This is a genomic window from Paractinoplanes ferrugineus (assembly GCF_016862195.1).
Classification (GTDB): Bacteria; Actinomycetota; Actinomycetes; order Mycobacteriales; family Micromonosporaceae; genus Actinoplanes; species Actinoplanes ferrugineus.
This window is the reverse complement of record NZ_BOMM01000014.1, coordinates 114,195-170,672: the sequence shown is the minus strand read 5'-3', so window position 1 is coordinate 170,672 and position 56,478 is coordinate 114,195. Positions and strand designations below refer to the sequence as shown.

Annotated in this window: 52 protein-coding genes and 1 tRNA gene (2 of these 53 running past the window's edge); 27 read left to right on the top strand and 26 right to left on the bottom strand. The window is 68.2% G+C overall.

All coding sequences use genetic code 11. The features are described from left to right. Positions 1-815, top strand: the 3' portion of a protein-coding gene (locus Afe05nite_RS10330) for an ABC transporter ATP-binding protein (RefSeq protein ID WP_203816774.1). 79 nt of this gene lie to the left of the window's left edge; the window shows 815 of its 894 coding nt (coding positions 80-894); the start codon falls outside the window, past its left edge; its stop codon occupies positions 813-815. After that, entirely contained in the window at positions 812-2,386 is a 1,575-nt protein-coding gene (locus tag Afe05nite_RS10325; RefSeq protein ID WP_203816773.1) for an ABC transporter permease, read from the top strand. Before Afe05nite_RS10330 ends, Afe05nite_RS10325 begins: the two co-directional genes overlap by 4 nt. Here the strand turns inward: Afe05nite_RS10325 and Afe05nite_RS10320 are convergent. Together Afe05nite_RS10320 and ahcY are read right to left on the bottom strand one after the other, a co-directional pair. Beyond that, positions 2,383-4,005, bottom strand: a complete 1,623-nt coding sequence (locus tag Afe05nite_RS10320) for a Na+/H+ antiporter (RefSeq protein WP_203816772.1) — start codon at positions 4,003-4,005, stop codon at positions 2,383-2,385. The genes Afe05nite_RS10325 and Afe05nite_RS10320 overlap by 4 nt on opposite strands. A 50-nt stretch (positions 4,006-4,055) precedes the next feature. Beyond that, positions 4,056-5,513, bottom strand: coding sequence for an adenosylhomocysteinase (gene ahcY, locus Afe05nite_RS10315; protein ID WP_203816771.1), 1,458 nt, complete (start codon positions 5,511-5,513; stop codon positions 4,056-4,058). 177 nt (positions 5,514-5,690) lie between these two features. On the opposite strand from ahcY, the gene Afe05nite_RS10310 reads away from it, so the two are divergent. The 3 genes from Afe05nite_RS10310 to Afe05nite_RS10300 all read left to right on the top strand — a co-directional run bounded on the left by Afe05nite_RS10310 (position 5,691) and on the right by Afe05nite_RS10300 (position 8,665). After that, entirely contained in the window at positions 5,691-6,590 is a 900-nt protein-coding gene (locus Afe05nite_RS10310; RefSeq protein ID WP_203816770.1) for a HAMP domain-containing protein, read from the top strand. A gap of 589 nt (positions 6,591-7,179) precedes the next feature. After that, on the top strand, positions 7,180-7,509 hold the full coding sequence (locus tag Afe05nite_RS10305) for a YciI family protein (RefSeq protein ID WP_203816769.1): 330 nt from the start codon (positions 7,180-7,182) through the stop codon (positions 7,507-7,509). 19 nt (positions 7,510-7,528) lie between these two features. Continuing rightward, the gene (locus Afe05nite_RS10300) at positions 7,529-8,665 is read left to right on the top strand and encodes an RNA polymerase sigma factor (protein ID WP_203816768.1); all 1,137 of its coding nucleotides are present in this window, start codon (positions 7,529-7,531) and stop codon (positions 8,663-8,665) included. Here the strand turns inward: Afe05nite_RS10300 and Afe05nite_RS10295 are convergent. Beyond that, positions 8,662-9,879, bottom strand: coding sequence for an EAL and HDOD domain-containing protein (locus Afe05nite_RS10295; protein WP_239117700.1), 1,218 nt, complete (start codon positions 9,877-9,879; stop codon positions 8,662-8,664). The genes Afe05nite_RS10300 and Afe05nite_RS10295 overlap by 4 nt on opposite strands. Positions 9,880-10,052: 173 nt before the next feature. Between Afe05nite_RS10295 and Afe05nite_RS10290 the strand changes: the two genes are divergently transcribed. The 4 genes from Afe05nite_RS10290 to Afe05nite_RS10275 all read left to right on the top strand — a co-directional run bounded on the left by Afe05nite_RS10290 (position 10,053) and on the right by Afe05nite_RS10275 (position 15,648). Continuing rightward, the gene (locus Afe05nite_RS10290; RefSeq protein WP_203816767.1) at positions 10,053-12,029 is read left to right on the top strand and encodes a glycosyl hydrolase family 28-related protein; all 1,977 of its coding nucleotides are present in this window, start codon (positions 10,053-10,055) and stop codon (positions 12,027-12,029) included. A 92-nt stretch (positions 12,030-12,121) separates the two neighbouring features. Further along, positions 12,122-13,024, top strand: a complete 903-nt coding sequence (locus Afe05nite_RS10285; RefSeq protein ID WP_239117699.1) for an NAD-dependent epimerase/dehydratase family protein — start codon at positions 12,122-12,124, stop codon at positions 13,022-13,024. A gap of 39 nt (positions 13,025-13,063) precedes the next feature. Continuing rightward, positions 13,064-14,233, top strand: a complete 1,170-nt coding sequence (locus Afe05nite_RS10280; protein ID WP_239117698.1) for an MFS transporter — start codon at positions 13,064-13,066, stop codon at positions 14,231-14,233. A gap of 62 nt (positions 14,234-14,295) precedes the next feature. After that, positions 14,296-15,648 carry a helix-turn-helix transcriptional regulator gene (locus tag Afe05nite_RS10275; RefSeq protein WP_203816765.1) on the top strand — a complete coding sequence of 451 codons (1,353 nt, stop codon included), beginning with the start codon at positions 14,296-14,298 and terminating at the stop codon, positions 15,646-15,648. Between the two features lie 22 nt (positions 15,649-15,670). Here Afe05nite_RS10275 and ileS read toward each other — a convergent pair whose 3' ends face one another. The 3 genes from ileS to Afe05nite_RS10260 all read right to left on the bottom strand — a co-directional run bounded on the left by ileS (position 15,671) and on the right by Afe05nite_RS10260 (position 20,531). Further along, positions 15,671-18,802 (bottom strand): isoleucine--tRNA ligase, encoded by a 3,132-nt coding sequence (gene ileS, locus Afe05nite_RS10270; protein ID WP_275407458.1) that lies wholly within the window; start codon positions 18,800-18,802, stop codon positions 15,671-15,673. Between the two features lie 376 nt (positions 18,803-19,178). Continuing rightward, positions 19,179-19,580 carry a hypothetical protein gene (locus tag Afe05nite_RS10265; RefSeq protein ID WP_203816764.1) on the bottom strand — a complete coding sequence of 134 codons (402 nt, stop codon included), beginning with the start codon at positions 19,578-19,580 and terminating at the stop codon, positions 19,179-19,181. A gap of 357 nt (positions 19,581-19,937) precedes the next feature. After that, on the bottom strand, positions 19,938-20,531 hold the full coding sequence (locus Afe05nite_RS10260) for a hypothetical protein (RefSeq protein ID WP_203816763.1): 594 nt from the start codon (positions 20,529-20,531) through the stop codon (positions 19,938-19,940). 612 nt (positions 20,532-21,143) lie between these two features. Between Afe05nite_RS10260 and Afe05nite_RS10255 the strand changes: the two genes are divergently transcribed. After that, positions 21,144-21,422, top strand: a complete 279-nt coding sequence (locus Afe05nite_RS10255; protein WP_203816762.1) for a hypothetical protein — start codon at positions 21,144-21,146, stop codon at positions 21,420-21,422. A gap of 26 nt (positions 21,423-21,448) precedes the next feature. Here Afe05nite_RS10255 and Afe05nite_RS10250 read toward each other — a convergent pair whose 3' ends face one another. Both Afe05nite_RS10250 and Afe05nite_RS10245 read right to left on the bottom strand, forming a co-directional pair. After that, positions 21,449-22,111 (bottom strand): DivIVA domain-containing protein, encoded by a 663-nt coding sequence (locus Afe05nite_RS10250; protein ID WP_203816761.1) that lies wholly within the window; start codon positions 22,109-22,111, stop codon positions 21,449-21,451. Between the two features lie 227 nt (positions 22,112-22,338). Beyond that, positions 22,339-23,742: a glycosyltransferase family 2 protein gene (locus Afe05nite_RS10245; RefSeq protein WP_203816760.1), complete on the bottom strand. Its 1,404-nt coding sequence runs from the start codon at positions 23,740-23,742 to the stop codon at positions 22,339-22,341. Positions 23,743-24,220: 478 nt separating this feature from the next. Here Afe05nite_RS10245 and Afe05nite_RS10240 point away from each other — a divergent pair, with 478 nt between their 5' ends. The 4 genes from Afe05nite_RS10240 (at position 24,221) to Afe05nite_RS10225 (ending at position 26,637) form a co-directional block, all read left to right on the top strand. After that, positions 24,221-24,673 (top strand): hypothetical protein, encoded by a 453-nt coding sequence (locus Afe05nite_RS10240; protein WP_203816759.1) that lies wholly within the window; start codon positions 24,221-24,223, stop codon positions 24,671-24,673. 298 nt (positions 24,674-24,971) lie between these two features. After that, positions 24,972-25,304 (top strand): hypothetical protein, encoded by a 333-nt coding sequence (locus Afe05nite_RS10235; protein WP_203816758.1) that lies wholly within the window; start codon positions 24,972-24,974, stop codon positions 25,302-25,304. 307 nt (positions 25,305-25,611) lie between these two features. Then, positions 25,612-25,851, top strand: coding sequence for a hypothetical protein (locus Afe05nite_RS10230; protein ID WP_203816757.1), 240 nt, complete (start codon positions 25,612-25,614; stop codon positions 25,849-25,851). Between the two features lie 417 nt (positions 25,852-26,268). Further along, on the top strand, positions 26,269-26,637 hold the full coding sequence (locus Afe05nite_RS10225; protein ID WP_203816756.1) for a hypothetical protein: 369 nt from the start codon (positions 26,269-26,271) through the stop codon (positions 26,635-26,637). Between the two features lie 1,125 nt (positions 26,638-27,762). On the opposite strand, the gene Afe05nite_RS10220 is transcribed toward Afe05nite_RS10225, so the two are convergent. Next, on the bottom strand, positions 27,763-29,181 hold the full coding sequence (locus Afe05nite_RS10220; protein WP_203816755.1) for a hypothetical protein: 1,419 nt from the start codon (positions 29,179-29,181) through the stop codon (positions 27,763-27,765). A gap of 356 nt (positions 29,182-29,537) precedes the next feature. Continuing rightward, positions 29,538-30,434: a tyrosine-type recombinase/integrase gene (locus Afe05nite_RS10215; RefSeq protein WP_203816754.1), complete on the bottom strand. Its 897-nt coding sequence runs from the start codon at positions 30,432-30,434 to the stop codon at positions 29,538-29,540. Between the two features lie 181 nt (positions 30,435-30,615). Here Afe05nite_RS10215 and Afe05nite_RS10210 point away from each other — a divergent pair, with 181 nt between their 5' ends. Beyond that, on the top strand, positions 30,616-31,380 hold the full coding sequence (locus tag Afe05nite_RS10210) for a hypothetical protein (RefSeq protein ID WP_203816753.1): 765 nt from the start codon (positions 30,616-30,618) through the stop codon (positions 31,378-31,380). Between the two features lie 184 nt (positions 31,381-31,564). Here the strand turns inward: Afe05nite_RS10210 and Afe05nite_RS10205 are convergent, their stop codons facing one another. Continuing rightward, positions 31,565-32,011 (bottom strand): hypothetical protein, encoded by a 447-nt coding sequence (locus Afe05nite_RS10205; protein WP_203816752.1) that lies wholly within the window; start codon positions 32,009-32,011, stop codon positions 31,565-31,567. A gap of 158 nt (positions 32,012-32,169) precedes the next feature. On the opposite strand from Afe05nite_RS10205, the gene Afe05nite_RS10200 reads away from it, so the two are divergent. Further along, a complete protein-coding gene (locus Afe05nite_RS10200; RefSeq protein ID WP_203816751.1) occupies positions 32,170-32,787 on the top strand; it encodes a hypothetical protein in 618 nt (205 codons plus the stop codon). A gap of 806 nt (positions 32,788-33,593) precedes the next feature. Here Afe05nite_RS10200 and Afe05nite_RS10195 read toward each other — a convergent pair. From Afe05nite_RS10195 to Afe05nite_RS10185, 3 genes are all read right to left on the bottom strand, one after another. Then, the gene (locus Afe05nite_RS10195; RefSeq protein WP_203816750.1) at positions 33,594-34,622 is read right to left on the bottom strand and encodes a hypothetical protein; all 1,029 of its coding nucleotides are present in this window, start codon (positions 34,620-34,622) and stop codon (positions 33,594-33,596) included. Further along, positions 34,619-34,885 carry a hypothetical protein gene (locus Afe05nite_RS10190; RefSeq protein ID WP_203816749.1) on the bottom strand — a complete coding sequence of 89 codons (267 nt, stop codon included), beginning with the start codon at positions 34,883-34,885 and terminating at the stop codon, positions 34,619-34,621. The genes Afe05nite_RS10195 and Afe05nite_RS10190 overlap by 4 nt, the downstream gene beginning before the upstream one ends. A gap of 937 nt (positions 34,886-35,822) precedes the next feature. Continuing rightward, positions 35,823-35,895 (bottom strand) — tRNA-Arg (locus Afe05nite_RS10185). A 664-nt stretch (positions 35,896-36,559) separates the two neighbouring features. On the opposite strand from Afe05nite_RS10185, the gene Afe05nite_RS10180 reads away from it, so the two are divergent. The 4 genes from Afe05nite_RS10180 to Afe05nite_RS10165 all read left to right on the top strand — a co-directional run bounded on the left by Afe05nite_RS10180 (position 36,560) and on the right by Afe05nite_RS10165 (position 39,299). After that, positions 36,560-37,816 (top strand): ATP-binding protein, encoded by a 1,257-nt coding sequence (locus Afe05nite_RS10180; protein ID WP_203816830.1) that lies wholly within the window; start codon positions 36,560-36,562, stop codon positions 37,814-37,816. 83 nt (positions 37,817-37,899) lie between these two features. After that, positions 37,900-38,613, top strand: coding sequence for a Panacea domain-containing protein (locus Afe05nite_RS10175; RefSeq protein ID WP_239117697.1), 714 nt, complete (start codon positions 37,900-37,902; stop codon positions 38,611-38,613). A 15-nt stretch (positions 38,614-38,628) separates the two neighbouring features. Next, a complete protein-coding gene (locus Afe05nite_RS10170; RefSeq protein WP_203816748.1) occupies positions 38,629-38,952 on the top strand; it encodes a hypothetical protein in 324 nt (107 codons plus the stop codon). Beyond that, positions 38,949-39,299, top strand: a complete 351-nt coding sequence (locus Afe05nite_RS10165; protein ID WP_203816747.1) for a hypothetical protein — start codon at positions 38,949-38,951, stop codon at positions 39,297-39,299. Before Afe05nite_RS10170 ends, Afe05nite_RS10165 begins: the two co-directional genes overlap by 4 nt. Before the next feature lie 354 nt (positions 39,300-39,653). Here Afe05nite_RS10165 and Afe05nite_RS10160 read toward each other — a convergent pair whose 3' ends face one another. The 4 genes from Afe05nite_RS10160 to Afe05nite_RS10145 are packed head-to-tail and all read right to left on the bottom strand — an operon-like array spanning position 39,654 to position 41,834. Beyond that, complete coding sequence (locus Afe05nite_RS10160; RefSeq protein ID WP_203816746.1) at positions 39,654-39,917, bottom strand: hypothetical protein; 264 nt, start codon at positions 39,915-39,917, stop codon at positions 39,654-39,656. Continuing rightward, complete coding sequence (locus Afe05nite_RS10155; RefSeq protein ID WP_203816745.1) at positions 39,914-41,128, bottom strand: WXG100-like domain-containing protein; 1,215 nt, start codon at positions 41,126-41,128, stop codon at positions 39,914-39,916. Before Afe05nite_RS10155 ends, Afe05nite_RS10160 begins: the two co-directional genes overlap by 4 nt. Continuing rightward, the gene (locus Afe05nite_RS10150) at positions 41,125-41,454 is read right to left on the bottom strand and encodes a hypothetical protein (RefSeq protein WP_203816744.1); all 330 of its coding nucleotides are present in this window, start codon (positions 41,452-41,454) and stop codon (positions 41,125-41,127) included. The genes Afe05nite_RS10155 and Afe05nite_RS10150 overlap by 4 nt, the downstream gene beginning before the upstream one ends. Next, on the bottom strand, positions 41,451-41,834 hold the full coding sequence (locus Afe05nite_RS10145; protein WP_203816743.1) for a YbaB/EbfC family nucleoid-associated protein: 384 nt from the start codon (positions 41,832-41,834) through the stop codon (positions 41,451-41,453). Before Afe05nite_RS10145 ends, Afe05nite_RS10150 begins: the two co-directional genes overlap by 4 nt. 137 nt (positions 41,835-41,971) lie before the next feature. Between Afe05nite_RS10145 and Afe05nite_RS10140 the strand changes: the two genes are divergently transcribed. The 3 genes from Afe05nite_RS10140 to Afe05nite_RS10130 all read left to right on the top strand — a co-directional run bounded on the left by Afe05nite_RS10140 (position 41,972) and on the right by Afe05nite_RS10130 (position 44,665). Next, on the top strand, positions 41,972-42,631 hold the full coding sequence (locus tag Afe05nite_RS10140; RefSeq protein ID WP_203816742.1) for a hypothetical protein: 660 nt from the start codon (positions 41,972-41,974) through the stop codon (positions 42,629-42,631). A 79-nt stretch (positions 42,632-42,710) separates the two neighbouring features. Continuing rightward, on the top strand, positions 42,711-43,973 hold the full coding sequence (locus tag Afe05nite_RS10135) for a hypothetical protein (RefSeq protein ID WP_203816741.1): 1,263 nt from the start codon (positions 42,711-42,713) through the stop codon (positions 43,971-43,973). A gap of 83 nt (positions 43,974-44,056) precedes the next feature. Continuing rightward, the gene (locus tag Afe05nite_RS10130) at positions 44,057-44,665 is read left to right on the top strand and encodes a response regulator transcription factor (RefSeq protein ID WP_203816740.1); all 609 of its coding nucleotides are present in this window, start codon (positions 44,057-44,059) and stop codon (positions 44,663-44,665) included. Between the two features lie 78 nt (positions 44,666-44,743). On the opposite strand, the gene Afe05nite_RS10125 is transcribed toward Afe05nite_RS10130, so the two are convergent. Continuing rightward, on the bottom strand, positions 44,744-45,268 hold the full coding sequence (locus tag Afe05nite_RS10125; protein WP_239117696.1) for a hypothetical protein: 525 nt from the start codon (positions 45,266-45,268) through the stop codon (positions 44,744-44,746). Positions 45,269-45,538: 270 nt separating this feature from the next. Here Afe05nite_RS10125 and Afe05nite_RS10120 point away from each other — a divergent pair, with 270 nt between their 5' ends. Both Afe05nite_RS10120 and Afe05nite_RS10115 read left to right on the top strand, forming a co-directional pair. Further along, entirely contained in the window at positions 45,539-46,621 is a 1,083-nt protein-coding gene (locus tag Afe05nite_RS10120) for a glycoside hydrolase family 19 protein (protein ID WP_203816738.1), read from the top strand. A 64-nt stretch (positions 46,622-46,685) separates the two neighbouring features. Next, positions 46,686-47,537 carry an alpha/beta fold hydrolase gene (locus tag Afe05nite_RS10115; RefSeq protein WP_203816737.1) on the top strand — a complete coding sequence of 284 codons (852 nt, stop codon included), beginning with the start codon at positions 46,686-46,688 and terminating at the stop codon, positions 47,535-47,537. Here the strand turns inward: Afe05nite_RS10115 and Afe05nite_RS10110 are convergent. The 5 genes from Afe05nite_RS10110 to Afe05nite_RS10090 form a co-directional block, all read right to left on the bottom strand. Further along, positions 47,521-48,138, bottom strand: a complete 618-nt coding sequence (locus Afe05nite_RS10110; RefSeq protein WP_203816736.1) for an ATP-binding cassette domain-containing protein — start codon at positions 48,136-48,138, stop codon at positions 47,521-47,523. The genes Afe05nite_RS10115 and Afe05nite_RS10110 overlap by 17 nt on opposite strands. Before the next feature lie 2 nt (positions 48,139-48,140). Further along, positions 48,141-48,953: an ATP-binding cassette domain-containing protein gene (locus Afe05nite_RS10105; protein ID WP_203816735.1), complete on the bottom strand. Its 813-nt coding sequence runs from the start codon at positions 48,951-48,953 to the stop codon at positions 48,141-48,143. Continuing rightward, positions 48,943-51,750 (bottom strand): hypothetical protein, encoded by a 2,808-nt coding sequence (locus Afe05nite_RS10100; RefSeq protein ID WP_203816734.1) that lies wholly within the window; start codon positions 51,748-51,750, stop codon positions 48,943-48,945. Before Afe05nite_RS10100 ends, Afe05nite_RS10105 begins: the two co-directional genes overlap by 11 nt. A 209-nt stretch (positions 51,751-51,959) precedes the next feature. Next, positions 51,960-53,138 (bottom strand): Kelch repeat-containing protein, encoded by a 1,179-nt coding sequence (locus Afe05nite_RS10095; RefSeq protein ID WP_203816733.1) that lies wholly within the window; start codon positions 53,136-53,138, stop codon positions 51,960-51,962. A gap of 43 nt (positions 53,139-53,181) precedes the next feature. Continuing rightward, positions 53,182-53,637: a hypothetical protein gene (locus Afe05nite_RS10090; RefSeq protein WP_203816732.1), complete on the bottom strand. Its 456-nt coding sequence runs from the start codon at positions 53,635-53,637 to the stop codon at positions 53,182-53,184. A 102-nt stretch (positions 53,638-53,739) separates the two neighbouring features. Here Afe05nite_RS10090 and Afe05nite_RS10085 point away from each other — a divergent pair, with 102 nt between their 5' ends. After that, on the top strand, positions 53,740-54,426 hold the full coding sequence (locus Afe05nite_RS10085; RefSeq protein ID WP_203816731.1) for a response regulator transcription factor: 687 nt from the start codon (positions 53,740-53,742) through the stop codon (positions 54,424-54,426). Continuing rightward, a complete protein-coding gene (locus Afe05nite_RS10080) occupies positions 54,423-55,661 on the top strand; it encodes a sensor histidine kinase (RefSeq protein WP_203816730.1) in 1,239 nt (412 codons plus the stop codon). The genes Afe05nite_RS10085 and Afe05nite_RS10080 overlap by 4 nt, the downstream gene beginning before the upstream one ends. Before the next feature lie 77 nt (positions 55,662-55,738). On the opposite strand, the gene Afe05nite_RS10075 is transcribed toward Afe05nite_RS10080, so the two are convergent. Together Afe05nite_RS10075 and Afe05nite_RS10070 are read right to left on the bottom strand one after the other, a co-directional pair. Beyond that, positions 55,739-56,089, bottom strand: a complete 351-nt coding sequence (locus Afe05nite_RS10075) for a hypothetical protein (RefSeq protein ID WP_203816729.1) — start codon at positions 56,087-56,089, stop codon at positions 55,739-55,741. Between the two features lie 78 nt (positions 56,090-56,167). Then, on the bottom strand, positions 56,168-56,478 hold the 3' portion of the coding sequence (locus Afe05nite_RS10070; RefSeq protein ID WP_203816728.1) for a chitinase. Its footprint extends 1,294 nt past the window's final position; the window shows 311 of its 1,605 coding nt (coding positions 1,295-1,605); the start codon falls outside the window, past its right edge — the gene reads right to left on this strand; its stop codon occupies positions 56,168-56,170.

Genomic DNA, 56,478 nt, shown 5'->3' with positions numbered 1-56,478 from the left:
TCCGGACCGGTGAGGTGCACGGCTTCCTGGGACCCAACGGCGCCGGGAAGACCACGACCATCCGCATCCTGCTGGGCCTGATGCGGCACGACGGCGGCGCGGTGCGCCTGCTCGGCGGCAACCCCTGGTCGCAGGCAACCCAACTGCACAGACGCCTTGCGTACGTTCCTGGTGATGTCACGCTGTGGCCGAACCTGACCGGTGGCGAGGTCATCGACCTGCTCGGCCGGCTGCGCGGCGGGCTGGACCCGGTCCGCAAGCGGGAGTTGCTGGAGCGTTTCGAGCTCGACCCGCGCAAGAAGGGCCGCACCTACTCCAAGGGCAACCGGCAGAAGGTCGCCCTGGTCGCGGCGCTGGCCTCCGATGTGGAGCTGCTCATCCTGGACGAGCCGACGAGCGGCCTCGACCCGCTGATGGAGGAGGTCTTCCGCGAGCTGATCCTGGCCGAGAAACGCCGCGGTGACCGCACCGTGCTGCTCTCCAGTCACCTCCTGGCCGAGGTCGAGGCGCTCTGCGACCGGCTCACGATCATCCGCGACGGCCGTGCGGTGGAGACCGGCACCCTCGCCGACATGCGCCACCTGACCCGTACGTCGATCGAGGCCGACCTGACCGGTCCGCCGGACCGACTGGCCACCCTGGCCGGCGTGCACGACCTGCGCATCGACAACGGCAAGGTCCGCTTCGAGGTGGACGGCGACGCCCTCGAGCCGGCCCTGCGGAGTCTGCTCGAGGTCGGCGTGCGCGGCCTGGTGAGCCGGCCGCCCACCCTGGAGGAGCTGTTCCTGCGCCAATACCAGCGGGTCGGCGAATGACCGGCACCGGCCGGCTCATCCGGCTCGTCCTGCGCCGCGACCGCGTGCTCCTGCCGCTCTGGGTGCTGGTGTTCGGCCTGCTCCCGGTGGCCTATTACGCCTCGTTCGAGGGGCTTTTCAAAACCGAGGCGGAGCGGCTTCAGTACGCGTCGGTAAGCGTCGACAACGCCGGCTTCGTCGCGCTCTACGGCCTGCTCAAGGGCGACTCGTTGGCGGCATTGACGACCTGGCGCGCCGGGTTCGTGCCGGTGATGATCGGGCTGGCCGCGTTGCTCACCGTGGTCCGGCACACCCGGGCCGACGAGGAGGCCGGTCGCACCGAGCTGGTCGGCGCCACCGTGGTCGGCTGGCACGCGCAACTGGCCGCCGCACTGCTCACGACGAGCGCCGCGGCCCTCGCCATCGGCCTGCTCACGTTCGCCGGCATGGCGAGCCGGACCGGCGACCTCGACGGCTCGCTGGCGTTCGGTGCCGAGCTCGCGGTCAGCGGCCTGATGTTCGCCGCCGTCGGGGCGATCACCGCCCAGCTCACCAGCAGTGCCCGAAGTGCCCGGTCACTGGCGGTGGTGGCGCTGGGAGTCTCCTACACGCTGCGGGTCGGCGGTGACATCGCGGCCCTCGGCGACGGCGGCCCGAGCTGGCTGTCGTGGCTCTCCCCGCTCGGCTGGGTGACCCACATCTTCCCGTACGAGGCGACGAACTGGTGGCCGGTCGTCCTGTCGGTGCTGTGCACGGCGGCGGCCACAGTCGTCGCGGTCGAGCTGCGCAAGCGCCGCGACGTCGGCGACGGGATCTTCGCCACCCGTCTCGGCCCGGCCGACGGAACCATGGGGAGTCCGCTGGCGCTGGCCTGGCGGATGCACCGCAGCCTGCTGGTCGGCTGGACGGTCGGGCTCAGCCTGCTCGGCGTGATCTTCGGCGGGGTCGGTGGCAGTGTCGTCGAGCTCGCCTCCGAGAGCCGGCGCATGAACGACCTCTTCACCCGGCTCGGCGGCGGCTCCGATCAGCTGGTGAACAGTTACTTCGCCGGCATCGCCGCGATCGTCGGCCTGGTCGCCTCGTGTTACGCGGTGCAGGCCGCGCTGCGCCTGCGCGACGAGGAAACCACCGGCCACGCCGAGACGATGCTGAGCACCGCGGTCTCGCGGTGGGCGTGGGCCGCCAGCCATCTGCTGTTCTCGGTGCTCGGCCCGGCGGTGGCCCTGCTCGCGGAGGGCGTGGTGACCGCCCTGGTCTCGCCGGACGGCAGTTTCGGCGCCATCGTCGGTGCCGTCCTGGTCCAACTGCCGGCGATCTGGGTGCTGACCGGCGTGACCGTGGTCCTGTTCGGCCTGCTGCCCCGCTGGTCGCCGGCGGCCTGGGCGGGGCCCGCGCTGTGCCTGCTGATTCTGCTGGTCGGCTCGACCCTCCAGCTCGACCAGTGGTTCCTGGACCTCTCGCCGTTCACCCACATCCCGCACCTGCCGGGCGGGGAGGTGGCGGCGACCCCGATCGTCACCCTGCTCGCGGTGGCGGCGGTGCTGGCCGCCGCCGGCCTGCTCGGCCTGCGGCGGCGCAACATCCCCGACTAGGAGCGCTCGGCCAGCCGTTCCTCGTGGTCGAGCTCCCGTTCGAGCACCCGCAGACCCTCGTCGGTGAGGTTGCCGGCGTCCCGCCACCGAAGCAGCTCCTCGCGTTGCGCGCTGATCACCTCGCGGCGCACGGCAAGGGCGGCCTCATATTGCGGGGACGTCGGCATCTCGTCCGACTCGGCCTGCTCCAGCAGGTCGAGCCGGCGGCGGTAGCGTTCGAGCCGGACCGTCAGCTGCTTCTGCATCGACTCGATGGCCCGGTCCTCGACGTGGTCGTGCTTGGCCGCCTGGATCTCGTCCAGCCGGTCGATGGCCGCCCGCACCGCCGCCGACCGGGCCTCGTTGCGCTCCCGGGCGAGGTCGGCCTTGTTGGCCCGAAGTCCGAGCCGGCGCACCAGCGGCGCGAACGTGAGGCCCTGGCCGAGCAGGGTGACCAGCACGACGACGAACGCGCAGAACTGCAGGAGATCGCGGTCGGGCACGTTGTCGTGCAGGGTGAAGACAGCCGCGAGGGAGATGACGCCGCGGGTGCCGGCCCAGCTGAGCGCGACGACCTCTTTCCGGTTGAGCGCCCGGTCCTCGCGGCGCACCCCGTCGCCACCCAGCCGGGAGTGCATGCGGGCCGGGAGCAGCTGGGTCAGCACCAGCCAGAGCGGCCGCAGGAGCAGGGCGACGCCGACGGAGACCGCCACCGCGATCACGACCGTCTGGGTTTCATAGACGTGCAGCCGGTCCACGACCTTGGGCAACTGCTGGCCGATGAGCAGGAAGACGAAGCCCTCGAGCACGAAGTCGACGAGCCGCCACACCGCGCTGGTCTGCAGCCGGCTCGCGCCGGAGGAGTGCCGCGGCGCGTCGTGCCCGACGATCAGACCGGCGATCACCACCGCCAGGACGCCGGAGACGTGCACCGACTCGGCGAGCAGATAGGCGGCGAACGGCGTGACCAGCGAGATCGCGTTGGCACTGATCGGGTCGTCGCGCAGGTGCCGCAGCAACCGCACCGCGTAGGCGACGACCACACCGGCCACCACCCCACCGGCCGCCGAGATCACGAACCTGCCGATCGCGGTCGGGAAGGAGAAACCCTCGCCGTCGACCGAGGCGACCGCGACGGCCAGGATGGTCAACGCGGTCGCGTCGTTGAGCAGCCCCTCACCCTGGATCAGGGTGATCAGATTGCCGGGCAGGCCGGCCCGGCGCCCGACGGCGAGCGCGGCCACCGGGTCGGGCGGGGCGATCGCGGCGCCCAGAGCCACCCCGGCGGCGAGCGTCGCACCCGCGACCCACAGGTGGAAACCGACCCCGACGAGCAGCGCGGTGACCGCCACCAGCAGCACCGACAGGCTGATCACGGTGCGCATGTTGCGCCGGATGTCGATGAGCGAGGAGTCCAGCGCCGCGTTGTAGAGCAGCGGCGGGATGACGAACGTCAGGATGACTTCCGGGTCGAGCGGGATGTTCTGGCCCGGCAGATAGGCATAGATGATGCCGATGATGGTCAGCAACGCAGCCGAGGGGAGCCCGGTCCGGCGCGACAGCCAGCGGGTGGCCACGATGACGGCCGCAGCGATCAGGACGAAGAGCAGTACTGACTCAAGATCGTGCACGAGGCTCATTTTCTATGACGGGCCGCGTCGACCGGCGCGGCCCGTCATAAATCACAGGATCAGTAGCGGTAGTGCTCGGGCTTGTACGGACCGTCGACGTCCACGCCCAGGTACTCCGCCTGCTTCTTGGTGAGCACGGTCAGCTTGACACCGAGCGCGTCGAGGTGCAGCCGTGCCACCTTCTCGTCGAGGTGCTTCGGCAGCACGTAGACCTGCTTCTCGTACTCGCCGGGCTTGGTCCACAGCTCGATCTGAGCGATGACCTGGTTGGAGAACGAGTTCGACATGACGAACGACGGGTGGCCGGTCGCGTTGCCGAGGTTCATCAGGCGGCCCTCGGAGAGGACGATCACCGAGTGGCCGTCCGGGAAGCGCCACTCGTGCACCTGCGGCTTGATCTCGATCTTCTCGATGCCCGGCACCTTGGCGAGACCGGCCATGTCGATCTCGTCGTCGAAGTGCCCGACGTTGCCGACGATCGCGTTGTGCTTCATGCCGGCCAGGTGGTCGGCGGTGATGATGTCGGTGCCGCCGGTGGTGGTGACGAAGATGTCGGCCTGGGCCAGCACGTCCTCGATCGGGGCGACCTGCATGCCGTCCATGGCCGCCTGCAGTGCGCAGATCGGGTCGATCTCGGTGACCACGACGCGGGCGCCCTGGCCGCGCAGCGTCTCGGCCGCGCCCTTGCCGACGTCGCCGTAACCGCAGACCACGGCCAGCTTGCCGCCGAGCATCACGTCGGTGGCCCGGTTGAGGCCGTCGACCAGCGAGTGCCGGATGCCGTACTTGTTGTCGAACTTGCTCTTGGTGACCGAGTCGTTGACGTTGATGGCCGGGAAGAGCAGGGTGCCCTCCTTGGCCAGCTTGTACAGCCGGGCCACGCCGGTGGTGGTCTCCTCGGTGACACCGCGGATGCCAGCACCGATCTTGGTGAACCGCTGCGGGTCGTCGGCGAGCGACTTGCGCAGGGTCTCCAGGATGATCGTGTATTCGTGGCTGTCGCCCTCGCCCGGCTGCGGGACCGCCCCGGCCGCCTCGAACTCGACACCCTTGTGCACGAGCAGGGTGGCGTCGCCGCCGTCGTCGAGGATCATGTTGGGGCCGGCGCCGTCCCCGAAGTCGAACAGGCGCATGGTCGCCCACCAGTACTCGTCCAGCGACTCGCCCTTCCAGGCGAAGACCGGGACACCGGCGGGGGCGTCGACCGAACCCGAGCCGACCACGACCGCGGCGGCCGCCTCGTCCTGGGTCGAGAAGATGTTGCACGAAACCCAGCGCACCTGCGCGCCGAGCGCGACGAGCGTCTCGATCAGCACGGCGGTCTGCACGGTCATGTGCAGCGAGCCGGCGATCCGGGCACCCTTGAGCGGCTGCGCCGCGCGGAACTCCTCGCGGATCGACATCAGGCCCGGCATCTCGTGCTCGGCCAGACGCAGCTGGTGACGACCGGCCTCCGCCAGGGTGAGGTCCGCCACGGCGAACTCAAGACCGTTGATGACCTGCAGTTTTTCGGACATGAAGAGGGTCTCCTCCCTCTCAGGAGGCGCCCTTGCGTCAGCAAGCTCACGGCCGAGCGTGGCGGACCTTACATCGCACTGAGATCCGTTGCAGCGCCTCTCGACCGGGCCTTTACAGGGTAACCCGAGCCTGTAATCCTTAGCCGCCCACATGTGTTTTCTACGGCAGGTAGGGACGTGTCAGAGCCGCTACCTCGGGTTTTCCCGCCCAGGACAATTCGCGTACAACTGACGCTCGCCATCACGGCGGTCGTCGCCCTCGTCGTCGCGCTCGCCGGCCTGGCTGTCGTGCTCTACGCCGACCACCGCGACCACAGCGACGTCGACGCGGCGCTGGCAGCCCGAGCCACCCAGGTGCGCACGGCCGCGACGAAGTCCGGCTCGCTGCCCACCGACGGTTCCTTCGCCGTACGACTCCTGGTGAACAACGCCGTTCGCGCCGAAGTGGGCGCCACGACAAAGTTCTCAGTTCCGGTCAAGGACGGCTATTCGACCGTTACCGCTGCGGATGGGACGCATTGGCGATCATGGGCAGAGACGTTGAAAACCGGCGCACAGCTGCAGGTGCTCATCAACCTCCAGGACGTGGAGGAGAACCATTCCGGAAATGTCATGATGATTAATTTGATTGTCCTGCTAGCCGCGGTGATCGCCGCAGCCGGCACCTGGTTCGTCGGCGGCCTGGTCATGAAACCGCTCGTCAAACTGGCCGAGGGCGCCCACGCCATCACCCCCGACGCCCCCACCCAGCGCTTGCCCGTGGTCACCAGCCCACCCGAGGTCGCCGATCTCGGCACCGCCCTCAACGAGGCGCTCGACCGCATGAACATCCCCGACCGGGCTCAGCTCACCCAGGAAGCCGCCCAGGAGGCGACCCAGCACTTCGCCAAGGTCGCCGTCGACAACCTGCGCGAGCCCCTCCACGAACTCGGCGACGGCCTGGACCAACTGCTCGACAACCCCGAGATGACCGTCATCCAGCGCCACCTCCTGCTGGCCGCGATCCAGACCGAATACCGCCGGCTGGTCACCCTCGTCGACGACCTGGAACCGAAGTCCACCACCGGCCTTCCCTGACCGCCCTCACCATTCATCCTGATCAGCCTGGTCCGGTTGAGCCCGGCGGCCGTGAGCCATCCGCGTTCCGCCGCCTGCGTGCCGCCTCCGCCGCCGTCCGCGAGCCGTCCGCGCCGTCCGCGAGCCGTCCGCGCCTGCCGCGAGCCGTCTGCCGCGAGCCGTCTGCGTCTGCCGCGAGCCGTCCGCGTCTGCCGCGGGCCGGCCGCGTCTGTCGCCGGCGGTGAGCTGCCGGTGGCCAGGTCGTGCGCATTCCGCTGCCAGCCGCGGGTGTTCCGCTGCCGACGGCTGCCTGTCGGCGGCCCGCTTGTCCCTCGAGCGTGGCCGCACCATTTGCCACGATTGCGACGCTCCCGCCAGGCAGGGAGACCCTTATTCACGGAAGGTGGGGTCTCCCAAGCTCCGGAGGCCCCGCTTTTGGTGAAGTGGTGTCGACCTTGAACAAGGGGATGGTCGGGACTGGGGGATTTGGGTGGGTTGAGGCGCGGGCGGGCGGCGGGGATCGAACGGCTCGGATAGAAAATTGCCGCGGGTTGTCCGGATGGAGTGCGGCTGTTCGTCAGGGGGTCAAGAGATCGAGAAGGAGACAGCGATGAAGTACATGATGTTCGTCTGCACCGACACGGAGCCGGAGCGGGACGAGTCGACGGTTCCGGACATCGACGTGTGGGTGGCGGAGAACGACGCGTCGGGTCGGCGAGTGGCCGGGAACGAGTTGGTGGCGCCGTCGTCGGCGACGACGGTTCGGGTTCGGGGCGGGGAACTGCTGCTCAGTGATGGGCCGTTCGCGGAGACGAAGGAGGTCGTCGTGGGCTTCGACATTCTGGAGTGTGCCGACCTCGACGAGGCGATCGCGGTGGCGGCGGCGCATCCGATGGCCTACGGCGGCCGCATCGAACTACGGCCCTTCCGGGAGTTCTAGGCGTACGGGGGAGAGGCGCATGTGGGAGTTCTACGGCCGGATCGTCGCGGCGCTGATTCGGGTGACCGGTGACTGGGGTCTGGCTGAGGACTGCGCCCAGGAAGCGATGGCGGCGGCCGTGGAGCGGTGGCCGCGCGATGGGAAGCCCGACAATCCGGGCGGCTGGCTGATGGCGGTCGCCCGGAACCGGGCCATCGACGTGCTGCGCCGGAAGGCTGTCGAGCAGACCAAGCTGCGGGAGGTCGCGATGCTGTGGGCGGCACCGGAGCAGCACGAGATCGAGGACGACCGGTTACGGCTGATCTTCACGTGCTGTCACCCGGCGCTGGCGCTGGAGGCTCGGGTGGCTCTGACGCTGCGCACCGTGGCGGGCGTGCCGACGCCGGACATCGCCCGCGCGTTCCTGGTCACCGAGTCGACGATGACCAGGCGGATCACCCGGGCGAAGACGAAGATCGCCGACGCCCGCATCCCGTACCGGGTGCCGTCGGGGGTGGCTCTCGGTGAGCGTCTGCCGGGCGTCCTGGCCGTCCTCTACCTGCTCTTCACCCGGGGGTACGACGCGGACGGCGAGCCCGCGTTCGCGGCCGAGGCGATCCGTCTGGCCCGGCTGCTGACCGAGCTGATGCCGGCCGAGCCGGAGGTGTCCGGGCTGCTCGCCCTGTTCCTGTTGCAGCACTCGCGGCGCGACGCCCGCCGGGACGCGTCGGGCGATCTGGTTCCGTTGGACCGGCAGGACCGTTCGCGCTGGGATTCCGGCGCGATCGCCGAGGGGCTGGAGCTCCTGCGGGGTACGGCGGTGACCGGACCGTACGCGATCCAGGCCCACATCGCCGCCGGGCACGCCACCGGGGCGGGCTGGTCGGTGATCGCCGGCTGGTACGACGAGTTGGCTCGGGTCCAACCGTCCCCGATCGTCGAGCTGAACCGGGCTGTCGCACACGGGCACGCGTACGGTGCGGAAGCTGGTTTGTCGCTTTTGACCGTGGTTCGGGAAAAGCTCGAGGGTTACCCGGCCGTGCTCGCGGTGGAGGCCGACCTGACCGCCAAGGCCGGCGACCTCGAGCGGGCCGCCGACCTGTTTCGCGCCGCCGCCGCGGCGGCACCGGCGGAGGTGGAGCGGCGCGCGTTGCTGGCGCGGGCAGCGGAGCTCTAGGCCGCCGCCAACCGGGCGTGCGACAGCGCCTGGGTCGACCAGCGGACCGCGTCCATGTATTGCCCGGCCAGGTCGAACGAGCCGAACTCGCCGTTCTCGTAGGAGTCGACCGCGCGCAGCACGCGGCCCAACCGGCCGGTGCCCTCGGCCAGCGCCGCCACGATCGTGGGCGCCAGCGGGAACTGGTCGATCATCGATTCCGGGGCGAGTTTGAGCAGCTGCGCGACGCCGCTGATGACGCCGGCCATGAACGCGCCGTCCGAGGAGGCGCCGAACCAGGTCGCGATGTTCTCGCAGAGCCGGGCCCGGGTGAGCACGCCCAGCATGTGCTCCTCGGAGGTGGCGCCGGCGTCGTCGAGCACCATCAGCAGCGCCCATTGCCGGATGCTCGGCAGGCCGACCATGACCACCGCCTGCCGCACCGACGAGACCCGGTTGGCGTGCCCGGCCGCGACCGAGTTGCTGGCCCGCAGCACGCGCAGGGACAGCGGCGGGTCGCTGGCGATGATGCTGACGATCCGCTGCAGGTCGGGCTCGGAGTCGCTGAGGGCGGCGACCAGTTCGAGGCGGCGCAGGCGGGACGGCGACAGGCTGGCCACGGTGAGCACCTGGGGGTGGCTCAGCGCGTACCCCTGGCGCAGTTCCATGCCGTAGCGGTCGGCGATGGCCAGCTGTTCCTCGGTTTCGAGACGCTCGGCGACGATGTTGATGCCGGGGTGTTCCCGGCAGGCCGCGACCACCTCGTCGAGGCGGGAGAGGTCGCCGTCGAGCAGGTCGAGCTTGACGTAGGAGGCGAGGCCGAACAGCACCTCGTGCCCGGAGCCCCAGACGAAGTCGTCGAGGGCGATCCGGTAGCCGCGTTCGGCGAGCGCGGTGATCCCGGCGACCACCTCGTCGTCCATCCGTACGGTCTCGAGGACCTCGAGGACCACCTGTTCCGGGCCGAACGGCAGGGTCAGATCGCCGACCAGGAACTCGCGGGTGAGGTTGATGAAGCAGAGTCGATCACCGGCCACCTCCCGGATCCCGAACTCGGTGAACGCGTTCACCATGACCGTGCTGGTTGCGTACGTGTCCTGACGGCCTGCCGAAACGGCGTCCATGCTGCCGCGGAACAGCAGCTCGTAGGCGACAACGTCGCCGTGCACGTCGAAGATCGGCTGGCGTCCCACGTGCACCAGCTGGGTGCCGTCCGAGGGAGCCGATGTTTTCACATGGCTTGCTATCGGTTCGCAACCGCGGGATCTGACAAGAACTGCCACTGTCGCAAGAAAAAGAAGCTTGTGTGCAACAGTGCGGCAAATCTATGAAAGACATTGACAACACCTTGTGCGTTGCGTCACAACGACTCTATGGTCAGCTCACCTCCCTCGAGAAAGAGCTCTCCATGAACATGGCGAGATATTCGGCCGTACTGGTCGGCCTGAGCCTGCTAGCCGGCGTGCCGTCCACCGCGTACGCGACTGAGAAAGCGCAAGTGAAAGTCACCCGCGCGGCCATCGACCCGGCGCTGGTCGCCGGGCGCGGGGCGAGCGTCGCGTTCCAGGAGCAGGAGGCGGAGAACGCGGCCACCAACGGCACCGTCATCGGGCCCGACCGCACCGCCTACACGCTGCCGGCCGAGGCGTCCGGCCGCACCGCGGTCAAGCTCGCGCCCGGCCAGTGGGTCGAGTTCACCCTGCCCAAGGCGGCCAACGCGATCACTGTGCGCTACAGCATCCCCGACGCTGCCACCGGCGGCGGGATCACCGCGCCGCTTGCCGTCAAGGTCCGCAACACCACTCGGACCATGACCCTGACCTCGCAATACTCCTGGCTCTACAACCAATATCCGTTCAGTGACGACCCCGACGCCGGGCTGCTGCACCCGGACTGGTGGATCACCGAGTGCGCCTGTGTGCCGGCCTCGACCACCCCGGTTCCCGTGCTCAAGACGCCGTTCCGGCCCAGCCACTTCTACGACGAGCAGCGCCTGCTGCTCGGCTCGACCTACCGGGCGGGGGAGAAGGTCCGGCTGACCGCCTCGGCCGGCGCGGCGTGGACCGTGCTCGACCTGCTCGACTCCGAGCTCGTCGGCCCGCCGAGCCTGCTCGTCCGGTCGGCGAACGTGCTGTTCTTCGGGGCCGACCCGACCGGGCGTCGCGACTCGGCGCCGGCGTTCGACCGGGCGATCGCCTTCGCCCGGAAGGCCAAGTTGCCGGTCTACGTGCCACCCGGCGTGTTCCAGGTGAACCGCCACATCGTGGTCGACGACGTGACGATCCGGGGCGCCGGGAACTGGTACACGATCATCAAGGGGCACGAGGTCGCGCTTTCCACGCCCGCTCCCGACAAATCAACCCACACCGGCGTCGGCTTCTACGGCAAGTACGTCGCCGACGGCGGATCGCGAAATGTCCACCTTGCCGGGTTCGCGATCGAGGGCGACGTCCGCGAGCGGATCGACATCGACCAGGTCAACGGCATCGGCGGCGCGCTCACCGACTCGACCGTCGACGGCCTCTACATCCACCACACCAAGGTCGGCCTGTGGCTCGACGGTCCGATGTCGAACGTCAAGGTCACCAACAACGTGATCACCGACCAGATCGCCGACGGCCTCAACTTCCACACCGGCGTCACCAACTCGGTCGCCCGCAACAACTTCCTGCGCAACACCGGCGACGACGGCCTCGCCATGTGGGCGGAGGGCACGACGAACGCGGGCAACACCTTCGACCACAACACCGTGCAGACGCCGGTGCTGGCGAACGGCATCGCGATCTACGGCGGCACCGACAACACTGTTTCCGACAACCTGGTCGCCGACCCGATCCGCGAGGGCAGCGCGCTGCACGCCGGCTCCCGCTTCGGCGCCGAGCCGTTCGCCGGGCACCTGTGGTTCACCGGCAACACCACCGTGCGGGCCGGCACCTACGAACTGAACTGGAACATCGGGCTCGGCGCGATCTGGCTCTACGCCCTGGAGAAGAACATCGACGCGGACATCCAGGTGGTCGGCGACAACTTCCTCGACAACACCTACAACGCGGTCATGATGGTCGCCGACTGGCCGGTGAAGGATCTCTACTCGATAACCGACACCCACTTCAAAGACATCAAGATCGACGGTACGGGTACGAGCGTGCTCAGCGCCCGGGTCGCCGGCTCGGCCACCTTCGAGAACGTGGACGCCCGCAACGTCGGCGCGGTGGGGGTGAACAACTGCGGCTCGTTCGACTTCACCCCGGCCGGCAGCGAGTTCCACGTCACCGACCTGGGCGGTAACGACGGAGGCTGGCTGGGCGCGTGGATGCTGCCCAACACGATCACCTGTGCCGACCGTCCCCCGGTCGTCGCGCCGCCCGCCCCGGCCACCTGGTAAGTGTCGCCGCGCGGCCCCACTCGTCGGATTCGAGCGGGGCCGCGTCCTGTTGGTAGCCTGGGCCGCGCCAAGTCGGGACTCGGAGGATGTTCGTGAGCCAAACACTGCTGGTGACCGGAGGTGCCGGATTTGTCGGCGCCAACCTCATCAAGGCCCTGCTCGCCGACTTCCCCGCCGCCGCGGTCGTCTCGATCGACAACTACTTCACCGGCGTGCCGGAAAACCACGTGAACGACCCGCGGGTGACCTACCTCGACGGGTCGACGGTCGACATCGCGAAGATCTGGGCCGAGCAGGGTCTGCCCAGCCCCGAGATCGTCTTCCACCTCGGCGAATACTCCCGGATCGTGCAGTCGTTCGACGACCACGACCTGACCTGGGACTTCAACATGCTCGGCACCAAGGAGGTGGTGAAGTTCGCCTCCGCCAACGGGTCGAAGCTGATCTACGCCGGCTCCTCCTCGAAGTTCGGCAACGACGGTCAGGACGAAAACCTCAATCCGTACGCCTGGACCAAGGCGAAGAACATCGAGTACATCAAGAACTACTCTTCGTGGTACGGGCTTGACTACGCGATCACGTACTTCTACAACGTGTACGGCCCCGGCCAGATCACCAGCGGCCGCTACGCCACGGTCATCGGCATCTTCGAGGACCACTACCTGCGTGGCGAGGTCCTGCCGGTGGTGTCGCCCGGCACCCAGACCCGCGACTTCACCCACGTCGACGACATCGTCCGCGGCATCGTGCTGGTCGCCCAGAAGGGCACCGGCGACGGTTACCTGCTCGGCGCCGGTCACGAGTGGCCGATCCTCGAGGTCGCCAAGCTCTTCGGCGTCGACCACGAGCTGGTGCCGGCCCTGCGTGGGGAGCGGGTGCGCGGCCAGGCCGACATCACCCGGGCCGCCGAGCTCGGCTGGCGGCCGACGGTCGAGCTCGACTCGTACGTGGCCGGCTTCGTCGCCACCCACCGTCCGGGAGAGTTGGCTCACTGAGCCGGGCGGCCCCGCCCGCGCCGGTGTTGACTGGCGTGAGTGCGCCGCTCCCTGATCTTCGTACTGGCCCTGGCCTGCGGTCTGACCGTGGCCAACCTGTACTACTCGCAGCCCCTGCTCGACCTCGTCGCCGACGCGTTCGACGTCAGCCAGGGCGCCGCCACCGTCGTGGTCACGCTCACCCAGATCGGTTACGCGGTGGGCCTGCTCTTCGTGCTCCCGCTGGGTGACCTGGTCGAGAACCGGCGCCTCGTCACCCGCGTGCTGGCCGGGACCGCGGTCGCCCTGCTCCTGGCCGCCGTTTCCCCGGTCTACTCGGTCTTCCTGGTCATGTCGGTCGCGGTGGGGGTCACCTCGGTGGTCGCCCAGATCCTCGTCCCGCTGGCCGCCCACCTCGCCCCCGCCGAACAGCGCGGCGCCCTGGTCGGCAAGGTGATGGGCGGCCTGCTGCTCGGCATCCTGCTGGCCCGCACGGTGTCGAGCTTCGTCGCGGACCTGTTCGGCTGGCGAGCCATCTTCTTCGTCTCGGCCGCCCTGATGGTCGCGCTCGCCTTCCTCCTGCGCCGCATGCTCCCGGTGTTCGTGCCGTCCCACCCCGCCGGCTACCGTTCGCTGCTCCGCTCGGTCGCGCTCCTCGCCCGCTCCGAGCCGGCCCTCCGCCGCCGCGCCCTCTGCCAGGGCCTTCTGTTCGGTGCGTTCAGCGCCTTCTGGACCGCGATCGCCTACGAACTGATCGGCGAACACGGCTTCGGTCAGGCCCAGATCGCGATCTTCGCGTTGGTCGGCGCGGGCGGTGCGACCGCCGCCCCGCTGGCCGGCAAACTCGCCGACCGAGGGTACGGAGTCGCCGGCAGCGGCGCCGCGCTGGTGCTGGCCGCCCTGATGGCCGGGCTGGCCGCCGTCGGCCACCGCTCGGTCGTCGTGCTGGCCGTGGCCGGCTTCCTGCTCGACTTCGCCGTCCAGGCCCACCAGGTGATGAGCCAGCATGAGATCTACGCTCTGCGGTCCGACGCCCGAGCCCGGATCAACACCGTCTTCATGACCACCGTCTTCACCTGCGGCGCGCTCTCCTCCGCCGCCACCGGCCTGCTCCACCACCGTTATGGCTGGACCGGCGCCTGCGTGCTGGCCGCCATCCTGTCCCTGGCCGGCCTGGCGGTCTGGGCCACCCGCTTGCACACCCGCACCCCGGCGCCCGCCACCGCCTGAACCCGCAAGCGCGACCGCCCGGCCGATACGCCGGGGTGAGCTTCGGTCCATAGCATGCATTCGTGTCGAGCGATCTTGAGGCGGAGAGGCTGCGGGCCGCTGCCCTCGAGTCCGCCGACCCGCGTCTGCTGTTTCAGGCCTTCCTGGTGGTGACCCGCAACGGCGGGGCCGCTTCGTTGCAGCCCTTCGTCGACGACATGGCCCGGTTCGCCGAGTCGGAGCCGTTCCTGGTGTCGGTCGTGACCGGGGTGGCGCTGTCGCGCCTCGGCTCGGTCGAGGCGGTGCCGCATCTGGAGCACGCCCTGGCCCTGTTCGAGGCACTGGGCCTGCACGACGATCCGCTGTACCTGGAGTGCGCGATCTTCGTGACGCTGACCCTGATCCGACCCCATGACGTACGTCCTCGGTTCGGCGCCTTCGTCGATCGGTTGATCTTCGATCCGGCCGCGCGGGCCCGCTTGCTGGCCATGATCGGGCTGGCCGACGCGTGGGCCGGCAACCTGGTGCGCGGTCAGGCCGAGATGCTCGAGGCGCGTGACCTGGCCGGGCGAGCCGGCCGGCCCGACGTACGGGCCGAGGTCACGGCATGGCTGATCAAGTGTGAGGCGCTGCGGGGTGACCTCGACGCGGCGGCCGCGCACCTGGCCGAGGCCCGCTCGCTGGCCGCCCGCAACGGCTCCGAGTGGGTGGCCGGGCACATCATGGAGGGCTCGGCGGCGTTGCACTTCGCGCAAGGCGACCTCGAGGCGTGGGTCGCGATGCTGGAACTGATGGTCGCCGACGGGAGGGGTGTCGACTCCGGACTGATCTTCGAATACCGCTGGGAGTTGGCCACGTACCAGGCGCTGCATGGCTCTTCGGGGGTGGCCGCCGGCCTGTTGGCCGGTGCGCCGCCGGTCCACCTGCCGGGCGGCCCGGCAATGCCGGCGTGGCGTTCGTGGATCCTGGCCCCGGACGACGTCCACCGGATGCGCGAGTTCGAGGCGGTGCTGCCCGAACTGACCCGTCCCGCCGAGCGGCTGCCCCGGGCCCGGATGTCGTGGCTGCTCGGCGCCCATCATGGCCGCCGGGGCCGGCGGGCGCCCGCGGTGCGCCTGCTGGAGGCCGCCTGCGCCGGCTACGCCACGATCGGCGCGGGCAGCCTGCTTGCCCTGGCCGAGGCCGACCTGCGCGAGGTGACCGGCGGCCGTCCGGCCCACCCGCCGCCGCCACCGGCCTCGAAGTCCGGCGAGGCGTCGTTGACCGGCGCCGAGGTGCGGGTCGCGGTCGCGGTGGCCGACGGCCTGAGCAACAAGGAGGTCGCCGACCGCTTGTTCGTCTCGGTGAAGACTGTCGAGTTCCACCTCGGGAACATCTTCCGCAAGCTCGACGTGCGCAACCGCACCGAGCTGGCCCGCCGGCGGGACACCCCTTGACGGGGCGCCCCGCCGGTCGGGATCAGGCTCGCAGGGTGTGGACCACGATGTCCTGGCCGTTGCCGACGGTGCCGGCGAAGCCCTCGGACAGGGCGCTCACCAGGTTCACCGAGGTCGCGAGGGTCTCGTGGGCGATGAACTCCTGGTGGGTGCGGATCGCCGCGAGCACCTCCTCGGGCGCCGCGATCGACAGCGTGATGCGGTCGGCGACGTCCAGGTCGACGTCGCGGCGGCCCTGCTGCACGATGCGTACCACGTCGCGGGCAAGGCCCTCGGCCGCCAGCTCCGGGGTGATCTCGGTGTCCAGCGCGATCGTGACGCCACGCTGCGACTCCACCACCCAGCCGGTCCGCGGCACCTCGGTCACCAGGATGTCGTCCGGCCCGATGCCGACCTGCTCGCCGTCGACGTCCAGATAGCAGACACCCGCATCGCGTACGGCGTCGACCAGCTCACGCGGATCGGCGGCGGTGACCGCCTTGGCCACGAACTGGGTCCGCTTGGCGAACCGCTTGCCGAGCTCCCGGAAGTTCGGCTTGACCTGGACGTCGATGATCTCGTTGTTGGTGTCGAGCGGTTCCAGCACCTTGACGTTGAGCTCGTCGCTGATGTCGTCGAGCAGTTCCTGGGTCAGCGCGGTGTCGGCGGGCAGGCCGACGAGCGCCCGGCTCAACGGCTGCCGGATGCGCAGGCTGCTCGCCTTGCGGGCGGCCCGGCCCGACTCGGCCAGGGCGCGCGCGGTGGCGACCTGGGCCGACAGCTCGGCGTTGATCAGATTGTCGTCGGGCATCGGCCAGGTCGCCAGGTGCACCGAGTCGGCCAGCTCGCTGTTGCCGGGCCGCAGGACCTGCTGCCAGACCTGCTCGGTGACGAACGGTACGAACGGTGCCAGGAGCCGGGTCAGGAAGTCGAGGCACTCGAACAGCGTGCTCAGGGCATCCTGGTCGCCCTCCCAGAACCGCTGGCGGGACCGCCGGACGTACCAGTTGGACAGGTCGTCGATGAAGTCGGCGAGCAACCGGCCGGCCTTGGCCGTGTCGTAGGCCTGCATCCGGTCGTCGACGGCCGCGGCCAGCGCGTGCACCTCACCGAGGATCCACCGGTCCAGGACCGGCCGCTTGTCGGCCGGCTGCGCGTTCTCCGGCGACCACGTCGCGTGCGACGCGTACAGGGTGAAGAACGACGCCGTGTTCCAGTAGGTCATCAGGACCTTGCGGACGATCTCGTCGAGCGGCCCCGGACCGACCCGGCGCTGCGCCCACGGCGAGCCGGAGCAGGCCATGAACCAGCGCACCGCGTCGGCGCCGTGGGTGTCCATCAGCGGGATCGGCAGCAGGATGTTGCCGAGGTGCTTGCTCATCTTCCGGCCGTCCTCGGCCAGGATGTGCCCCAGGCAGACCACGTTCTCGTAGGACGACCGGTCGAAGACGAGGGTGCCCACCGCCATCAGCGTGTAGAACCAGCCACGCGTCTGGTCGATCGCCTCACAGATGTACTGCGCCGGGTAGGTCTTCTCGAACGCCTCCACACTGCCCGCCACGTGCGGGTAGCCGAGCTGCGCGAACGGCATCGCACCACTGTCGTACCAGGCGTCGATCACCTCCGGCACCCGGGTCGCGGTCTCGCCGCACTCCGGGCAGGCGAACGTGATCGAGTCCACGTACGGCCGGTGCGGGTCGAGCTCGGACAGGTCGGTGCCGGCCAGCTCACCCAACTCCGTACGCGAGCCGACCGCGGTGACGTGACTGTTCTCGCAACGCCACAGCGGCAGCGGCGTACCCCAGTAGCGCGACCGCGAGACGGCCCAGTCGATGTTGTTCTTCAGCCAGTCGCCGTACCGGCCGTGCTTGATGTGCTCCGGGTACCACGAGGTCTTCTCGTTCTCGCGCATGAGCTCGTCGCGAACCGCGGTGGTGCGGATGTACCAGGACGGCTGCGCGTAGTACATCAGCGGCGTGTGGCAGCGCCAGCAGTGCGGGTACGAGTGCTCGAACGGCTCGTGCTTGAACAGCCTGCCCTGGTCCTTGAGCCGATCGATGAGCAACGCGTCGGCGTCCTTGAAGAACACGCCGCCGACCAGGTCGATCCCGTCGAGGAACCGGCCGTTCGGCGCCACCGGGTTGACCAGCGGCAGCCCGTACGCCCGGCAGACCGCGAGGTCCTCGGCACCGAACGCGGGCGCCTGGTGCACCAGACCCGTACCGTCCTCGGTCGTCACGTACTCGGCGAGCACGACCCGGTGCGCGTCCGGGATGTCGACGAGGTCGAACGGCCGCTCGTAGTGCAGGCCCTCGAGGGCCGAGCCCGGCAGCGAGGCCAGCACCTCGGCGTCCTCCCCGAGCACCCTGCGGTACAGCGGCTCGGCCAGCACGAACGTGCCCCGGTCGGACCGGGCGACGACGTACGTCACCTCGGGGTGCGCCGCGACAGCGGTGTTCGAGACCAGCGTCCAGGGCGTGGTCGTCCAGATCAGGAGGTCGACGTTCGCGTGCCCGGCGACCGCCTCGGTCAAGGGGAATCGCACGTAGACCGAGGGATCGGTGACCGTCTCGTAGCCCTGCGCGACCTCGTGGTCGGACAGCGTCGTGCCGTCCCGCGTGCAGTACGGCGCCACCCGGAAGTCCTCGACCAGCCGGCCGTCACCGTGGATCTTCTTCAGTGACCACCAGACGCTGTCGACATATTCCGGCGACATCGTCGTGTACGGGTGCTCGAGGTCGATCCAGTAGCCCATCCGCTCGCTGAGCTGGACGAACTCGTCGACGTGCCGAAGCACCGACGACCGGCAGCGGGCGTTGAACTCGGCGATCCCGACCTTCTCGATGTCGGGCTTGCCGCTGAGTCCGAGTTCCTTCTCCACCGCCAGCTCGACCGGCAGACCGTGACAGTCCCAGCCGGCCTTGCGCGGCACCGAGAAGCCCCGCATGGTGCGGTAACGCGGGAACAGGTCCTTGAAGACGCGGGCCTCGATGTGGTGCGTGCCCGGCGTGCCATTGGCCGTGGGCGGTCCCTCGTAGAAGACCCACGGCGTGCCCTCGGCGGTCTGCTCGAGACTGCGCGCGAACACGTCGTTGTCCTGCCACCACTTGATGACCTTGCGATCCATGTCGCCGAAGTCAACCTTGGTCGGCAACGGCACAAATGGCGACTCCACCGCATCTCCCTACGCTTCGTCGTCTCTCGCACGGATGCCGTTCGACCGACACCCACACGGGGACGAAGCGCCCGGCGTATGACCGGAACTCCGCGGTACCACCCCGCTTGCGCCCGCTTTCGCGGGCGCCGCTCGTTTCGACGGCGTGACGTGCCGCTGACGTCCGGTTCTACTGGGGCCTGGAACAGCCTCTTCTTCCGGCGGCTCCCCGGTGATGGCCGGATCAATGCCTGTGCGATAGAGCTTAGCCGCTGTCTCCAGCGATTTTGCGCGACGTACCCGGCCGGGGCCGCGGGCCGCCTCCCGACCACTACTGACCTGCGGGACGACTCGCGTTCGCGGCGCCTGCGAACGCGAGCCGACCTGTCCTCAGATGTCAGCCGACCAGGACGCTGCGGCCGCCGTAGCCGTCGTTGTCCGCGCCCCCGTGGTGGGCGGGCTTGGTGAAGTCGACGTCGTCCGCGTCGGCGCCGCCGCCCGGCTTGTGACCCGGCTTCGGCTGGACCGTGACGACCACAACCGTGGTGTGGTCGTGCCGGTGGCGCCACGGGAGGTCGAGTTCGTCGTCGAAGTCGAAGTCGTCGTCGACCCCGAAGTCGTCGTCGAAGTCGAAGTCGTCGTCGATCCCGAAATCGTCGTCGAAGAACGCGGCGTCACTGAAGCCCGGGCCATCACACGGGTGGTGATTCGTGGCCGCCTGGGCCGCGGTGGCCGGGAGGAAAAGTGCACCGGCGGTGACCGCGCCGGCGAAGGCTGCCTTCAACAGAGCTGACGACATGCTGTAACCCCTTCTCAACTCGATGAATGGACGAGATATCCGCGCGCGGAATGTCCAGCCAGACAACGATCTTGAGGGACGTGAGGGTGCCCACAATCAGGCGCATTCACTACAGCGGTAAGGCGGGCGTAACTCGTTCAGGGGTCAATCGCGGAAATGGACACCGAGCACCCGCCGGTGGCGGATCATGCGCGGTCCGGAACGCCGCGCCGATCCTCCGGTGTTCGGGAGACGGGCGGTGCCGCCGGGCGTCGTACCTGCCCGGCGGCACCGTATGAACCCACCAGATGATCAGCGGCAAACTCGCGGCAATAGGCCTCCCGGTTCAGAATCGCCGCGGATGAAGCGGTGTCGAGATCAGCGGACCGGGGCGGGTGCGTGGTTGTCCGGGATGGGCGCGCCGGTCCCGAACCGCGGCCGCGGACCCGGGGCGGGGTGGCCGCCGATCGGACCGCGCGGCGGGCCGGGGTGACCGATGACCGGGCCGCGCGGCCCCGGAACGGGGTGACCGATGACCGGGCCGCCCGGGTGACCGAACACCGGACGCGGGTGGAAGGGCCGGTAAACGCCCGGCCAGATCGGCCGGAACTGGGTCGGGAATCCGCCGATGGCGCGGAACGGACGGACGAATCCGATCCGGTTCCAGTTGTTGTCGCTGTCGACCTGCAGGGCCCACGCGCCACTGCGCAGACCGATGCGGATGAGGCTGCAGTTGTGCACGTCCCACTGACCCGTCCGCTCGCCGAAGCGGCCGGCGAGGTCGCAACCCCGCAGGGTCCGGTAGTAACCGACGACCTGGTCGCCGGAGCGCCACACGACCTGGTGAGCACTTGCCGACTTGTGCTCCGGGGCGCCGTGCCCCGGAGCCGCGTTAGCCGGACCGGCGCCGGTTGCCAGCGCGGCCAGCAAGCCGAAGCCGCCCATTGTCAGGATGCGGGTGAGCTTTTTCAAAGCAATTCCTTTCAGATGGTGTCGGCGGTGCATTTCGAATAGGAAAACGCAATTCCTGCTACGCCGGTCGTCGTCGTAATGACCGCTACCGGCTGGCCGAACGGATGAGCTATTTTGTGGTTGCCCGAGCGCTCTGGGAAAATATGAGAAATACTTGGATCGAGGAAACGTGAACTTCCCGCGATCGTGGGGTGGCTCGATCGGCGTAGTACGAACGGTCGGCCTGGTGAGCCGATCGCCCCGTTCCGCCGGACCGTCCCGACCACTTCGATCACCGAAATGCGGACCGATGGTTGACTGGGCGTTCGTGGCACCCTGTCGGTCCTAACTCGAACAGCTTGCATCTCGGATTTCTTGCCCTATTGCGTGGCGGCGGTTCCGCTGCTAGAGGTGCGGTCAATGGTCGGAAATAGACTGTTATAACCGAAGAGGTTCTTCTGGCATGTTTATGGCATGTGCGGAACATGGGTAGCTGTCGGACCTCGATCCCCGGTGGCGGGAAATCGGCGCCCTGGGTGATCGAAGCGCCAGTGGATTCGGCAATCCCGAGCTGCCCTCCAGGGGTAGGGCCAGCTGCCGGGCAGGCGACACGCGACGAGGTATCGGACGTTCATGGAAAACAGCACCATTGCCCTTCCCGCACGGTGGCGGGCGGCCTATCAGGCGGCGCTCCTCCTGCTGGAGAGTGACCAGCCGTACAACGATCCATCCGATGCCGTGGCGCGCGCCCGAGTTCAGCGGCAGCGCACCGGCACCCGCAGATGGATTCGCGAGCAGAAGATGCTCGCGAAGGCCGGCTCACTCAGTCCGATCCAGATGTTCTTCATCGCCCAGATCCCGGACAACTGGCGAGAGGTAGATCTTCGCCGTCGGCCGCGCCGCAAAGGCTGACGCCGGTCTCCCCAGTGGCGGCGGGCTCAGTGGCGCCCGGCTCGGTGGGCGGGCCGGTCCGGCGCGAGCGGCGCGACCGGACCGCCGGGCAGTTGCAGCTCGGCGTCCGCTGTCTCGCCGGCGGTAGCGTGCTCGATCCAGAGCGCGCGCAGCTGAGCATGCATGAAAGTGGCAAGTCGTTGCCGATACTCGGCGTCGAAATTGGTCAATGCCTCGATCTGGTTCTGCAGCGCCTGACGTTTGATGTCCAGGCATCCGACCGAGTCCTCGTAACGCAGCTGCGCCTGAAGGTCCAGCTGCTCGGCGCGTTCATGGCCCTGGGCCACGATTCGGGCGGCCTCGGCCCGGGCTTCGGCAAGCACCGCCGCCGCCTGCTCCCGAGTCGCGGCGGCCTGCGCCTCGGCATCCCGATTGCGCAGCTCGGCCGCGGCCCGGGACCCGTCGAGGAGCCGGTCGGCCTCGAGACGGACCTCGTCGGCGTACGAGTGAGCCTCGTTCGTGATCTTCTCGGCCGTGGCCAGCGCCGTGGACCGGATCTCCTGCGCCTGCCGGTTCGCCGCCGTGATGTGGTTCTCGGCCGTGCGCTGGGCCAGCGCCAGGACCTGGAGCGCTTCGTCCGGCGACATCAGCGCCTCGGAGTCTGTTTCGACCGCCGGGGTCGAGGACTCGGCCGGCCCTCGCTCCGCCACGACCGGGTCCGGAATCGAAACCGGGACCGAGCCGGACGCTGGGGCTGATCCAGACGCCAAGACCGAGCCGGCCGCCGAGACCGATCCGGCCGCCAAGATCGAGCCGGCCGGTAAGACCGAGTCGGCCGCCGGGGCCGAGCCGGCCGCCACGCCGGGGGGCGGTTCGGTAGCTGGGACCGGGGCCGAGCCCGAGTTCGAGCCCGGAACCATCGCACTGCCGATCACACTCATGATCCGTTCCCGTCCGGCAGGTAGCCGCTGTAGTAGACAGTGCCTGGCCCCGCCGTGGAGGCCAGGGGCGAGGCGATGCGGTGCTCCGGCCGAGCCCGCCAGGCGCGCACGCCGAGCCGGACCAGACCGAGGTATTTGAGGGGCAGGACGAACGTCAACTGGCCGACCGCTTCGAACGGGGTGAGCAGAAGCCACGTCCAGAGCTTCCGCCGGCCGGTCATCGCCGGGCGCCGGCTCAGGTAGAGGCCGGTCGCGGCGTACCGCACCAAGAGATAGAGCGCCGCGTACAGCGGGATCGCCGGCCAGCGCCCCCCGTCCCGACCGACGCGGACCGCGACGACGGCGAGGGAGCAGCCGATCACCGACGGGACGAGGAGCAGGTGGATCAGCGCGAACAGCCGGTAGCGGGCCCCGGTACGGCGGTCCACCCCGGCCAGCGCTATCGGGATCACCCGCCACCAGGACGTCGACCAAGACCGGAGCTGCCGGTACGCGGTACGCCGGTCGGCCGCCACCGCGGTCCACGCAACCGCTCGAGGGACCATGACGATCTTTCCGTCGAGAGCGGCGTACGCGGCGAAGTGATTTTGGTCCTGGCTTGCCGCGTGGTGGTTTTTGTCGTGGCTTGCCGAATGCCCGAAGGGGATGCGGGCCCGATAGAGAACCGGGCGGACGGCGGCGAATCCGAGCATGCGGATCGACGAGTGCCAGACCGTCGCCAGGACGGACCCGGCACCGGCGTTCAGGTCGGCGAGCCGGCTGAGGAGGTCACGTCCGCTGTGCCGGGCGACCACGAGCCCGACCGTCGCCTGGACCTGCGGGCGCGAGAGCTCCCTGAGCTGATGTTCCAGCGACCGCTCCGCGAGAACGCAGGACGCGTCCAGGATCAGTACGAAGTCCCAGTCGTCCGGCCGCAACCGGTCGAGCACGTAGCGCGCGGCGGCCTGGCCGCCGGCGTTCGTCGTGCGATGCCAGCGGACCCGGGGATGCGAGAACGGCTGCACCGGATGGTGGGTCGAGCCGGCGTCGACGACGTGCACTTCCTGAACCTCGACCCCGCGCTGATTCAGGATGGACCAGACGCAGGCATGCAGATCGGTCGTGGTCTGCTCATGGGCCGAGACGATCGCGACGATCGGGCCGGACGCCATCGGCTTGACGCGGGCGCCGCGGCCGAGGGCGGCGTGGACGCAGAGCGACAGCGTCGCGCTGCCGATCAACCAGCCGCCGAGGCCGGCCGGCTCCGGGACGAGGTGACGCAGGAGCACCGTCGCGAAGATCAGGCCGAGGACGACGGTTCCGGCGATCGGCCCGTACGCAAGCCGTACGCGATTGCCGACGGCCTCGTTGATCTGTTCTGAAGTTTGCACGGGGCCGGTCGGACCGGCGTCGGTAGGCATGCGGCATAACCCTTCGGATCGGACCAGGCGTGCGGTTCGGCGGGGCCGGTCTCGGTGCGGGCCCGGTCTCGGTACGGGGCCGGTCGGGGGCAGAGCGGCAATGCAGCCGGGATGCGCGGGCGCAACAGCGCGACGAAGTCCCCGGCGCGAATGCTGGCAAAATTGCGCAAAATTGGCAAAGGCGTTCAGCGGATAACGCCGAAATTCAGCCTTTCAGCGTCGCCTTCGAGTGCCTCCCGGCGCGACGCCTACCGCAGTCCTCATCCGTTCGGACGGCGGTGAATCACCGAAACGCCGAGCCTTTCGGAAGGCACCGGATCGGTGGTGTAGCGCGGCAATACGGCGTCCGAGGTCATTCTTGCGGTTGGACCGGAATGGGCGTGCCGCCGAATGCCTTCGTACTGTTCGCGTGGTTGAACAGATCAAGCTTCGTGGCCGGGAGCGCGCCATGATCCGTTCAGCCCGAGGGAGTCGAGCCTTGCGAAAAGCCAACCTCAGCGAAGGCCACCGCGCCCGGGTCCGCCCCGCCGACGACCCTCGGCGAGCTCTCGCCCAGCACCTGGCCGCACGATTCGTGGCGTCCGGGGACCGCGACGAAGCAATGATCCAGACCGCCACCAGCGAGATCCTCGACGTCGAAGATCGCCTCGGCCCGCTGGGACCCGACTTGCTCCCCGTGGTCGTGCCCCTGGTCGTCAAAGCTCTCCGCCGGCACCGGCGCGAGCAGTTCCGGACGCCCCGGCAGTTCGCCTGCGCGCTCCCGGGCCTGCAACTCGCCATCGCCTCCGCCGAGAGCGACATGTACCGCCGGCTGCGCCGTTCGCCCACCATCGACGAGATCGCCGGCTACCTGGGCCTGGCCGAGCACCAGGTCATCGCCGGTCTGGAAGCCGGCTGGTCGGCCTGCGCGAGCCGGCCGGCAGCGCCCTGAGACTCGACGCGCAGGCTCGGCCGATCGGTCAGCCGCGGGTATCTCAGTGACCGAATCCCGAGGTTGCCCGATGCTAGTTACTAATCACGCAAGAAGCGGTTCGTGAAGCGAGCTGGGGGCCATTTCCGCGTACCGGTCCACCCTTACCCGGCGGTTCTCGGCGACGGTGCGCCGGCGGGAGTGTCAATCGCGATGCGAACCATCCGGGGACTCCTGGGATCGGCAGCGGGAGTCCCCGGTTCACGCCCTCGTGACAATTACATCGAGAAGTATTCGCACTCGAGCTAGCAGGTGAAAGATGACCGCCCCCGAGAACGCCTTCCTCTTCGTCGCCCTGATGTTGGCAATCTTGATGTCCAGCGCCTACGCCCTGGGCCGGATCCACCAGTGGCACAAGAACGGCCTCGAACGGGACGAGGCGTACCGTCGGGGATACGACAAGGCCTCCGTCTCCATTCTCGGCATCATGACCAGCCAGAAACCCGCCGCCGTCGAGAAAACCCGCCCGGCGCTGGTCGGCCACGCCCCCGTCCTGACCGCCGAACGGCACACGCGTAACCGCCGGACGCCGATCGACCGCCCCCAACCGCGCCCCGTCCGGCGCGCCGAATACGAGCACCACGGCGTTTGAGCTTTCCCGCCCCGTCCGAGGATGCGGCAACCTCCTACGCAGACTCGGACGGCGAAAGGGTGACCCTTCCTCGCCGAACCGGGAGGGTCACCCTTTTCGCTTTCCGGTCGGCGAGAAGACCCGCCGAATAAATAGGATGATCGGCGGAAACGACCGTCCGCAAGTCGCGCATCGAGACCAGGAGGGTTATTCAGGGCCGACCTCCAGTAGTACCCTGCCGCACGTCAGCGGCTCGGTCTCCACCGCTCTGAATAATCCTCTAGAGGCGACATTTTACGATGACGTTTCAAGACTTTAAGATAACAAAATGCTGATCGGTGAGAGCAATTCCCTCGAGGCCATCGCCTGCATGCTGCTCGGGGTACTGTGCGCCTATGGTTGCGGTCGCATCCACCAGTGGTACAAACACAGCCTGGAGCGAGACCGATCATTCCGCGAGGGCTACAGCCACGGCTACCACGCACTCTTCGCCTACGCCGCCCGCCACACCGGCCGCGCCACCAGCCTGCCGAAGGCTGACCGCCCCCGCCCGCACAGCCGCCCGTGACGTGCCGCAAACGCCGACAGATGGTGCCCGGCAGTGGTGCCCCCGGCTAGAGACCAACCTGCACCAGCCGACAGGCAGACCGAGACGCCTGAGCTGGCGCTTTTCCGTCCGAGAGCTGCTGGTATGCGGCATCAGCTCGTTGCAGGTTGGCCGACCGGACGCACCCAGACGAGTCCTGAGACGCGCCACCAAGACACCGCTCCAGCGAGCGTCGTGGCCGATCATCTCAGTGACCCCCGGCCGACGGGCCTCTGCCAACGGTTCCTCACTGCGGCAGCACCTCGATCACCTCACGCTCTGGGCTTCCTACCGCGCCGCAGTGCTCCCAAGCGCTCAATATCTGCGGCATGTGAGGGCGTTGCAGCGAGAGATCGTGATCTACCGTGAAGTCGTGTTCGCGGACCGTCGGGGATTGCCATGACAGACGAGCCGACCTGGCCGTTCGAGAAACTGTCTGCTCTACGGCTCGGCCGACGTCTGGCGGTTGAGGTGCCTGCTTTGGATCCGGGCCGGCGTGCCTTCGTCGACATCACGCCGCACAAGGTCGACCGGGATGAAGAGGCTCGCCGCGAGGGATGGAGCCACACAAGCACAGTCCGGTCTTTCAAAGTTGAGCACCGTGAGTACAGCGCAGACCTGCTCGATGGATTCGACTACGACGTCGGATCGATCCTGGTGCGAAGCGCCAGCGCAGCCAACGAGTCCGAGCTGTTGACCGTTCTGCGCGAGTGGCAACTCGGCCCACATGAGTTTCAGTACGCCTGGGACACCGCGGACCCTCGGTAGCTCGGCCACCTTTCATCACCGTCCGCCTCGTGCGGATTGCGGCAAATCCGGATGTCGGCTGCGGCCTAATCAACGTTCACAGAGGCGCTGTCGACCTCGCGGGACTTGCCTACGCGCCTGGCAGGCTCCGCTGGCGGCCGTCATGGCGAGTGAACTTGTGGCGAGGCATCCGCAGGCGCATTCCTCTCCGACGATGAACTGTTGGTGATTCGCCTCGTAGATGATGTCTGACGACCGCGGCGGGCAGCTTGGACGCCGGGGTACTGCCGGGTAGGGAAGAGGTCGGCGAGTGCCCTGATCAGCTGCGCCCGTTCGCTTGGCTTGGTGCCGCGAAGGGCGACAGTGAGGGCTACGAGTTTCGTAAGGGAGTACAGGGCAAGGCCGCCGAGAGCGAATACGGCGTAGGACGCGACCACAGGAGCCTCCGACAGCAAGTAGGCCGCGCCCGCCCTTGGAACGACCTAGCGCGGTGAACTGTCGGAGGTCTCTTCCGCCGTCGGAGACGACTACCGGACCCGGGAGCCGCCCGGGTCAGGGGCGAGTCCGTGTTGACGAGACCGGTACGAGGGAATACTCCCCTCCTACCGACATAGCATGCCACGCCACACGAGCTGTGCCAACGGTGAGTATTGATGGATTAGCTGAGGGTATCCGTCGCGGACTGTCGCAGGCTATTCGGAACGCAACGAAGGAAGACGGCGACAGCTCGCCACACCTAACGATCCGCGCGCCACTTCGGCCATCCACGCTCGCCGGGACCGCTGGCAGGGCGTACCGAACGTAACGACAGCACAGGACGCGATGCGCGATCTGCGGCAAATGAGTGCGGCGATTCGTACCCGGTTGCGGCTCGAACGACCTCGGCGAACAAGCGCAAGGATGCCTGTTCTTGATCGAGTCCCGACGCTTCGACGACACGGGCGCCGGCGAACGCCGAGAACCCCGTCGAGGAAACGATCCAGCATCCCGCTCTCCCACTCGGTCTCTCCTGTCGACCGGACGTCAGCCAGCACAACACAGAAGAAGCGCGTGAAATCCTCGTGTGTCACGCAGTCGGGACACGTCGGGATCAATCATCAGCGAATCTTCGGCGAGGGCAAAACTCCCGCTGCCCCCTGCTTTGTCTTAACCAATTCCTGTCATGAGTCGATCCAGCGCTGTCGAGTATTCGCGATACGATTTCGCCACTGGTTCACCAAAAACCTTCGCCAGTTTTGGTGCGAGGTCCAAGATCGAATTACTTACCTCCGCGAGGCTCTGGAAGAGGCGTAAATGACGCCCATGGGATCGCGGTAACAAGCCGGCCGTAGATACGGCTCGGGTTATCGTGACGATACCCAGATTGAGTTCGATTCCGGTCAGATGTGAACCGCTCGCATCGCCATCATCCTTGAACCATTTTGGCGCTGACCGTTGCACCTCTGATAGTAGATCTGACAATTCTGAGATCTCGACAGCCCTGGCCATGTCTTGTAGCTCTCGACTCCACCTGCGGAACCGGATCGCAGGTGGCGAATTTCGCAAATTAAGGACTTCGTCAATAATGTTTGATGGACCTTGGGCCCGCTCCAGAACCGTCGCGAGGAAGAGTGGAATGCGTACGGCCACAGTATGTTGCCCCAGTAGTCTGTTCAGCGCTTCGACCTTGCGAGCCCTAATGTTCGCTAAATCTTCCGCGAAACGTTCCCCGACGTACGCCAAACTAAAACCGTCGTTCATGGAGTCGTACGCGACAAATGCGGTTCGCAAGGGATGCGGTAGATATGCGATGTCCATGGAGTCGGCGAGTCGCTGGTAGTAGATTGCGGCGTGAATGTTCTTAAGGAGGGGATAAATTGCCACATTCCATTGCCCTGGGGCTCTATTCATCATCGCACGACCGAAGGCGCTGCTGACGAGACTCCGCTCGCGCTCCCAGCCGATCTCGCGCACTCGCATCAGGCTCTGCTCGAGCTTTTCAAGTTCTACAAACAGTGCTACTTTCTCGGTCGATGGATCGACTTTCCTACCTGAGTGATACGACTCCCAGGCGCCTATCTCATCTGGCGTCAAGGGTGGGACAGTCTCGCCGGGGTCAAAAATCGTGGGATCGGCGAAGCCGAGCTTGTGGTATTCGTCTGTCATTTTAATATAGGCGCCATCAATAGAAGACTCCAGTAAGGCCGTAACGTAATTGGTGAAGCCTTCCGATGCAACGATGCGGTCAAGTGCATCCGTGGCGCTCAGCATCGTTGACGTGCGAACATTGAGTGGCAGCGCGCATTCTAGAGTAACTCCTCGAAGATCACGCATAGCTAGATGCGACTTTTCCTTATAATCCGCGTGATACTGCCAAGATTGGGACCACGCCTGATCTACGATGATGTTTTCATGCAGAACAAGCGATTGAACTAACTGGGCCAAGCAGGAAATGTCAACTGCTATTCGAATGCTGTCATAGCTTGCCCTCAAGTCGCGAGATGCGTGAGGAGGGTAATATGATGGATATTCATTCCGCTCGGTCCGCAGCATTCGCAGTGCACCGTGCATGGTCATGTTGTCCAACCAGACAGCACCTCGGTTATTGTGACTCATCGCAGCGACAAAAGGATCAAATGACATAACCGCTCCCGTTGTAGCCTTCCGGTGTCCGCGAGATCCTCAGAGAATACCGCCAAGGGCGTCGCAGCCGGAAGTTTGTACCCGGGCGTCGGACGGCTTACGCAACTTGCTCCGAAATCCCAGCGCAGCGGTTGACCCTCGATCAACTCCACAAGCTGATCTACAGGATCCCTGCCCATGCTTCCTCAACTCTCACTCCCCGCAGCATTCCTTCATATCGACCAATTACTGATTAATGGGGCTCTTTAACCATCGCACTCACATCGGCAGAATCGCTCGCTCTGGCCTGTAGCCCGCTGTTATGTGCCGGATGCCATGTAGGCGGCGAGGATGTAGTTGGGGTGCCGGTCGAGGTTCTTGCGAGCGCGGTCGTAGCGCATGGTGGTCTTGGGATCGGCGTGGCGGGCGGCTATCTGTACGTCGCGGAGGCTGACGCCGGCGTCGAGCATCGTGGTCACAAAGGTGTGGCGCAGCATGTGCGGGTGCATCCTCGGCATCCGGATGCTGGCGGTGGCGGCGAGGTGCTTGAGCCGGCGGGTTGCGGCGTGCCGGTCCATCCGGGCGCCGAGGGTGTTGCGCAGGATCGGTCCGCTGAGGCGTTCACCGGCGGCCCGGTCGATCGCTCGGGCCACTGCGGGTGGCAGCGGGACGAGTACGACTTTGCCGCCCTTGCCGTGGACGCGCAGCACACGGTGGCCGTGCTCCTCGCCCAGGTCGCCGATGCTGGCGCCACAGGCTTCGAAGATCCGCAGGCCGAGCAGGCCCAGCAGCGCGATCAACGCGAAGTCGTTCGGGTTGTTGGACTGCCGGGCGGTGGTTATCAGTGCCTCGAATTGCAGGTGTCCCAAGCCAAGGGTCGGTGATTCGGCCGGCACGGTAGGGCGGCGGACGTAGTCGGCTGGGGAGTGTTCGAGGATCGCGTCGATGACGCAGACTCGGTAGAAGCCGACCACGACCGACAGCCGCCGGGAGACCGACGAGGGCTGGTATTGGCGTACCTCCTGCATCCAGCACACGTACCGCTCGACGTCGACCCGACGCGCGGTCAGCGGGTTAAGGTCCTGGTCGGTGCACCAGCGGAGGAATACGCGCAGGTCGGAGTCAGTGTGCACGCGGGTCTGGCCGCGGTAGCGGCCCAGGAAGGCGGACGCTGCGGCCCGCACGACGAGTTGATCGGACGAGACGACACCGGACATGGATACAGCAGAGGCAGCCATACCCCACCGTGCGTCACCAGCGAGGATGAACGCCAGCACGCTCGGAGCGGCAGATGAGTACACGCCGCTCGCACGTGAGACTCGCCGGTCCAGGGATGTCGGCTGGAATCGACGCATTGCGGCACGGGACTCGCTGAGCCGACACCGCTAGTGTTTGGCCATGCAAGCAGAGCCCGAGCTTCCCGATGAGTCCCGTGAGGAGTTGCGGCACGCCTTACTGGACGAGTCCCTCGTCGCGGCGCGTGTCCAGTACATCTCGACGGTACTTGCGGTGATCGTCAATATCGAGGACTGGCTCGCCATCGACTCGTGGCTTGGCGGTGGCAAGGTCGACGACACCGAGCGGAGTGAAGAGTTCGGTGTGGCCTTCTCCGAGTTCCGAGCAGTGTCGACAGTGGTGTCCATGGCGGCCGAGCTGGCAGAGGCTGCTGTTCTGATGGTAGAGAAGCGTCGCTTTTACGCCGTTGGCGCAGTGCTCCGCCAGCTCATTGAGTGCGAGTATTTGCTGAGCATGTTCGACGAAGATCTCGATCACGCTCGGAGATGGCGGGAAAGCACGCCGGATGAAGTGCGTGAGTCTTTCACCCCTGCGAAGATGCGCAGGATTGTCGGCAAGTTCTCCAACGAGGAGTACTGGAATCATTGCTCAGCCGGCGGTCATCCTGCTCCAAAGGGAGCCCGGCTGTTGGAGAAGCTCGACCCCGCGCGTCAGGCTTGGCCGTACTCCGCAGCCGAGCTGACGATTGACCTCGGACTTCACCTGCACAGGATATGGACAGCCATCGACGCACTACTTGTTAAGTACCACAGCCGGTACGAACGAGTCCGAGCCGAGCAGCGGCGCTTAGCCGAAGACGCATGGACGCATTGGCGAGAGGCGGACGTGGTCGTTGCGGCGTTGACCGAACGTCCGAGCGTGAGCTGACCAAGAACCAGTGAACGCTCTGGAAGCTGACTCCAGTGCGGTTCCTCGCATACTGGCGGAAAACCGGCTGTCAAACGGATCCCAGATTTCGCACCCTTATCGCGGGAGATCCGGATGCCGATGCGGCTCGATGCGATCGAATGTCGTGAACTGAGATATTGAGGGACGTACGGTTGGACCGTTGCTACGAAATTCCGCCGAACACTGTCCGTCCTTCATTGGCGGCCGCCCGGTAGAAGGCGCCGATGGCATGCGAGATGGTTTCTGATTCCTGCCCCGGAATCCACCATCCTTCGGCAGCAAGGCCGTCGGCGATCTCTGCCGCTTCGTCGGCCGTCACTTTGAACGCGTTGCCGTATCCGAAGTCGTAGTCGATCTCGACACCTGTGCCATGCAGGGCACGCCGCATCCAGGGAAACCCGAACGGCTCCTTCTCGACTTCACGAGCTATGCCGAGGTAGTCCTCGAGGAATAGATCGCGGTCCTCGTCGATGGCGGCGATGTCCGCGTCGAGTCCCGCCGACGGTTCGTCCTCGTCCTCGGGCCACAGCCTTTCCAGGAGGTCAGGATCGGCCTCTATGCGCTCGGCGAGCGCCGGAGGGACCTTCGTCAGGCAGAGGCTCATGCTCACGAACCGACCCTAGCGGAGGGCGACCGCACTGTGGCCGGTTTGCTGCGCATGCCATGCGCAGCGCCCGCATCGCGGCAAATGAGGATACCGTGCGGATCGTTATCCGGCCTTAATCGGAAGGCGCTCGAACCCGTCCGTATGGCCGTTAGCGTGTGCTGATGGAGTCCTCGCGGATCGCGCTTGGTGCGGTCTTCCGTTGGCCGCACGACGAACGGCCCGGCAGGATACTTGTTTACGACGGCTCAGTGGTGATGTATGACTCCTGGTGGCCTCACCTCAGCAACTGGGGCTTGGCCGATCTTAGCGAGAGCCGGCGGGGAATCGTGAACTACTACGTCACCACCTCGTCGGTAGTGGCGATGAAGGCCTCTTATCTGCGGGAGGCTCCGATATCCCCCGAGGAGGCGTCACTGCACCGCCCGGATCTACCCTTCGCGGTCATGCGGGAGCAGCGGCTAACCTGGCCGGTCCAAGCATCCGAAATCTCTGCCTTTTCTGGCAGCTTCCCCGCTGACCAACACGTCTTGTCGGCGCCCGAGGTGTACCTCAGTCCCTTCGGTCCCAAAGGGGGACTCAAGAAGGGCATTCGGATCAGCGCCGAGGATAAGACCGGGTTCACCGCGCAGGAACTGATGCGCAAGGCGGCTGACTTGCAAGTAGCGCATTCTGGACGCGTCGGCGCCGTCGTGGGTGTTGGTATCTATCGTCTCGGCCTGTGCTGGGGACGTCCAGCCTTCTATCTGCGGGGCGCCACTCCTGAGCATGAGGTCGACTAGGTCATCAGTACCCCCGCTCGTGCTAGAACGCCTCCCTGACAAATTAGGTGGTAAGTCACTGAGCGCGTCGCGTAGATTACAATCGCGCACACTCGGCGGCAATCCGGATGCTCGGCTACGGCCGGACTCTCGGACTCTCGGACTCATATTCTTGATCAAGCTAGCGCCGCTGTACCCGCAACCGCCCGACGGCTCGCCTAACGCAGCCACTGCCAGACTGCCAGCGCGCCTTGTCGGCGGCATGAGAGTGCGGTTGATCTTGATGATTTCCGGCGCCGGTCGCTGTTTCCAGCACTGCATACTGCGTTTGCGGCAGCGGAGTAAACCGTTGCAGCGCCGTTACGAATTGGATAGGCCGCCCTGCATGATCGCCTTCGTGGGTGACCGATTCAAGAAGCGCTTCTTGGTCTCCACGACTACGGCACGGGCGGCTTGCGACGGTAGATTCACCACCGATCCAGGAGGCGTTGACACGGTTCCGCGATGGGCGAGTTGGCCGAGATCGGCATCGATGCCACGATCATATCGGCCGATTTGGATGACCTGGTAGGGGTAGCCCTCGGCGGAGATCCTGGTCGCCGACGGGCATAGCGGCAGCCCGTTCCACGACCAGGCAGATCGCCAAGGCGGTCGGCAACCGCGGACCGCATCCAGGCCGATGTCGTGCGCCCCGCGCGCAGGAGTTGGACGCTTTCCTGCCGGGCAAACACGTCGACTTTCAGCGACCTGCCACGCTTCGGCTGGCAGGGCGGATATACAGCATCCGCCCTGCCCTTCTATCGACCGGCATGGCTTCCCGACAGCACCTAGTGGATCAACGAGCGTACGGGGACCAATGAGGACCTCGAGTGGTTCACTTCGGGATCGGCCAAGACCCTGTGAGCGGTGCCCACGATTCTGTCAGCCAACTCGTAGCCAGCCATTCTCCGTACCGGGTGAGTCAGGTTCCCCGCCAAGTCTACTCGAACGAACAACGGCCCGGTCCGATGTCCGGCGGAGGCCAGATGGCGTTTCCATCCGAGTACCGCCGCTACCGGGCAGATGGCCTGATTGGCTCGGCTCGGGACGGTGACGTATTGCGTCGGCCGAGCCAATCTCCGGTACAACCTCAGCTCTAAGTTCCTGGCCTTGGACATCACGTCGTCGATGTCCAGTGCTGCGATGTCCGTAGGCGTCAACGCGATGTGGCAGGTCAACCCCAGAAGGACTGCAGCCCGATCCCGGAGCCGCTCTGCGGGGTTATCGGCGGCATATCGCCGGCGGCCGCCAGCCCGAGAACGGTATTCAGAGCTGTCCTGGCCCAGTGTTTGCTCCAGCCGGTGCAGTAGTTCATCGGACACGGGCGCAGGAGCAGTTGGAGGCCCCGGGTGGGTGTCGGACGAAGGGCGTGTGCCCGGTCTACTGTTCGCGCGGGAAAGTCTGACGCGGCACTTGGTACCGCACGTCCGGCGCGGACGGCCTTGCTCAGATTGCACCATGAAGGAACCGCACGCGGCGCAGAACCAGTGTTGCAGGCCGAGCCGGGATGCGAGTGCCAGGAAATTCTCGACGCGGCCGGCTCGGCGTAGGTCCTGGAGCTTCGCTGAGATCGTCTCATCCTCGCGTAGGACGGCGATGAGTCCGACGAGACGTGCTCTTACGTGCGCCTTATCCACATTCAGCGCGAGGGCCAGATTCCGATCCGACATCTCGAGGCCAATGCTGCCGAGGATGATGTTCCGGTCGGTCTCGTCGGCAATCCGCCGCCGAAGCTCGGTCAGTAGCGCATCACCGGCCAGGTCGCCGATGGCGGATTCTCCGGTATCGTCGGCTGGGCGCCTGTTCGCGTTGTTCATTTCCGATCCTCCGTGGTCGGACTCTTCTTCGATCGGCCGGACCGGCTGCGTCGCGCCCACGGCAAAAACATCCGCAGCGGGTCGATCAGCGTACCGAGCGCGTGGATGACAGATTCGACATCGTCCGGGGTGGACTTGTCGAGCGCCCGGCGGGCGATCTGGTGGATCAGCAGCGCGGTGATCGCTATGGCGACGAGCGCGCTGACCGCGATCAACGCGGCCATGACAACGGGCAAGGGGGCGAACGCGGTTCCTTCGGGCATCGGACCTTCCTCGGATACACGAAAGGCCCTGGTCGCCGATGCGACCAGGGCCTTTCAGACAAGCAAAAAGCCTCGACAGGAGTCGAGGCTTCGTGTGCGGGCAGATTGCTGCCGCTGCGCCAAACCCTACGTCAAGATCGTCTTAACGCCAAATGCCCAGGTCGCCATAGGTATCTCCGCCCGGCAGGGGAGCGCAACTTTCATATCATGGCCACCATCGATATCCGGTTCATACGTTAAGCGGTAATCGCCTAGAACATTCCATTTATTCCTTGTGGAACGGCGCCGACAGACGACCGCATTCCCTGCGCGTGCTAGATCCATCGTGGTAACCCATGCTGTTCCGGCAGCGCGAACGACACAGCCACCGGCTGGCTTCCCGCAATAGCGCGGCATCGGCTCGGTCGAACCGGACCAGAACCAAGCGATCCGGCCTGACTCCGCACGCGCCGGCATAGATAGAGATCGGTCGACCAAATCTGTCTGATTGAACGCACTCAACTCGGCAAATCCGGACGTTGGGGTGCTGTCGTGGAAGATCGATCAGCCTCTGTGAGGGCGGCAAGACAGTCGGCGTGTCGGCTGCTGTCTCGTCTGGCCCATCCCCGCCCCGTTCTCGAAGCGACGAGGGAACGGTTGACGTGGGCCGACCAGAAGGACAGCACATCAGGCCGGTGTTCGCCGAGCAGATCGTCGAGCGGTTCGGCCTGGGCGCCTTGCTTCAGATGATCGAACCGCGGCGGGCCGGCAAACAGAAGGGACGAGGACTCGCCCTGGAAGGCCGGTCGAGGATCACCACTGCCTGGCGGGCCCCTGCGCTCGGAGTACACCGGTGCCCCGGGCCGGAGCCACCGGCCGTCCCGATCACGGCATCGCGAAGCTCACCTGCACGATCAGTGACCGCCCGATCGCTGGGCGTTGTTGCAGTTCTGTGACGTGCCCCCGGCAGGAATCGAACCTGCGACACACGGTTTAGGAAACCGATGCTCTATCCCCTGAGCTACGAGGGCCTGCGGCCCACATCGTACCGACCAGGCGATACTCGCGGGTGGTCGGGCGTGCCCTCTGGTGCCCATGGGGTGGATTTGTAACGGTTTGGCCGGCGGTCGGGGGCGTGTGGAGCGAATTCGGAGCACATTCGGTCTGCTGCCCGGCGGTGCCTGCGCGTGCCCAGCGCTGATCTCTGTCACTACCTGCTCGCCGAGCACATCCGGAGCACTCGTGATGTCTTCCGAGCTGGGAAAACACCTTCGGCCGTCGACTTGATGTTCGCGCGGGGTCACGCGATCGTTCGTGCACCGGTACCGCGGGGTGCGCCTCCTGCGGCAGCGTCGCCGGGCACCTCGCGCACGAGGTGCCCGGCGCGTGGCTTTCGTCCCTACGATGAGTGGAGTTCGGCGAAGATCGGAGCGTTCGTCGCAGTACTGATACGAATGCTCCGCCGGTGAAGTTCCGTCGTTGGTCGGAGCACATGTGAGCAAGCTTCGAGTCGGGCGTGTAAGGCGGTAAGCGGCAACCACGGGCGCCCAGCGCTGATCCTCGGCGCGTGGTCCTCCGGTAAGGCATCCCTAGCCGCAAATCGAACATCCCATGCCCCGCACACCGAACATGAGGTTGCCGCATCTCGAAAGTGTCCGCCCCCGCAGATCGAAACCCTGGCGCTATCATCAGGTGGTGCCTACGCCGGACCTAGTGCCCCGCCGCGTTGCCGTGCAGGTTGACGCCGCTCTGGCTGACACCCGTGTCGTCCTGATCAACGGAGCTCGCCAGGCCGGTAAGAGCACGCTGGTCCGCGTTGTCGCCGGCGATCGACTCGCCGAGCGCCGTGACCTCGACCGGACACAGGACCGGGCCGCCGCGATCGCTGACCCGGTCGGCTTCGTCGACTCCCCGGAGTTGCTGGTCATCGACGAGATCCAGCGCGTTCCGGAGCTGCTGCTGGCGATCAAGGCGGCCGTCGACGAGGACCCGCGTCCCGGCCGCTACCTGCTCACCGGCTCGTCGCGGCTGTTCGGCATGGTTGCCGCCCCCGACGCGTTACCCGGCAGGATGGAAACCGTCGAACTCTGGCCGTTCTCCCAGGGCGAGATCGACACCGAGCCGGACGGGTTCATCGATGCCATCTTCGCCCTCGGCCCTGACCTGCGACACGAATCGACGGTGACCCGGGCCGGCTACGCCGCCAGAATCGTGCGCGGAGGCTTACCCGAGGCGACGACTCGAGACGATCCGCGCCGCCGCCAGCGGTTCTTCGATGCCTACGTCCAAGCACTCATCGACCGCGATGTCCGGCAGCTGTCCGACATCCAGCACAAGGGCGAACTGCGCAAACTGGTGCGCCTGCTCGCCGCCAGATCCGCGACCATCATCGCTGCCAACTCCTTGGAGTCGGCGCTCGGACTGAGCCGGCCGACGGTGGCGCGTTACCTCCAGGCATTGGAGGAGATCTTTCTGGTCAAACGAATCCCGGGCTGGTCCCGCAATCTCGGCACCCGAGCAACCGCCGCCGCAAAATTAGTCTTCGTGGACTCGGGTATCGCCGCCAACGAACTCGCCACTGATGCTCGCGCTCTGCTCAGGCCGGGGGCGCCGTTCGGCCCGCTGCTCGAATCGTTCGTTCTGTCCGAGCTGTCCCGCCAGCTCACCTGGTCCGAGCAGCAAGCCGACCTCTCCCACTACCGCGACCAGAGCAGGTACGAGGTCGACGCCGTCCTGGAGAACAGGGCCGGCCGCGTCGTCGGCATCGAAGTCAAAGCCGCCACTTCTGTCGGCCTTGATGACTTCCGCGGGCTGCGCCGACTCGCCGACCGCCTTGGCGACGACTTCATCGCCGGCATCGTCCTCTATACCGGCACTGCCACCCTGCCGTTCGGAGACAAGCTCCGCGCCATGCCGGTCAGCAGCCTCTGGCAGGTTCCCGCTCCGGCTTGACCGGCCACCGGGTCCCGCCTTTTCGCACTCCTGGAGAGCGACTTACCCGCCTGTCGCGTCGGCAGCGCGCTGATCAACGATTCGTGGCGCTCGAGGTCAAGCTGCTCCGTCGCAGTCCGCCTCCGACGGGGGAGCCCAGCGAATCGATGAACATCAGCGGCAAGTCGGATCGAGGACAGAGTCGGGCGGGCGACACAATTACCGTGAGTATGCACGGCATCGACGGAGCGAGAGGGGGCGGCGTGCCAATCGTGGCGAGTCTCCAAGGTCCGTCCATCCAAAGGAATGCGATCAAGGACGGCGCGAAATACGGTGCGCCGATGACTACGAGCGCCAACTCCGTCATCGCCGCCATCGAGGCCCGCCGTCCGGGCCTGAAACTTGCCAAAAAGCACTCGCTGTTGTTCTTCGTCCAGGGCCATCACATCGCCCACTTCGGCAGTCCGCTGTTCGACGAACCCATCACCGCCACCGACCGCGGTGTCTCAGTTCCCGATGCCGACGGCAGCCCGGCCGAGCAGCCGGACAGCGAGGGCCCGCTCAACACCATCGGCTACGTCATCGAGCGCTACGGCGCCCTGTCGCCGGCCGACCTTCGCACCCTCATCCAGTCATCGCAGCCGTGGCAGGCCGCGACCAAACCGGGCGGCGGCGGGCGCATCGACCCGGACATCCTGCGTGACTGGTTCCGCCGCGACGACGAAACCAACGACCCCGACGACGAACGGCCCAACCGGGCCGAACGAGCCCAGGCCGACGAACTCTGGAAGACCCACAAGGCGCAGCAAGCCTCCTGACCTACGAGGAGCGGTATGGCCGAACCATCTGGCCCGTGGCGGCTCGACGACTTCGAGTCGAAGCTTCACGAGTGGGGTCCGACCGTTCCGCTCCCCGGCGAGGTCTACGCCGACATCAAAAGGTGGATCACCACCCGCACTGACCGCCCACGGGGCAACGCCGTTTTGGTCGACGGCGAGGAAAACGTCTGGCAAGCCCCGGTGACCTACCTGCCCGATCTGGACAGCGGTCTGCAGCGGGTGGTGTGCGCCTACCGCATCATCGAGGCCGAGCATCGGATCGTGTGCGAGTTGTTCGCGGTCCTGCCGACCTCGATCGGTGCGGAGGCGGGCCCGTGAACAGTCACTGGGAGCTGAAAGAGTTCAGGGTGCTGTTTCCTCGTTGGCGCGACCTCAGCGAGCCGAAACCTCCCGCCGACGTGGCGAGACGCGTCGACCTCTGGTGGCGTGGCCTCGAGTACTCCCCTGATCGCCCGCGCGCTGACCGGGTCAGCCCGGACAGAGACCCTGTCGGCAATCTGTGGTGGACATGGGTTCCGAACGGCGACTGGACAGACGAGCAGAAACGCCGTTTCCAGGTCGTCTGCTACGTGCGGGTCTTCGAACACGATGATCCGCGGCGGATTGTCTGCGAGAAGTTCGAGACGTGCGAGGCCGTATCGCCGTCCGCAGGACCCGTTGCCTGAAACATTGGCGCCCTGGCTGGTCACCTACGGAGCAGCAACCCACTGGTCTGGGTCTTGGTCGCCGTCCACCCGAGCAGTCCTCATTTTGGGCCATCGTCGCCGCCGCACTGCACCTGGCCCACTTCGAATACGAATACCTACCGCAAAGTCATTGAGATCAGCTCACTCGGCCAGGTAGGGGTGCGCCTAACCCGGAGACACTCGTTCGGAGTAGCGCCGGCGCCCACAACACACCTGGCTGTGGATACGCGAGTGCCCGGTGGCGACTTTCGAGTGCCCAGCGAAGATCTTTCGTCACTGCTCTGTTGCCACAGTAGGGCCCCCGCAGAGGCCTCCGACATCTCGGAAGCCTTGCTATGGGGTCTCGGCGGTCCACAGCCGCCCGACCAGGACGTGCTCGGCGTCGGCGCGATCGACCACCAGGATGGTCTCTCCTGTCCGCCGGGTGCGTGGCGTCGGGTGATCGACGCCCAGGACGTGGATGGGTTGGCCGCTGGTGTCGTCGCGCAGGCGCGGAATACCGATGAAGTCACCGTTGCGGGTCGAGCCGACTGCGATGAGGCCGCCACGCGTCGGGATGTCGAAGACCTCGTTGACGATGAACTGCACTGCGGTCATGGCGGGGTGTTCCTATACCGTTCGAGGGCTGGTGACTCACTGTCGTACGCCTGGTCCTCCAGGTCCTTGAGCGGCCGGTGCAGGTGCTCTCCGGACTGTTGCTGCACGACGTGGGTGTGTTCGTGGGCGATGGTAGCCGCCAGCGTTTCGTCGTCGGCGAAACTGGCCGGGCCCAGACGGATCTGGGTCCCGTTGAGTTCCGAAGGTGTGTAAGCGCCGGCGTCCATATGGTCGAGGTAGCGGATCTCCTCCGGGTCACTGATGATCACGACGTCGACGTCTCGCAGGTCGATATCCATCCGGTCGGCGATGCCGTGGACGTTGTCCAGCGTCATCGGGGTGCCGGGGCCGTGGTCGAGAACGTCGCGATTGCTGCGTACCGGGCTCTTGCTGAAGAAGTTCGAGCTGGCCGGCGCGGCGGGAACGTCGTTCGTCGGGTCGGAACGGCTCAGGCGGCGCAGTGCCTGCTTGAGGTCGTCCAGCACACCGTGCAAGTCGTCCAGTTCGCCGTTCAGCCGATGCAGGCTGTTCAGGAGAGCCCGGACGACATGCTGAATCTTGTTGACGCACTTCGTGACCAAAGCAGCGACCTGCCCGACCACCAATGGCGTAGCCAGGCCCAGGGTCAGACCCTCTTCTGCCAGCCATTGCGGCAGCCGGGCCGCGAGGGTGGCGACGAACTGGGCGATCAGATCCCGAACGATGCCGCGTACGAGGCCGACCAGCAGGCCTGCGCCTTCAACGGCGTACGAGATGGCTTCGGAAGCCGTCGCGATGCCCCCGATTGCGTCGAGCTGCTGCGCCGCATGGCCTCTGTATGCGTCGCCGGCTGCGCCGGCCCAGCCGGCGATATGCGTTCGAACGGCATTCGCATATTGCTGATGGGTGTCGGCCGCTGAGGAGGCAGCGTTTCGCCACGTAGTGGCGTGCGCGGCGATCTCATCGGGGTTGCCGGCGAGCCAGTCCAGTGCTTCCTTCAGCGGTTTGACGTGCTCCATCAGCCAGCTGACGCCCCAGGCCACCAGCGAGCCGAGCGGATCGATGATCATGCCCAGTGCGTCGAGGCTGCCGCCGACACCGCCCAGGGTGCCGTCCACCCAGCTGTTGTCATGGATGCCGCTGCTGATCTGTGCGGCGTCCTCGGCCAGGCCGAGCCCGGTGTACCAGGCAGTTGAACTGTGCGCCTTGGCGACCAGCGGGTTGTCAGTCACAGCGGAAGAGCGAGGTTCGGACCGCCGGCATTGTCCAGCCGGTTGGCGGTGCCGGCGTCGGTTGAGTCCATGGCCATCGCCGTCGCGCGGAGTTTCAAAGCTGTCTCCGTCAGTGCGTCCACCGCTTCGTTCATCACCTCGGCGGCGCTTCCGAAGAGCGGACTCAACAGACCCGGCAGGAATTGGCACAGCTGCCCATACGCCTGGGTGTCCACGCTCACGGTGCGCACCGCCGCCCGTGCCTGCGCCATCTGTTCGGACGCCTTGCTCACTGCGACGGCGTGCTGGAGCACCGAAGCGGCCGGGAACTCCATCGCCGCGGTCACCGGTCCTCCTCGCCGCTCGGCGCCGGAAACCTGGCTTCGAACGAGTGGAGGACCGCCCGACCGGTCTCCGTGTCTTCGCCGACCGTCACTCGCACTTCGTCGGCCACTCGGCGCGACAGCCTGGCCTGGGCACGCCGCATCACCGACATGATCTCCTCGGCCAGCCGCGGACCAGACAATTCGCGTACGCGTTCGTCAAGCTCGAGGCCTTCCACCTGACCGGCGGAACCCACCCTGACCCGGATCGCGCCGTCGCGGCCTTCCGCCGTACCGGTCAACGACGCCACCCGCCGCGACAGCTCAACGCTGCGTGTCGCTTGGGAATTTACCTGCCCGACCCAGGCGTCCAGCCAATCCTCCGCGGCATTGACACCGTCCACGCGGCTCACCTCCATCGATACCCTCCGACAGGCTATCGAGCCCTTGCGATCTCGACGTTCAGGGCATCGAGGCGAGCGCTACGCTGCCGCGGTGAGTCCGGCGGATCGGGTGAAGTCGATGGAGATCGGGGCGGTCGATGGGTGAATACCAGTACTTCGAGTTTGCCGCGATCGATCGGCCGCTGACGGCGGCGGAGCAGCGGGAACTGCGCCGGGTGTCGACGCGGGGGGAGATCTCGGCCACCAGCTTCGTGAACGAGTACGAGTGGGGCGACTTCAAGGGTGACCCCAATGTGTGGATGGCTCGTTACTTCGACGCTCACCTTTACTACGCCAATTGGGGTTTTCGTCATGTCGCCTTACGGCTGCCGCTGAGCGTGCTCGACCCGGCCACCGCGGCGCGCTATTGCCGGGGCGAGGCGGCTACGTCATGGGCGACGACAACGCACGTGATCGTGGATCTGGCAATCGACGACGAAGAGGGCGACTACGACGAGTTCGATCCGGAGGATTGGCTGTCGGAGATCACGCCCGTCCGCACGGAGTTGGCCGCGGGCGATTTCCGGTCGTTGTACCTCGGTTGGCTGCGTGTGGTGCAGGAACGCGCACTCGATGGCGCCGAATTGGAGCCGCCGGTGCCGGCCGGGTTGGGCGGATTGACCGCAGCGCAGCGGGCGCTTGTCGATTTCCTGCGGATCGATGCGGACCTGCTGCGCGCCGCGGCGCAGGGAGACGATCAAACGGCGGCGCCGCGTCTGCGTGCGGTGCGCGAATTGCTGGCGGCGGAGAGCGCTTGAGTTCGGGTACGTGCTGGTAGGTCACACGTTCGTGAAGATCGAAATGTGTCATTCCATTGAGGTGCGTAAGCTGATCTGAATGCGGAGCGGCTTCACGCAGGACGACAGCGCGCCCGGGGTGACCCGGGGCGTGGTTCGCCTGCTCCTGCTGCTCGGTCTGGCCGTCGGTACCTACCTCCTGCTGGCCCTGCTCGACCCCGCTGCTCACGCCGACGACGCCACGGATCCGATCGTCTCGATCACGGCCGTTTCCGGGGGCGTCGAAAAGGCCGTCCCCGAACCCGGCTCGAGCGTTGCGAAGAGCGGGTCGACCAGGGCAAAGTCGAGCACGCCGACTTCCGCCGAGCCGAAGTCAACTGCGCCGCGGTCCAGCGTGCAGAGGTCGAGCGTGCAGAGGTCGAGCGTGCAGAGGTCGAGCGCGCCGAAGTCGGCTGTACAGAGGACGGCTGGTTCGGGGTCTACCGCTGCGAAGGAGCGTTCGCCGAAGGTTCAGCGGCCGGTGCTCAAGGCGCAGGTGGCGCGTCTGTCTGCAGGTCAGGTGCCAGCGAAGGTCCGGCAGGTCCAGGTCCCGAAGGTTCAGGCGCCGAAGGTTCAGGCGCCGAAGTCGACTCGGGTGCGGACCGACCTGCCCGACCTGAAGAGTCAACTGCCGGCGCCAGTCACGTCCCGGGCCAGCACGCTTAGGGCGCACCTGCCCACTCCGCCCCTGGCCAAACTGTCGACCTTGCCGCCGGTGGCACAGGTCGAGTCGTCCGCGAGGCGGCTGCTTGAGATACCCGTCCTGCCGCGGACCGCGCCTGCCACCTTGATTCAACGGCTGCCGAGCTTGCCGGCGGCGGAGTTGCCGCAGCTGCCCGGCCTGCCGCGGACGCAGTGGCCACAGTGGGCGCACTTGTCGCCGGGGCAACTGCCCAGCCTGCCGCAGGCGCAGTGGCCGTGGCGGGCTGACTCGGCACCGGGTCAGCTTCCCGCCTGGGAGCTGACGCCGGGCCGGGCGCCGGCCGCGATCGAGGCTGCGGCGCTGGTCAGCCCCGCCGCGCTGCTCGTGACGGCGGGGCCGGCGGAGGCGTACGCGTATCCGCATCTGCCGTTTGGTTCGCCGCGAAGTGCGGCCGCTGTGAAAGTGGGGGCGGGGTCGACGCCGGGGCCGGGGTCGCCGCGGCGGCCCGCTGATGGTTCGACTTCCACCGGGCAAGCGCGTGACTCCGGTGGGGGCAGCGCGCCCACGATGGCGACTGTTTCGTCGGTGTGGCGGCCTGAGGTCGCGGCCGCCGGCAGTCGCCTGGCCACTGATCGTCTCGCCGGCGGGCGCACCGTCCGCTATGCGGGTCCTCCCAGCTGAAAAGACCTCCCGCAAGGGATCCGGAAACCGGCCGACACCAGGTCGGCCGTCCCGAGTCTTCGAACCCTGGCTGGGAGGCCATCGTGATCCGCATTCTGCTCGTCGAACCCATGAATCTGCTCCGCGGCGCCCTGACCGCGACGTTGTCCCGCGAAGAGGACTTCGAGATGGTCGCCGACCTCGGCGGCCTCGACCAGGCGTCGGACATGGCCCGCGCCGTGCCGCCGGACGTGGCCGTCGTCAACATCGCGTTGCTGGCTGGTTCGGGCCTGGCCACGATCGCCCGGTTCGCCGCCGAGCAGCCCGGGTGCGCCATCCTGGTGCTTGCCGGCACGGATGAGTCGGGGCTGCTCAACCGAGCCCTCGACCTGCGCATCGACGGGGTGGTCGGCACTCAGGCGGCGCCGTGCGAGCTGGTTCGGGACATCCGCCGGCTCGTTCGGGGGGAGCGGGTCATCGACGCGAACCTGGCGGTCGCGATGGTGGCGGCGCCGCGCAGTCCGCTGTCGCCCCGTGAGTTGAACGTGCTGAGTGTGGCCGCTTCGGGGGTGCCGTCCACCGAGGTGGCGGCGAAACTGCATTTGAGCACCGGCACCGTACGCAATTACATCTCGGCGATCCTGCGTAAGACCGGAGCCCGCAACCGGCTGGAGGCCGTACGCCTCGCCGAGGGAGCCGGCTGGCTGCACTGACGCCGACGCAGACGGCGACGCAGCCGCACCTGGCGGGGTGCGACTGCGTCGGATCTACCGGCCCGAGCTCGGGTCTGGTCAGCCTTGGCCGAGCAGAGCGAGGATGGCGTTCAGGAGTGCGGCCAGTCCACCGGCGGTCGGGGTGCCGTCGAGCAGGTGGGTGACGGCGCACAGGAGGTTGCCGAGCAGGTTGCCGGCTGCCTGCACCGCAGTGATCACCAGGTGCACCTGGTTCAGGTCGACGACCAGGCCGAGCAGGTCGAGGTGCAGCGGGCCGAGCACCAGGTTCAGCACCTGACAGGTCACCGCGGCGACCGTCACGGGCATGGCGACGTTCCGGGTGACGGAACCGACCGGGGCGCCCGACGAGTCCTTGACCGTACCGGTCAGCACGCCGTTGGCCAGCACGTTCCCGTTCCGCGTGGTGAAGGTCGTCGGGGTGAATGTGCCGGCGAACGAACCACCGTTGGCGGCCGTACCAGTGACCGGCGTGGCAAGCGCGGTGACCGGCGGTGCGGCCGCTTTTGCGCTCGGTGCGGCAGTGGCGGCGCCGGCACCGGTGAAGCTGAGGCCCAACGTGGCGACCAGGGTTACGACGATCATCGTTAGCCGTTGCCGATGTGTCATTGTTCCTCCTGCTTTGGGTGCTCACTGGCTCGTTGCTGTCATCGATAAGCCTCGTTGCCGGCGAGGGCTCAACCCAGTGAGCGGAGTCAGGGGAACCGCTGACAATTGTCATGTTTGCCGCCGGGGCACGGGATTGCCCGAACTACTTAAGTTTCCTTACAGATATTGACGAGGGGTTCTCGTATTTGGTTTGGTCTATGTGACGCGCGCGGTCCCCACGTCCCCCGAGGCTGACTGAGGTCCGCTATGAAGAAGAAACCCCTGCTCGCGCTATTTGCCACCGCCGCACTGGGTGTGCTCGGCGTGGTGTTGCCGGTGACCATGTCGCAGGCTGCGGCGGCCTGTGTCACGGGCTACAGCGGCAGCCAGGTCTACACCGGAGGGATGACCGCCTCCTACAACAGCCACAACTGGACCGCCAAGTGGTGGACCCAGGGCGAAGCGCCCAGCACCGGGGGCTCCGGGGTCTGGCAAGACAACGGGTCCTGCGACGGCGGCAGCACCGGCGGAGGCGGCACGAGCTGCAGCTACCCGGCCTGGGTCGCGGGTCAGTACTACGCGGCCGGCGCCATCGTGCGCTACACGAACGGGCAGTACTACCAGGCCACCCATGAGAACCCGGGCTACGACCCGATCATCAGCACCTGGTTCTGGTCGCCCTACACCTGCGGCGGCAGCGGCGGCGGCAACACGGGGGGCGGCGGCAACACGGGCGGGTTCGTGGTGAGCGAGGCCCAGTTCAATCAGATGTTCCCGAACCGGAACGGCTTCTACTCGTACGCCGGTCTGACCGACGCCATGAAGAAGTACCCGGCCTTCGCCACCACCGGCAGTGACACGGTCAAGAAGCAGGAGGCCGCGGCTTTCCTGGCCAACGTCAGCCACGAGACCGGCGGGCTCGTCTACATCGATGAGACCAACCAGGCCAACTGGCCGCACTACTGCGACACCTCCCAGCCGTACGGCTGCCCGGCCGGCCAGTCCGCCTATCACGGGCGCGGGCCGATCCAGCTGAGCTGGAACTTCAACTATTACGCCGCGGGCAACGCGCTCGGTGTCGACCTGCTCAACAACCCGGGCCTGGTCGGGACGAACTCCAGCATCTCGTGGCAGACCGGCCTCTGGTACTGGATGACCGGGACCGGCGCGGCCGGCACCACCGCGCACAACGCCATGGTCAACGGTCAGGGCTTCGGCACGACCATCCGGGCGATCAACAGCATCGAGTGCAACGGCGGTAACCCCGGCCAGGTGCAGAGCCGGATCAACCTGTACACCCAGATCGCCGGCGTCCTCGGCGTCTCCACCGGCGGCAACCTGAGCTGCTGAGCTGCGCGGGTGGTGTCGCCTACGGGGCGGCACCACCCGCCCCCCATGGCCTAACGTCGGCGGCATGCAGACGCACACGCTCGCACTTCCCGCCGTCGACCTGGTCTACGACGTTCGCGAGGGAGCCGGCGAACGACCGTTGCTCATGATCGGGCAGCCGATGACGGCGGACGGCTTCACCGCGCTCGCCGAGCACTTCACCGACCGTACTGTTGTCACCTATGACCCGCGCGGCCTCGGCCGCAGCGTCCGCAAGGACGGCCGGGCCGATCTGAATCCCTACGACCAGGCCGAGGATCTGCACGCGCTCATCGAACGGCTCGGCCCGGTCGACGTCTTCGCCAGCAGCGGCGGGGCGGTGACCGCCCTGGAACTCGTCGCGAAACACCCGGCCGACGTGCACACCCTGGTCGCACACGAGCCGCCGATCAATGCGGTGTTGCCCGACGCCGCGGCCGCCGCCCGGGCGCGCGCCTTCTTCAACGACGCCTACGAGGCGAAGGGCGCCGGCGCGGGAATGGCCGCGTTCATCGTGATGACCTCGTGGCAGGGCGAGTTCACCGACGAGTTCTTCGCGCGGCCGGCGCCCGATCCGGCGATGTTCGGCATGCCGGCCGGCGACGACGGCAACCGCGACGATCCGCTGCTGTCCAAGCGCGCGTGGGCGATCATCGACTTCGAGCCCGACGTGGCGGCGTTGACGGCGGCCTCGACCCGGATCGTGGTCGCGGTCGGCGAGGAGTCGGCGGGCACCTACACCGCACGTACAGCGCAAGGCCTGGCCGAACTCCTCGGCCAGGAACCCACGGTCTTCCCCAGCCACCACGGCGGTTTCGTGGGCGGGGATTCCGGCTACGCGGGCAAGCCCGCGGAATTCGCGGCCAAGCTGCGCGAGGTTCTCAAGGCTCCGGAGTGATGCGACCAGACCGCAGCCGTACGACGTTGTCGGCCGCCTCGATGACCCGCTGGTCGTGGGTCGCCACGATGGCGAGCGTGCCCGATTCGACGACCGCTCGCAGGGCGTCGAGCACCAGGTGCACGTGCTCGTCGTCCTGGTGGGCGGTCGGCTCGTCGAGAACGGCCACCTGCGGCCCGAGCACGAGGGCCCGCCCCAGCGCCGTCCGCTGCTGCTCGCCGAGCGAGGTGTCCTGTACCGGCCGCTTCGCGATGCCGGCGAGGCCGAGCCGCTGAAGCAGGACCTCCGGCCGGCCGGTGGCGCGCAGCGCGGCCGGGAGCAGGACGTTCTCCTCGACTGTCAGGGACGGCTCCAGGGCCAGCCGCTGGGGAAGCAGGGAGACGGTGGCCCAGTCGGTGGTCGGGGGCCGGCCGCCGATCAGCAGGTCGCCACTGGTCGGCTTCATGACGCCGGCGATCAGGTGGCACAGGGTCGACTTGCCGGAACCCGACCGTCCGGCCAGGACGGTCAGGGCCGACGGCTCGAGTGACAGGTCGACGTCCCGCAGGACGTACGTCTTGTCGCGTCGATGGCTGACACCTCGGACCTCCAGCAGGGTCATGATCACTCCGGACGGTGCAGCTCGACGTGGCCGTCTACGACGGTGACGACCACCTGGCCGTCGGGGAACAGGGGCAGCGCGTCCTCGGGCAGCTGGATGCGGCCCTGGCCGTCGATCATGCTGGTGTGCGCACGGCCGTCGGAGGCGGAACCGGTGAGCACGCCGTGCCGCAGCCGCAGCACGGTGTCGGCGGCCGCCATCGCCCGCGCGTCGTGGGTGGCGAGCACGACGGCGCTGCCCGCGTCGGCCCGGGCCCGCAGCAGTCGCAGCACGAGCGCGGCCGAGTCGTCGTCGAGTTCGGCGGTCGGCTCGTCGGCCACCAGCAGGGCGGGCGTGCCGACCGAGGCCGCCGCCACCGCGAGTCGCTGCTGCTCACCGCCGGACAGCACGGCCGGCAGCGCGGCGGCGCGGCCGGTCAGTTCGACCTCGGCCAGCACGTCGAGCGGATCGCAGGTGACGCCGCGCAGGCGGGCCATCTGCTCGATCTGTCCACGCGCGTCCAGCTGCGGGAACAGGCTGTGCGTCGGTCGCTGCGCCACCCAGCCGATCTCGCGGCGGCGCAGTTGCTGCAACCGGCGCCGGGACAGGCCGGACACCAGCGTGCCTCGATGACGCAGCTCGCCGCCGGCCGGTCGTTCGCGCAGGGCCAGCAGCGCGAGCAGGGTGGATTTGCCGCTGCCGGACGGGCCGGTGATCGCGCTGATCCGGCCGCCGACCACGGTCACGTCGACGCCGCGCAGCGCCTGGGTCGGGCCGGTCGGCGCGGCGTAGAGCTGGAGCAGTTCCCGGCCCTGCAACAGCGGCTCAGTCGTCACGGTAGGCATCCTCCTCCGCGCTCGCCGAGCGCACCGTGGTCAGCGCGACCGCCAGCGCCGCCGCCACGAGGGCGGCCGCGGCGGTGATCGCGAGGCCGAGCGGGGAGAGCTGGAACGCATAGTGCGGGAGCAGGCCGGGCTGCTCGTCGAGCAGCCGGCCGCCGAGCGGCGCGAGCGCGGCCACCCCGGCCACGGCGGCGCCGTACGCGACCACCGCCAGCAGCACGAACTCCAGGGCCCGCGCCCGGCGCACCCGGGCCCGGCCGAGACCGACCCGGGCCAGCATCAGGTCGGTCGGGCGGCGCAGCACCGCGGTTCGCTGGGCATAGACGCACAGGGTCAGCACCGCCAGCAGAGCCAGGTAGCCGGCGATGGCGAGCTGATAGCCGCGGGCGCGCTCGGTCGCGATGTAGGTGGCGTTCTGTCGCAGCAGGGTCGCGCTGCTCACCGTCTCGGGCTGCACGCCGGCCGCCGTCAGCACCGGTCCGACGCTGGTGGAACTCCACAGGAAGGTGCGGAAGAGCTGGGCGCCGGCGGGTAATTCGGTGCGGGCCCTCAGCCGTGGATCGTCGGGGCCGAGCTTGGCGAACATCGGGGTGGCGGCGACGACGTACATCGGGCGACCCTGCATGCCGGGGAACGCGGCGACACGGGCGGCCACCGTCAGGTCCTCGACCGCGGAGCCGACCGTCGCGCGGATCGTGTCGACGTGGACCGACGACGGATCGCCGACCACGATGACCCGGGCCGAGCCGCTGCCGTTCGTCTCGTCGGCGGTGCCCGGGTCGGCGGCCAGCCCGGCCACCGCGGCGCGAGCCGCCGCCAGCTCCGGGCCGTGCCCCCACATCGCCACGTTCAGGAACCGGGCCGGGTCGATGACCAGCAGGTCCTTGCGGAAGTCGTCGAGCGGGGTGAGCACGTCGGAGCGCCAGACCACGGTGTTGCCGGCGGGCAGCGGAGGGATGCGGGCGCCGGCCACCGGGGCGTCCGCCAGGGCGCCGGTCGCCGGGTCGACGGCGGGGGCGACTGCGGCGCTCGGGTCAAGTGTGGACGAGCCGCCGTCAAGCACCGCGACGCTCTCGGCGCCGGCCGCGACCGCGATCCGGTCGTCCGACGAGACGGCCGTGGACTCCACCGCGGACAGGCCGAACAGCAACATGCCGAGACCCGCTGTCACCACCGTGCCGGCGAGCCGACGCTCGGCACCGCCGGAGCCGAGCCGGCGGCGGGCGAGCCACACCACCGCCCGCGCCGGCGATGAAGGCAGCCCGGAACCGGCCGTCGACCATCTCGGCCACCAGCCGCGCGGCGAGCGCGAACCACCCGCGAGCCAACCTGGCAACCAGCTCGCGATCACGCCGAGCGCGGCCAGCACCAGCAACGGCACCAACAGGTCGACGCCGCCGGCCTTGTCGTCCGCGCTCACCAGGCCGGCGGCGGCGACCAGGGCGGCGACCACCACCATCGCGGCCCACGGCAGCGGTCGTCGGGCGGTGGCCGGCGGCGATGGCCGTACCCGTCGCATCGCCGCGAGCGCGCCCACCAGACCGACCGTGGCCAGACCGGCAAGGGCGACCGAGGCCGCCGTCACGCCGGCCGGAGCCGGCGAGTCGGCCAGCCGGCCCGGCGGGCCGAGCCACACCACCAGCTGCCAGGCGGCCAGCCAGCCCAATGCCGCCCCCAGCGCGGCCGGAAGCAGGTGTTCGAGCAACCAGAGACCGCCCACCCGGAGCGCGCCGATCCCGGTGGCGACCTCGTGGCGGATCTCCCGGTCCCGGCGCCGGGCGGTCAGCAGCGCCACCGCCAGCACCGAGGCCAGCCCGACGCCGGTGGCCGCCCACTCGACCGGCCGGGTGCGCCGGCGCACCGTCTCGGTCTGGGCCCGGGCGCTGTCGACGATCCGGCCGATGCCGCTGGCGAACCGCAGCGAGAGCAGGTCGTTGCCGTCGGCCGGCAGGTTCGTCGCGTATTTCCGGCGTACCCCCTCCAAGCCGTCGGCCGTGCGTTTCGCCTCGGTGAGCGTCACGCCCGGGGCCAGCGCCGCCTCGACCGACCAGAAGATCTGGTCACCGGTGGCCTCGGCCAGGCGTTCCACTGTCGGCACGTCGCCGATGAGGAGGTACGCGGGAAGCGTCTGGTATTCGGTGTCCTCCGGGGTGTCGCCCCGGCGCAGCGCCCACTTGTGACCCCCGTTCACCTCGGCCGGCAGCCGCCCGGCCGCGTCGACGGCGTAGATGCCGCCGACCGGCGTGGTGACCCGGCGGGGAATGCCCCGGTTGCCGAACTTGAGGGCGAGCACGACCTGATCGCCGGCCCGCACGCCGAGCTCGGCGGCCATCGGTTGGGGCAGCCAGATGCCGGCCGGGCCGCTCGCGCCGACCGGGACCAGCTCGGCGACCGGTGAGCCGACGGCGAAGAGACGCCCCCGCTCACGGTCGTCGACCGTGAAGCCCCAGAACGTGGGGGCGGCCAGCTCGGCGCCGACCGACGAGCCGGTCAGGTCGGGCTCGGTCATGCCGGGCACCCGCCGGATGTCGGCGATCACCGACTGCTGGTCCAAGCTCTTCGGGCCGACGTCGGCCGATATGCGCACGACCGCCGCGTCGTTCTGCCGCGAGGTCGTGGCGACCTCGTCGAGCCGCACCCGGAACGCGGCGTTGTCCGATGCCTCGGCGAACATCTGGCCCGCCGCACCGGCCGCGGCCAGCACGCCGAAGGCGGCGACGATCAGGAGCGACCAGGCCCGCTGTCGTAGTCCGCCGAGAACCGCGGCCGAGGTGAGACGGTCAACGAGCATGATCCCTGAAGCTATCGCACGGCGGCCCTCCGTGGCTGCCCGGTCGCCGGGCCCCGGTCGGTCGCGAACGAGTGGACGTGATGAACCAGTTGACCGCGCGCGGCCGGATCGGCGCCCCGGCCGAGATCGCCGAATATCACGGTGCCCAGCACGTGGCGTACGCGCTTGCCGGCGTCCTGACCAAGATGCGCTGACGGACTCGCGGCCGTTCACACCCGGTCGTCCGGGTGGGCGGTCAGGGCGATGCCGTCGGCGGTCAGCGCTGGACCGGTGGCCCGGCAGGTCTGGCCGCCCCAGCCGAGGATCTGGGCGCCGGTCCAGACCAGAGCGCCGCTGACTCCGCAGAAGCCGGCCCGCGCCAGCGTCGTCTCGCGGAGCAGCACCCGGCCGGTCCGCGGGTCGACCGCGCTGACCTCGGGCATCCCGGCCAGCAGAAGCACGCCGGGCCGGAGCGGGGTGGCCAGCCCGGGGTAGCCGGTTCCGAGCTGGTTGGGGGCGCTGACTTCGGCCGACGTCTCCTTCTCGGTCCAGTTGCCGGGGGCCACGAGTCCGTCGGTGAGCGCGCCGCCGAAGATCCGGGTGCGCTGATCCCGGTCCGTGAGCACGAGGTACGCGACGCCCGCGTCCACGGTCAGCCCGACCCGGTCGACGGGATCGTCGGCGATGGGCGACGGTCCCCGCACCAGACCGGAGCCGGTCACGCTCACCTGTTCGACCGAGACGACGCCGTCGTCGTCGGTGTACGCCAGCACCAGCGTCGAGCCGGCCGCCGCCGCGGCGACCACCCGCCCCGGCTCCCGGAACGTCGTCCACCGGTCCGCCCGTGGGTCGTAGACCAGGACGGTCCGGGCGGCGTCGGTGCCGTCCACGCCGGATCCGCCGAACACCACCATCCGGCCGTCGACCATCAGCGTCTGCCCGCCGGTGCGGCCGGTGCCCGGGGCCGCGGCGATGCGCCGCCAGCGGTTGCTGCCGGGGCTGTAGGCGGCGCCGTCGGTGACACCCCGTGGACTGTGCCGGGCGTCCGAGCCGCCCCAGACGATCATCTCGGTGCCCGTCCAGGCCGCCTGGGCCTCGGCGCGGGCGCCGAGCGGAGCCGCCGGAAGCATCCGCCAGCTGCCCAGGCCGGGATCGTAGGCGGCGCCGTCCGCCCGGAACAGCCCGGCCGACTGGTTGCTGCCGCCCCAGACGATCATCTCGGTGCCGGTCCAGACGGCTGCGACATCCCGGCGCGCGGCCAACGGCGCGGCCGGGAGCTTGCCGATCGAGCTGCGCCAGGTGGGCTTGTCGGGGGCCGGCACGAGCACGTTCACCGCGACCGCCGTGGCGCCGACGAGAGCGAGCAGGCCGGCGCCGACCGCGGCCAGCCGGCCCGGCGTGAAGTTCATCAGGCCCCCCGTGACTGATCCTGGACGGGACCATGATGCCGGGTCAGTCGTCCTCCGTGCGTACCCGCACTTGAGGCACCCCGCCGGAGCAGGTCAACTCCACCTTGACCCGGTCGTGGTCGTCGCGGATCCCGCGGAACTCGCCCTGGTGATCGTCCTGCTCGTGGATCGCGTAGCCCTGCGCGGGCGACATCGCCTCGATGCGCTCGCAGTCGGCCACCACGGTGCCGCCGGCGGTGGCGAAGGACTGCGCACTCGACGCCGGCGCACCGACTCCCGTGCTCGGTGCCCGCGACGGCGTCAGCGGTGGGGAGGCGGACGCCGAGCCCAGCGCGATCTCCACGTCCCGCTCGCTTATCGACACGCCCGGCCGCGACGTCAGGCCCGCGCCCACCACGCCGATGCCGACCACCCCGACAAGCACGGCGAGCACCGCCGCCACGATCCATCCGGCGACGATGACCATGGGCCGACGGCCCAGACGATCCAGCAAACGCATATGCCTACTCTGCGCCGTCCGACCCTAAGGTGGGCCCGCGGCATGGATAACGGAAGGTTAAGAAGGCGCCGGTCGGCGGCTCGCACCGGTTAGCGTGCAGCCGTGGCGAGACTCCTGTTGATCGAGGACGACCCGGCGATCCGGGCCACTCTGCTGCGCGCGCTGCGGGAGCGGGGTCACGCCGTGGCCGCGTCGCCGGCCGCGATGGCGGGCCTGCGGACGGCGCTCGCCGAGAAGCCCGACCTGATCGTCCTCGACCTGGGCCTGCCCGACCTGGACGGCCGCGAACTGCTGCGCATGCTGCGCGCCGTGTCCCGGGTCCCGGTGATCATCGCGACCGCCCGAGACGAGGAGGTCGAGATGGTCCGGCTGCTGGACGCGGGGGCCGACGACTATGTGGTCAAGCCGTTCACCGCGGCGCAGCTGGACGCCCGGATCCGGGCTGTGTTGCGCCGGGGCCCCACCGCCGCCGAGACGTCGTCGCTTGTCACTGTCGGTGGATTGCGGATCGATCCGGGCGCCCGGTCGGTGAGTCTTGACGGCGACCCGGTGGAGTTGACCCCGCGTGAGTTCGATCTGCTGCACCACCTCGCCCTGCGGGCCGGGCAGGTCGTCACCAAACGGGAGCTGCTGACCGAGGTGTGGCAGGTGCCCTACGGCAGCACCGACAAGACGGTCGACGTGCACCTGTCCTGGCTGCGCCGCAAGCTGGGGGAGACCGCGCAGGCGCCCCGCTATCTGCACACCGTGCGCGGCGTCGGGATCAAACTGAGCGAGCCGTCGGCGTGAGGGCCCGGTTGACCCTGCTGGTCGCGGCGACCACGGTGCTGGTGCTGCTCGCTTTCCTGGTGCCGATGGCACTGCTGGTGCGCCAGGTGGCCGCCGACCGGGCGCTCAGCCGCGCCGACGACGTGGTGCGGACGATCGTTCCGCTGGTCAGCGACCGCGAGGCGCTGCGCTTGGCGGTGCCGGTCCAGCCCGTACCGGTGACTGTCTTTCTGCCTGACGGAACCGTGCTCGGGGCGCCGTCCGAAGCCACTCCCGCGGTGCGGCTGGCGGCCGCCCGCAACCAGGCCCTGACCGTGGTCACCGCCGCCGGCCAGGAACTCGTGGTGCCGGTCGTCGGCAACGGCGGCGTGGCGGTCGTGCGTACCCTGGTCACGAACGCCGAACTGCACCGCGGGGTCGGTCGTACCTGGCTGATGCTGGCCGGCCTGGGGCTCGCGCTGGTGCTGCTCGGACTGCTGGTCGCCGACCGTCTCGCGCGCACCATCGTCACCCCGATCACCGAGCTGTCGTCGGTCTCGCACCGGCTCGCCAACGCCGAGCTGACCGCCCGCGCCGACCCGGCCGGGCCGCCTGAGCTGCGTGCGGTCGCCGGGGCGCTCAACCATCTGGCCGGTCGCATCCAGGACCTGCTCGCCGCCGAGCGTGAACGATTGGCCGATCTCTCCCATCGGGTGCGCACTCCGCTCACGGCGTTGCGGCTGGAGGCCGAGTCGCTGCGTGATCCCGAGGAGGCCGCCCGGGTCGAGGCCGCCGCCGACGGGGTGGCACGGGCGGTGACCGCGGTGATCCAGCAGGCCCGGCGCCGTGATGTCACCCCGGTCGCCGCGAGTTGCGACGCGACCGCTGTGGTCACCGAACGTGTTGCCTTCTGGGCGGTGCTGGCCGAGGACACCGGCCGCGTCCTCGGCCAGGATCTGCCGTCGGTTCCGCTGCCGGTGGCGGTCGCCGCCGACGACCTCGCCGCCGCACTGGACGCCCTGCTCGGCAACGTCTTCGCCCACACCCCGGACGGAACCGGCCTGGCGGTCTCGCTGCGCGCCCGGCCCGGCGGCGCGGTGCTCGAAGTCTCCGACGACGGCCCCGGTTTCGCCGGTGAAGCGGCCGAGCGGGGCGCCTCCGGCGGCGGATCCACCGGCCTCGGCCTGGACATCGCCGGGCAGGTGGCGACCGGCTTCAAGATCGGAAAATCCGCCTCCGGCGGGGCGTCGGTCCGGCTCGAGATCGCCGGCTCCTGATTTCCTGAGTACGAGGTGAGCCGCCCCTGTCGACGACGATGCGCCGGGCTCGGACCCGGCGCATCCGACCCCGCCGCTCAGTCGTCCGAGCCCCGCCCACCCCGGTCGTCTCCGGGTTCCGCGCGGCGGCCGTGGTCGTCTCCGGGTTCCGCGTGGCGGCCGTGGTCGTCTCCGGGTTTGGCGTGGCGGCCGTGGTCGTCCGGCTGGACGAGCCCGCTACCGGCGACCCGGACTGCGATCTCCCTGGTCGCGGCCGGACTGACCGAGAGCTCACGGCCGGCCGACGGCCTCGCTTTTCGGGGCGCCGAGTCGTCACTGCCGGCGGCGAGTGCCGTTCCGGCCATCCCGAGCGCGGCGAGCGTTCCACCGGCCACCATCGCAACTACCCGCTTCTTGTGCATTGCCAGACCTCCCAGTCGTTCGGACACGCCAAACGATCTCGGGAAAGTGGCTATCCGCACGCTGTGCGACCGTTAAGCCCGGGATAAGGCCGAAGCCTGGCGGCGCTAGTTGGTCGACGGCTCGCCGGGAACGTTGAACAGGGGCTTCCACGGGTCGTCGGCGTCGATGGGGAACTCGGTCGACGGCGAGTCGTCCTTGGTCGTCCACCTCGCCTCGTAGGGCAGGCCGTTGAAGAGGACGCGGTCGCCGCGGCTGTAGAGGTTGTCGGGCTTCCACAGCTTCGTCACGGTGGTGACCGCCGGCGTCGGCTTGGGGGCCTTCTCCACCGGGCTCACCGGCCCGATCACCGACCAGGCGCTCTGGGTGCCGGTGGCCGGGGCGGCGGACGGGTCGACGCCCGAGTTGGCCCATTTCG

Coding starts and splice junctions, on each gene's coding strand:
- Afe05nite_RS10325 (WP_203816773.1), top strand. CDS start 812: ATGACCGGCACCGGCCGGCTCATCCGGCTCGTCCTGCGCCGCGACCGC.
- Afe05nite_RS10320 (WP_203816772.1), bottom strand. CDS start 4,005: ATGAGCCTCGTGCACGATCTTGAGTCAGTACTGCTCTTCGTCCTGATC.
- ahcY (WP_203816771.1), bottom strand. CDS start 5,513: ATGTCCGAAAAACTGCAGGTCATCAACGGTCTTGAGTTCGCCGTGGCG.
- Afe05nite_RS10305 (WP_203816769.1), top strand. CDS start 7,180: ATGAAGTACATGATGTTCGTCTGCACCGACACGGAGCCGGAGCGGGAC.
- Afe05nite_RS10300 (WP_203816768.1), top strand. CDS start 7,529: ATGTGGGAGTTCTACGGCCGGATCGTCGCGGCGCTGATTCGGGTGACC.
- Afe05nite_RS10290 (WP_203816767.1), top strand. CDS start 10,053: ATGAACATGGCGAGATATTCGGCCGTACTGGTCGGCCTGAGCCTGCTA.
- Afe05nite_RS10265 (WP_203816764.1), bottom strand. CDS start 19,580: ATGTCGTCAGCTCTGTTGAAGGCAGCCTTCGCCGGCGCGGTCACCGCC.
- Afe05nite_RS10255 (WP_203816762.1), top strand. CDS start 21,144: ATGGAAAACAGCACCATTGCCCTTCCCGCACGGTGGCGGGCGGCCTAT.
- Afe05nite_RS10245 (WP_203816760.1), bottom strand. CDS start 23,742: ATGCCTACCGACGCCGGTCCGACCGGCCCCGTGCAAACTTCAGAACAG.
- Afe05nite_RS10235 (WP_203816758.1), top strand. CDS start 24,972: ATGACCGCCCCCGAGAACGCCTTCCTCTTCGTCGCCCTGATGTTGGCA.
- Afe05nite_RS10230 (WP_203816757.1), top strand. CDS start 25,612: ATGCTGATCGGTGAGAGCAATTCCCTCGAGGCCATCGCCTGCATGCTG.
- Afe05nite_RS10225 (WP_203816756.1), top strand. CDS start 26,269: ATGACAGACGAGCCGACCTGGCCGTTCGAGAAACTGTCTGCTCTACGG.
- Afe05nite_RS10215 (WP_203816754.1), bottom strand. CDS start 30,434: ATGTCCGGTGTCGTCTCGTCCGATCAACTCGTCGTGCGGGCCGCAGCG.
- Afe05nite_RS10210 (WP_203816753.1), top strand. CDS start 30,616: ATGCAAGCAGAGCCCGAGCTTCCCGATGAGTCCCGTGAGGAGTTGCGG.
- Afe05nite_RS10200 (WP_203816751.1), top strand. CDS start 32,170: ATGGAGTCCTCGCGGATCGCGCTTGGTGCGGTCTTCCGTTGGCCGCAC.
- Afe05nite_RS10195 (WP_203816750.1), bottom strand. CDS start 34,622: ATGAACAACGCGAACAGGCGCCCAGCCGACGATACCGGAGAATCCGCC.
- Afe05nite_RS10190 (WP_203816749.1), bottom strand. CDS start 34,885: ATGCCCGAAGGAACCGCGTTCGCCCCCTTGCCCGTTGTCATGGCCGCG.
- Afe05nite_RS10170 (WP_203816748.1), top strand. CDS start 38,629: ATGGCCGAACCATCTGGCCCGTGGCGGCTCGACGACTTCGAGTCGAAG.
- Afe05nite_RS10160 (WP_203816746.1), bottom strand. CDS start 39,917: ATGACCGCAGTGCAGTTCATCGTCAACGAGGTCTTCGACATCCCGACG.
- Afe05nite_RS10140 (WP_203816742.1), top strand. CDS start 41,972: ATGGGTGAATACCAGTACTTCGAGTTTGCCGCGATCGATCGGCCGCTG.
- Afe05nite_RS10135 (WP_203816741.1), top strand. CDS start 42,711: ATGCGGAGCGGCTTCACGCAGGACGACAGCGCGCCCGGGGTGACCCGG.
- Afe05nite_RS10125 (WP_239117696.1), bottom strand. CDS start 45,268: ATGATCGTCGTAACCCTGGTCGCCACGTTGGGCCTCAGCTTCACCGGT.
- Afe05nite_RS10120 (WP_203816738.1), top strand. CDS start 45,539: ATGAAGAAGAAACCCCTGCTCGCGCTATTTGCCACCGCCGCACTGGGT.
- Afe05nite_RS10115 (WP_203816737.1), top strand. CDS start 46,686: ATGCAGACGCACACGCTCGCACTTCCCGCCGTCGACCTGGTCTACGAC.
- Afe05nite_RS10110 (WP_203816736.1), bottom strand. CDS start 48,138: ATGACCCTGCTGGAGGTCCGAGGTGTCAGCCATCGACGCGACAAGACG.
- Afe05nite_RS10100 (WP_203816734.1), bottom strand. CDS start 51,750: ATGCTCGTTGACCGTCTCACCTCGGCCGCGGTTCTCGGCGGACTACGA.
- Afe05nite_RS10095 (WP_203816733.1), bottom strand. CDS start 53,138: ATGAACTTCACGCCGGGCCGGCTGGCCGCGGTCGGCGCCGGCCTGCTC.
- Afe05nite_RS10090 (WP_203816732.1), bottom strand. CDS start 53,637: ATGCGTTTGCTGGATCGTCTGGGCCGTCGGCCCATGGTCATCGTCGCC.